The 56991-nt window shown below is 72.6% G+C and carries 52 protein-coding genes and 1 tRNA gene (2 of these 53 running past the window's edge); 31 read left to right on the forward strand and 22 right to left on the reverse strand.

Translation table 11 applies throughout. The annotated features are described in order from the left end of the window. Positions 1 to 233 carry the 3' portion of a hypothetical protein gene (locus MILUP08_RS07040; RefSeq protein WP_237747040.1) on the forward strand. The gene continues 130 nt to the left of window position 1, outside the view, so the window shows 233 of its 363 coding nt (coding positions 131-363); its start codon lies off the left edge, out of view; the stop codon is at positions 231 to 233. A gap of 126 nt (positions 234 to 359) precedes the next feature. Here the strand turns inward: MILUP08_RS07040 and MILUP08_RS07045 are convergent, their stop codons facing one another. Then, the gene (locus tag MILUP08_RS07045) at positions 360 to 1487 is read right to left on the reverse strand and encodes a glycoside hydrolase family 12 protein (RefSeq protein WP_007456093.1); all 1128 of its coding nucleotides are present in this window, start codon (positions 1485 to 1487) and stop codon (positions 360 to 362) included. 300 nt (positions 1488 to 1787) lie between these two features. Between MILUP08_RS07045 and MILUP08_RS07050 the strand changes: the two genes are divergently transcribed. Both MILUP08_RS07050 and ctaD read left to right on the forward strand, forming a co-directional pair. Then, on the forward strand, positions 1788 to 2894 hold the full coding sequence (locus tag MILUP08_RS07050; protein ID WP_007456094.1) for an FAD-dependent monooxygenase: 1107 nt from the start codon (positions 1788 to 1790) through the stop codon (positions 2892 to 2894). A 129-nt stretch (positions 2895 to 3023) separates the two neighbouring features. After that, entirely contained in the window at positions 3024 to 4781 is a 1758-nt protein-coding gene (gene ctaD, locus MILUP08_RS07055) for an aa3-type cytochrome oxidase subunit I (protein WP_007456095.1), read from the forward strand. A gap of 222 nt (positions 4782 to 5003) precedes the next feature. On the opposite strand, the gene MILUP08_RS07060 is transcribed toward ctaD, so the two are convergent. The 4 genes from MILUP08_RS07060 to MILUP08_RS07075 are packed head-to-tail and all read right to left on the reverse strand — an operon-like array spanning position 5004 to position 10894. Beyond that, the gene (locus tag MILUP08_RS07060) at positions 5004 to 6254 is read right to left on the reverse strand and encodes an MFS transporter (RefSeq protein WP_007456096.1); all 1251 of its coding nucleotides are present in this window, start codon (positions 6252 to 6254) and stop codon (positions 5004 to 5006) included. Between the two features lie 40 nt (positions 6255 to 6294). Continuing rightward, positions 6295 to 6876 (reverse strand): isochorismatase family protein, encoded by a 582-nt coding sequence (locus tag MILUP08_RS07065; protein ID WP_007456098.1) that lies wholly within the window; start codon positions 6874 to 6876, stop codon positions 6295 to 6297. Between the two features lie 36 nt (positions 6877 to 6912). Then, on the reverse strand, positions 6913 to 8199 hold the full coding sequence (locus MILUP08_RS07070; protein ID WP_007456100.1) for a nicotinate phosphoribosyltransferase: 1287 nt from the start codon (positions 8197 to 8199) through the stop codon (positions 6913 to 6915). 16 nt (positions 8200 to 8215) lie between these two features. Then, positions 8216 to 10894, reverse strand: coding sequence for a LuxR C-terminal-related transcriptional regulator (locus MILUP08_RS07075; RefSeq protein ID WP_039905547.1), 2679 nt, complete (start codon positions 10892 to 10894; stop codon positions 8216 to 8218). A 197-nt stretch (positions 10895 to 11091) separates the two neighbouring features. On the opposite strand from MILUP08_RS07075, the gene MILUP08_RS07080 reads away from it, so the two are divergent. The 12 genes from MILUP08_RS07080 to rdgB all read left to right on the forward strand — a co-directional run bounded on the left by MILUP08_RS07080 (position 11092) and on the right by rdgB (position 20340). Further along, positions 11092 to 12333: a P-loop NTPase family protein gene (locus tag MILUP08_RS07080; protein WP_007456104.1), complete on the forward strand. Its 1242-nt coding sequence runs from the start codon at positions 11092 to 11094 to the stop codon at positions 12331 to 12333. A 17-nt stretch (positions 12334 to 12350) separates the two neighbouring features. Beyond that, positions 12351 to 12641 (forward strand): hypothetical protein, encoded by a 291-nt coding sequence (locus MILUP08_RS36575; RefSeq protein ID WP_007456105.1) that lies wholly within the window; start codon positions 12351 to 12353, stop codon positions 12639 to 12641. A gap of 148 nt (positions 12642 to 12789) precedes the next feature. Then, positions 12790 to 13080 carry an ATP-dependent Clp protease adapter ClpS gene (gene clpS, locus MILUP08_RS07085; RefSeq protein WP_039905549.1) on the forward strand — a complete coding sequence of 97 codons (291 nt, stop codon included), beginning with the start codon at positions 12790 to 12792 and terminating at the stop codon, positions 13078 to 13080. Positions 13081 to 13082: 2 nt separating this feature from the next. Continuing rightward, positions 13083 to 13577, forward strand: a complete 495-nt coding sequence (locus tag MILUP08_RS07090; protein WP_007456109.1) for a DUF2017 domain-containing protein — start codon at positions 13083 to 13085, stop codon at positions 13575 to 13577. 52 nt (positions 13578 to 13629) lie between these two features. Next, on the forward strand, positions 13630 to 14118 hold the full coding sequence (locus tag MILUP08_RS07095) for a M67 family metallopeptidase (RefSeq protein WP_039907382.1): 489 nt from the start codon (positions 13630 to 13632) through the stop codon (positions 14116 to 14118). A gap of 65 nt (positions 14119 to 14183) precedes the next feature. Then, entirely contained in the window at positions 14184 to 14585 is a 402-nt protein-coding gene (locus tag MILUP08_RS07100; RefSeq protein ID WP_007456112.1) for a MoaD/ThiS family protein, read from the forward strand. 11 nt (positions 14586 to 14596) lie between these two features. Then, positions 14597 to 15562 carry a PLP-dependent cysteine synthase family protein gene (locus MILUP08_RS07105; RefSeq protein ID WP_007456114.1) on the forward strand — a complete coding sequence of 322 codons (966 nt, stop codon included), beginning with the start codon at positions 14597 to 14599 and terminating at the stop codon, positions 15560 to 15562. A gap of 226 nt (positions 15563 to 15788) precedes the next feature. Beyond that, complete coding sequence (locus MILUP08_RS07110) at positions 15789 to 16532, forward strand: MBL fold metallo-hydrolase (RefSeq protein ID WP_007456116.1); 744 nt, start codon at positions 15789 to 15791, stop codon at positions 16530 to 16532. 90 nt (positions 16533 to 16622) lie between these two features. After that, the gene (locus tag MILUP08_RS07115) at positions 16623 to 17768 is read left to right on the forward strand and encodes a glycosyltransferase family 4 protein (protein ID WP_007456118.1); all 1146 of its coding nucleotides are present in this window, start codon (positions 16623 to 16625) and stop codon (positions 17766 to 17768) included. Then, positions 17765 to 18934, forward strand: coding sequence for a glycosyltransferase (locus MILUP08_RS07120; protein WP_007456120.1), 1170 nt, complete (start codon positions 17765 to 17767; stop codon positions 18932 to 18934). The genes MILUP08_RS07115 and MILUP08_RS07120 overlap by 4 nt, the downstream gene beginning before the upstream one ends. 10 nt (positions 18935 to 18944) lie before the next feature. After that, positions 18945 to 19670: a ribonuclease PH gene (gene rph / locus MILUP08_RS07125; RefSeq protein ID WP_039907386.1), complete on the forward strand. Its 726-nt coding sequence runs from the start codon at positions 18945 to 18947 to the stop codon at positions 19668 to 19670. Positions 19671 to 19722: 52 nt separating this feature from the next. Continuing rightward, a complete protein-coding gene (gene rdgB / locus MILUP08_RS07130; RefSeq protein WP_007456124.1) occupies positions 19723 to 20340 on the forward strand; it encodes an RdgB/HAM1 family non-canonical purine NTP pyrophosphatase in 618 nt (205 codons plus the stop codon). Positions 20341 to 20370: 30 nt separating this feature from the next. Here rdgB and hutH read toward each other — a convergent pair whose 3' ends face one another. The 6 genes from hutH to MILUP08_RS07160 are packed head-to-tail and all read right to left on the reverse strand — an operon-like array spanning position 20371 to position 28182. Next, positions 20371 to 21909, reverse strand: a complete 1539-nt coding sequence (gene hutH, locus MILUP08_RS07135) for a histidine ammonia-lyase (protein ID WP_007456126.1) — start codon at positions 21907 to 21909, stop codon at positions 20371 to 20373. Beyond that, complete coding sequence (hutI, locus tag MILUP08_RS07140) at positions 21906 to 23102, reverse strand: imidazolonepropionase (RefSeq protein ID WP_007456127.1); 1197 nt, start codon at positions 23100 to 23102, stop codon at positions 21906 to 21908. Before hutI ends, hutH begins: the two co-directional genes overlap by 4 nt. Further along, positions 23099 to 24466, reverse strand: coding sequence for a formimidoylglutamate deiminase (locus tag MILUP08_RS07145; protein WP_007456129.1), 1368 nt, complete (start codon positions 24464 to 24466; stop codon positions 23099 to 23101). Before MILUP08_RS07145 ends, hutI begins: the two co-directional genes overlap by 4 nt. After that, positions 24457 to 25659 (reverse strand): allantoate amidohydrolase, encoded by a 1203-nt coding sequence (locus tag MILUP08_RS07150; RefSeq protein ID WP_007456130.1) that lies wholly within the window; start codon positions 25657 to 25659, stop codon positions 24457 to 24459. Before MILUP08_RS07150 ends, MILUP08_RS07145 begins: the two co-directional genes overlap by 10 nt. After that, a complete protein-coding gene (gene hutU, locus MILUP08_RS07155) occupies positions 25656 to 27314 on the reverse strand; it encodes a urocanate hydratase (RefSeq protein WP_007456132.1) in 1659 nt (552 codons plus the stop codon). Before hutU ends, MILUP08_RS07150 begins: the two co-directional genes overlap by 4 nt. Before the next feature lie 16 nt (positions 27315 to 27330). After that, positions 27331 to 28182, reverse strand: a complete 852-nt coding sequence (locus MILUP08_RS07160; RefSeq protein ID WP_007456134.1) for a MurR/RpiR family transcriptional regulator — start codon at positions 28180 to 28182, stop codon at positions 27331 to 27333. Between the two features lie 176 nt (positions 28183 to 28358). Here MILUP08_RS07160 and MILUP08_RS33655 point away from each other — a divergent pair, with 176 nt between their 5' ends. From MILUP08_RS33655 to MILUP08_RS07195, 7 genes are all read left to right on the forward strand, one after another. Further along, positions 28359 to 29711: a hypothetical protein gene (locus MILUP08_RS33655; RefSeq protein ID WP_007456135.1), complete on the forward strand. Its 1353-nt coding sequence runs from the start codon at positions 28359 to 28361 to the stop codon at positions 29709 to 29711. A 140-nt stretch (positions 29712 to 29851) separates the two neighbouring features. After that, positions 29852 to 30862 carry a glycosyltransferase gene (locus MILUP08_RS07170; RefSeq protein ID WP_144056874.1) on the forward strand — a complete coding sequence of 337 codons (1011 nt, stop codon included), beginning with the start codon at positions 29852 to 29854 and terminating at the stop codon, positions 30860 to 30862. Between the two features lie 26 nt (positions 30863 to 30888). Continuing rightward, positions 30889 to 32061, forward strand: a complete 1173-nt coding sequence (locus tag MILUP08_RS07175; protein WP_144056875.1) for a glycosyltransferase family protein — start codon at positions 30889 to 30891, stop codon at positions 32059 to 32061. After that, on the forward strand, positions 32058 to 33212 hold the full coding sequence (locus tag MILUP08_RS07180) for a glycosyltransferase (protein WP_007456138.1): 1155 nt from the start codon (positions 32058 to 32060) through the stop codon (positions 33210 to 33212). Before MILUP08_RS07175 ends, MILUP08_RS07180 begins: the two co-directional genes overlap by 4 nt. After that, positions 33209 to 34273, forward strand: coding sequence for a glycosyltransferase (locus MILUP08_RS07185; RefSeq protein ID WP_007456139.1), 1065 nt, complete (start codon positions 33209 to 33211; stop codon positions 34271 to 34273). The genes MILUP08_RS07180 and MILUP08_RS07185 overlap by 4 nt, the downstream gene beginning before the upstream one ends. Beyond that, a complete protein-coding gene (locus tag MILUP08_RS33660) occupies positions 34270 to 35334 on the forward strand; it encodes a glycosyltransferase family 4 protein (protein WP_007456140.1) in 1065 nt (354 codons plus the stop codon). Before MILUP08_RS07185 ends, MILUP08_RS33660 begins: the two co-directional genes overlap by 4 nt. Further along, positions 35331 to 36827, forward strand: coding sequence for an oligosaccharide flippase family protein (locus MILUP08_RS07195; protein WP_007456141.1), 1497 nt, complete (start codon positions 35331 to 35333; stop codon positions 36825 to 36827). The genes MILUP08_RS33660 and MILUP08_RS07195 overlap by 4 nt, the downstream gene beginning before the upstream one ends. An 18-nt stretch (positions 36828 to 36845) precedes the next feature. On the opposite strand, the gene MILUP08_RS07200 is transcribed toward MILUP08_RS07195, so the two are convergent. Further along, positions 36846 to 38552: a hypothetical protein gene (locus tag MILUP08_RS07200; protein WP_007456142.1), complete on the reverse strand. Its 1707-nt coding sequence runs from the start codon at positions 38550 to 38552 to the stop codon at positions 36846 to 36848. 407 nt (positions 38553 to 38959) lie between these two features. Here MILUP08_RS07200 and MILUP08_RS07205 point away from each other — a divergent pair, with 407 nt between their 5' ends. After that, entirely contained in the window at positions 38960 to 40840 is a 1881-nt protein-coding gene (locus MILUP08_RS07205) for an O-antigen ligase family protein (RefSeq protein ID WP_039905553.1), read from the forward strand. Next, entirely contained in the window at positions 40833 to 42305 is a 1473-nt protein-coding gene (locus tag MILUP08_RS07210) for a glycosyltransferase (RefSeq protein ID WP_007456147.1), read from the forward strand. The genes MILUP08_RS07205 and MILUP08_RS07210 overlap by 8 nt, the downstream gene beginning before the upstream one ends. 70 nt (positions 42306 to 42375) lie before the next feature. Here the strand turns inward: MILUP08_RS07210 and MILUP08_RS07215 are convergent, their stop codons facing one another. Together MILUP08_RS07215 and MILUP08_RS07220 are read right to left on the reverse strand one after the other, a co-directional pair. Then, a complete protein-coding gene (locus MILUP08_RS07215; protein WP_007456149.1) occupies positions 42376 to 43902 on the reverse strand; it encodes a sugar transferase in 1527 nt (508 codons plus the stop codon). 107 nt (positions 43903 to 44009) lie between these two features. Further along, entirely contained in the window at positions 44010 to 45098 is a 1089-nt protein-coding gene (locus MILUP08_RS07220) for an LCP family protein (RefSeq protein WP_007456151.1), read from the reverse strand. Positions 45099 to 45360: 262 nt separating this feature from the next. Between MILUP08_RS07220 and MILUP08_RS07225 the strand changes: the two genes are divergently transcribed. Together MILUP08_RS07225 and MILUP08_RS07230 are read left to right on the forward strand one after the other, a co-directional pair. Further along, entirely contained in the window at positions 45361 to 46179 is an 819-nt protein-coding gene (locus tag MILUP08_RS07225; protein WP_039907398.1) for an MOSC domain-containing protein, read from the forward strand. A gap of 109 nt (positions 46180 to 46288) precedes the next feature. Then, complete coding sequence (locus MILUP08_RS07230) at positions 46289 to 47335, forward strand: expansin EXLX1 family cellulose-binding protein (protein ID WP_007456155.1); 1047 nt, start codon at positions 46289 to 46291, stop codon at positions 47333 to 47335. 70 nt (positions 47336 to 47405) lie between these two features. Here the strand turns inward: MILUP08_RS07230 and MILUP08_RS07235 are convergent, their stop codons facing one another. The 4 genes from MILUP08_RS07235 to bcp all read right to left on the reverse strand — a co-directional run bounded on the left by MILUP08_RS07235 (position 47406) and on the right by bcp (position 49517). Beyond that, positions 47406 to 47933, reverse strand: coding sequence for a GNAT family N-acetyltransferase (locus tag MILUP08_RS07235; protein ID WP_193376609.1), 528 nt, complete (start codon positions 47931 to 47933; stop codon positions 47406 to 47408). A gap of 91 nt (positions 47934 to 48024) precedes the next feature. Continuing rightward, positions 48025 to 48107: transfer RNA gene (locus MILUP08_RS07240), tRNA-Leu, on the reverse strand. Continuing rightward, entirely contained in the window at positions 48093 to 48725 is a 633-nt protein-coding gene (locus MILUP08_RS36250; RefSeq protein WP_193376567.1) for an HNH endonuclease, read from the reverse strand. The genes MILUP08_RS07240 and MILUP08_RS36250 overlap by 15 nt, the downstream gene beginning before the upstream one ends. 315 nt (positions 48726 to 49040) lie before the next feature. Then, on the reverse strand, positions 49041 to 49517 hold the full coding sequence (gene bcp / locus MILUP08_RS07245; protein WP_007456160.1) for a thioredoxin-dependent thiol peroxidase: 477 nt from the start codon (positions 49515 to 49517) through the stop codon (positions 49041 to 49043). Positions 49518 to 49801: 284 nt separating this feature from the next. On the opposite strand from bcp, the gene MILUP08_RS07250 reads away from it, so the two are divergent. The 4 genes from MILUP08_RS07250 to MILUP08_RS07265 are packed head-to-tail and all read left to right on the forward strand — an operon-like array spanning position 49802 to position 52502. Continuing rightward, on the forward strand, positions 49802 to 50518 hold the full coding sequence (locus MILUP08_RS07250) for an energy-coupling factor ABC transporter permease (RefSeq protein ID WP_007456162.1): 717 nt from the start codon (positions 49802 to 49804) through the stop codon (positions 50516 to 50518). Beyond that, the gene (locus tag MILUP08_RS07255; RefSeq protein ID WP_007456163.1) at positions 50515 to 50961 is read left to right on the forward strand and encodes a PDGLE domain-containing protein; all 447 of its coding nucleotides are present in this window, start codon (positions 50515 to 50517) and stop codon (positions 50959 to 50961) included. The genes MILUP08_RS07250 and MILUP08_RS07255 overlap by 4 nt, the downstream gene beginning before the upstream one ends. Positions 50962 to 50976: 15 nt before the next feature. Further along, on the forward strand, positions 50977 to 51747 hold the full coding sequence (gene cbiQ / locus MILUP08_RS07260) for a cobalt ECF transporter T component CbiQ (protein WP_007456164.1): 771 nt from the start codon (positions 50977 to 50979) through the stop codon (positions 51745 to 51747). Continuing rightward, positions 51744 to 52502, forward strand: a complete 759-nt coding sequence (locus MILUP08_RS07265; protein ID WP_007456165.1) for an energy-coupling factor ABC transporter ATP-binding protein — start codon at positions 51744 to 51746, stop codon at positions 52500 to 52502. Before cbiQ ends, MILUP08_RS07265 begins: the two co-directional genes overlap by 4 nt. A 42-nt stretch (positions 52503 to 52544) precedes the next feature. Here the strand turns inward: MILUP08_RS07265 and MILUP08_RS07270 are convergent, their stop codons facing one another. Genes MILUP08_RS07270 through MILUP08_RS07285 form a run of 4 tightly spaced genes read right to left on the reverse strand, consistent with a single transcriptional unit; the run spans position 52545 to position 55459 of the window. Beyond that, positions 52545 to 53624: a hypothetical protein gene (locus MILUP08_RS07270; RefSeq protein ID WP_007456167.1), complete on the reverse strand. Its 1080-nt coding sequence runs from the start codon at positions 53622 to 53624 to the stop codon at positions 52545 to 52547. Further along, complete coding sequence (locus MILUP08_RS07275; protein WP_007456169.1) at positions 53621 to 54337, reverse strand: DsbA family protein; 717 nt, start codon at positions 54335 to 54337, stop codon at positions 53621 to 53623. The genes MILUP08_RS07270 and MILUP08_RS07275 overlap by 4 nt, the downstream gene beginning before the upstream one ends. Then, complete coding sequence (locus MILUP08_RS07280; protein WP_007456171.1) at positions 54330 to 54854, reverse strand: MauE/DoxX family redox-associated membrane protein; 525 nt, start codon at positions 54852 to 54854, stop codon at positions 54330 to 54332. Before MILUP08_RS07280 ends, MILUP08_RS07275 begins: the two co-directional genes overlap by 8 nt. Before the next feature lie 32 nt (positions 54855 to 54886). Beyond that, entirely contained in the window at positions 54887 to 55459 is a 573-nt protein-coding gene (locus MILUP08_RS07285) for a sigma-70 family RNA polymerase sigma factor (RefSeq protein ID WP_007456173.1), read from the reverse strand. A gap of 202 nt (positions 55460 to 55661) precedes the next feature. Here MILUP08_RS07285 and MILUP08_RS07290 point away from each other — a divergent pair, with 202 nt between their 5' ends. Further along, positions 55662 to 56991, forward strand: the 5' portion of a protein-coding gene (locus MILUP08_RS07290; protein WP_007456175.1) for a copper resistance CopC/CopD family protein. It continues 335 nt past the right edge of the window; only the first 1330 of its 1665 coding nucleotides appear in the window; its start codon is at positions 55662 to 55664; the stop codon falls past the right edge of the window.

Genomic DNA, 56991 nt, shown 5'->3' on the forward strand with positions numbered 1-56991 from the left:
ACGATCGGGAGCAGATGGGGCGGATGATCACGGAGCTGGATGGCCGGCGGTTGGAGTCCGTCGAGGTCTCCCGGCACCTCGACCTGACCCTGACCTTCGAGGGGCTGAGGCTGCTGCTGTTCGCCTGCACCGGCCCCGACGGCGACGATGAGCACTGGTCTCTGCAACTCGCGACCGGCGAGACCCTGTTCGCCGGCCCTGGCGATTCCTGGACGCTCGCACAATCCCAGTGAGGCGGGTGGGGACGAGTGAGCACGACGCTCAGACGGCTGGTCGCGGGTCGCCAACGCCCGGCGCGTCCTCGATGAACGGGTCGCGCCGGGCGTTGGACCGGCATCACCGGGTGAACCTGGTCGTGCTCAGGCGCGGGAGCAGGTCGTCCCGTTGAGCGAGAAGCTGGTGGGGGACGAGTACGACCCGCTCAGCGTTCCCTGGTAGCCGAAGCTGGCCGTGCCGCCGGGCGCGACCGACCCGTTGTGGCTGACGTTGCGGGCGGTGACCGTCGACCCGCTCTGGCTCACCGTGGCGTTCCAGGCGCTGGTGACCTGCTGCCCGCCGGGCAGGCCGTAGGTGAGCGTCCAGCCGTTGATCGCGCTGGACCCGGTGTTGGTGATCTGCACGTCCGCGGTGAAGCCGTTGTTCCAGGCGTTCGCCGTGTACTTCACCCTGCACCCGGCGCCGCCCGACGGCGGGGGCGTCGGGGTGGACGGGTTGGTGGGCGGGGTGCCGCCACCGTTGACGTTTGCCGAGAACGAGGTCACCGCGAGACCGACGCCGCCCTGCCACGGCTCGAAGCCGGCCTGGATGCTGGTCAGGTACCAGGAGTTGCTGATCGCGCCCCGGTTGCGGGTGTCGTTGATGAAGTCCAGCACGCTGAAGTTCAGGCTGGAGGTCGTCGACTGCGCGACGTAGGAGATGACGTTGTTGGAGCCGTTGCTGCCCCGCCAGACCTCCCAGGTGCGGCCGGCCAGGTTGGTCGTGCCGACGACCGAGCCGATGGGCTGGATCGGTCCCTGGCGGTTGAGCCAGATCATGATCTCCATCTGGTTGACCCCGTCCCGCTTGGGCGACGGGTCCAGCCAGATGTCGTACGACGCGTTGTAGGTGGCGCCGCTGACGTACCGGTAGGAGATGCTGCTGGTGGCGCTGCTGATCTGACTCACCTGGATCGGCAGGTTCGTGCCGGGGGAGCAGTTGGTGTAGTGACAACCGAAGAAGATCGAGGGGTACGCCGTGGGCGCGCCGTTGGTGGGGCTGCTGCCGTTCAGGGTGGTGATCTCGAAGCCGTTGCTTGTGGCGTTGATGCACTGCTGGGCGGTGGTGCCCCAACGGTTGTTCTGCACCACGTAGCGGCCCCCGACGACGGTCGAGCCGTACTGTTCGCAGATCTGGGTGTCGGCGGAGGCGTTGCCGCCGAGGGCCACGGCGACGAGCGAGCTGGCGACCAGCAGGCCGGCGGCGGCCAGGGCCCGAAGTTGACGTTTCATGACACTCCTTGACTCGGCGCGTGCCGGGCGCCGGATGTGGTGGGGTGGTGCGGGAGCGCTCCCACGCTCAACGACACATTTACATGCCTGAAACTGAGGCGCAACCGCCCGCGTCAAACTGGTGAATTGTGAGGATTGCCATCCTGCCGCCGAACGGGCGTCGAAGGGCGGCCAGGTAAGCGGCGTGGACGGCCGACGAGCGGATCCGGCGGGCCGATCAGGCCCTGGTGTGCGCCGATAGCTCCGAGTAGCGTGTTGCCTCCGACGCGTGCCGCTCCCCCTCCGGAGGCGTACCCCACCATGGCAGGCTCCCCCCTGCGCATTCTCATCGTCGGCGCGGGCATCGCCGGCCTGGCCGTGGCCCGGGCCCTGCGCCTGGCGGGCTTCCGGCCGGACGTCACCGACAAGCTGCCCCCGGGGGAGTCGACCGAGACCGGCCTGTACCTGCCCGGCAACGCCGCCCGCGCGCTGCACCGGCTGGACCTGCACGACCCGGTCCGACCTCTCGGGCAGGTGATCCACCGGCAGCGCTTCTTCGACGCCGCGGGGCAGCCCCTGTGTGAGGTGGACCTCGACGCACTCTGGGCCGGCGTCGGCGAGTGCCGGGCACTGCCCCGGGCGGACCTGCACCGGGTGCTGCTCAGCGGCGCCGGCGGCGCCGTCCGACACGGCGCCGAGGTCCGCACCCTCGATCTGCTGCCGCGCGCCGTCGGGGTCACGTTCACCGACGGCACCAGCACCGAGTACGACCTGGTCATCGGCGCCGACGGGCCGCGCTCCTCGGTCCGGGCCCTGGCCGCGCTCGGCGGGCCACCCCGCCCGGCCGGGCACGTCGTCTACCGCGCCGTCCTGCGCGACGGCCCGCCCGTCACCGACTGGACCGCGCTGCTCGGGCAGCGCTCCGGTCTGCTGCTGGTGCCGATCGGGGAGGGGCGGCTGCACTGCTACGCCGACGAGGCGGGCACCGAGCCACCCGCCGACCCGCTGGCCCGGCTGCGCGAACTCTTCGCCGACTACCGGGGCCCCGTGCCCGAGGTGCTGGAGATGCTCGACCGGGTGCACGCCGGGATCACCGACGAGGTCGAGTTGGGCCGCTGGTACCGGGGGCGGGTGCTGCTGGTCGGCGACGCCGCGCACGCCACCGCGCCGACCCTGTCCCAGGGCGCCGCGATGGCCCTGGAGGACGCCGTGGTGCTGGCCGAGTCGCTGCGCGCCGCAGGCAGTGTGGAAGCGGCACTGGTGGCGTACGAGAGTCGTCGTCGCCCGCGTACCCGCTGGGTGGCCGACCGGACCCGCGACCGCAACCGGACCAGGGACGTGCCGCCGGCGCTGCGCGACCCGCTGCTGCGCGGACGTGGCGGACGCATCTTCGGAGAGCACTACCGGTTGCTGGTCGGCCCGCTGTAGGCCCGTAGTAGATCGTGTCACGCCACCCCACGCGGCGCTGCGACCTGCCGAGGACTATCCTCCTTGCGGATGACGGCCCGCAGATAACAGCGTGTGCCGAGCGGGACAACCGAGAACCGGAGGCCACTCGTGACCACCGTCGCACCCAAGCCGGTCGTGACCCGGCCCTGGCCGGTCCGGGAGCCGGTCAAGGGGTCGGCCATCGCGCGGCTGCTGCGTACCACGGACGCGAAGCAGATCGGGATCATGTACATGGTCACCGCGTTCGCGTTCTTCATGATCGGCGGCCTGATGGCCCTGGTCATGCGGGCTGAGCTGGCCCGACCCGGGCTGCAGTTCCTGTCGCCCGAGCAGTACAACCAGCTCTTCACGATGCACGGCACGATCATGCTGCTGTTCTTCGCGACGCCTATCGTGTTCGCCTTCGCGAACTACATCGTGCCGATCCAGATCGGCGCACCCGACGTCTCCTTCCCCCGCCTGAACAGCTTCGCCTACTGGCTGTACCTGTTCGGCGGCACGATGGCGACCGCCGGCTTCATCACCCCGGGCGGCGCCGCCGACTTCGGCTGGTTCGCGTACGCGCCGCTGAGCAGCGTCGAGCACTCGCCCGGCGTCGGCGCCAACATGTGGATCATGGGTCTGGCCATCTCCGGCCTGGGCACCATCCTCGGCGCGGTGAACATGATCACCACGGTGCTCACCCTGCGTGCGCCCGGCATGACCATGTTCCGGATGCCGATCTTCACGTGGAACATCCTGGTCACCAGCCTTTTGGTGATCCTGGTCTTCCCGCTGCTGGCCGCCGCGCTGTTCGCGCTCGCCGCGGACCGCATCCTCGGCGCCCACGTGTACGACCCGGCGACCGGTGGGCCAATGCTCTGGCAGCACCTGTTCTGGTTCTTCGGGCACCCCGAGGTCTACATCGTGGCGCTGCCGTTCTTCGGCATCATCAGCGAGATCATTCCGGTCTTCTCCCGCAAGCCGATCTTCGGCTACAAGGGTCTGGTCGCCGCGACCATCGCGATCGCGGCGCTCTCGATGAGCGTCTGGGCGCACCACATGTTCGCCACCGGCCAGGTCCTGCTGCCGTTCTTCAGCTTCCTGAGCTACCTCATCGCGGTCCCGACCGGTATGAAGTTCTTCAACTGGATCGGCACCATGTGGCGGGGCCAGATCAGCTTCGAGACGCCCATGCTGTGGGCGGTCGGCTTCCTGGTCACCTTCCTCTTCGGCGGTCTCACCGGTGTGCTGCTGGCCAGCCCGCCGCTCGACTTCCACGTGTCGGACTCGTACTTCGTGGTGGCGCACTTCCACTACGTGCTCTTCGGCACCATCGTGTTCGCGGTCTTCGCCGGCATCTACTTCTGGTTCCCGAAGATGTTCGGCCGGATGCTCGACGAGCGCCTGGGCAAGGTGCACTTCTGGCTCACCATGATCGGCTTCCACACCACCTTCCTGGTGCAGCACTGGCTCGGCGCCGAGGGCATGCCCCGTCGGTACGCCGACTACCTGCCCGGCGACGGCTTCACCACGCTGAACACGATCTCCACGATCGGTGCGTTCATCACCGGTATCTCCACGCTGCCGTTCATCTACAACTGCTGGAAGTCGTACAAGACCGGCCCGGTGGTCGAGGTGAACGACCCGTGGGGTCACGGCAACTCGCTGGAGTGGGCGACCAGCAGCCCGCCGCCGCTGCGCAACTTCGACCGGATGCCCCGCATCCGCTCCGAGCGGCCGGCGTTCGACATGAAGTTCCCGGAGCTGGCCGCCGGTCAGACCCTGGCCGGTCCGCCGGAGGGTGGCTCCAAGCCGCTCACCAGCGAGTCGGACGGCGGCGCTCGCTACAGCGAGGACACCGCCAGCGACCTCGACAGGCACTGACGCTCAACCCGCTCAGCCGTACGACGGGCGCCGCCCCCGGGACCACCCGGGAGCGGCGCCCGTCGCCATGTGCGCCCCCGCGCCCACCCTCGTCCGTGGCGGCTCTGACTGATGGCGGTCGCGAGCAGGTGCGCTGCGAACGAGCAGCGCGGCCTGGCCCGGCCCGGCGTCCGCGCGGCTCGGCTTGATTCGGCGTCGGCCCGGCCGGGGTCTGGGTTGTCCTCAGTGGGTGGCGGTGGCGAGTTCGGGCTCGGCGGGCGGCACCGACGCGCGGGCGTCGGCGTGGCGACGCCGGCGCAGCTCGCCGGGGAGCACGGCCAGGGTGACCAGTGCGCCGAGCGCTCCGGTCACTACGAAGCCCCAGAGCGGCGCGCTGGCGTCGATCACCGCGCCGGCGAGCGGTGCGCCGACCGCGATGCCGACGGTGACCGCCGAGCCGTGCAGGCCCATCGCCTCGCCGCGTACCTCGGCCGGGGCCAGGCGGCTGACGGCGTCGGAGGAGGCGGCGATGGTCGGCGCGCAGAGCGCGCCGGCGGGGATCAACGCCAGGCAGAGCAGCCACCAGTGTGCGCCGCCCAACCCGACCGGGATGGTGCAGAGCGCGAGCGCGGCGGTGAGGACCAGCGGGGAGAGCGAGCGGTGCACCGCCCCGTAGGCGAAGCCGCCGGCCAGGGAGGCGATGGCCCAGCCGGCCAGCACGGCGCCGGTCCAGTTGGCCTCGCCGCTGGCCCGCAGGACGGCGACCACTGCGACGTCGGTGCCGCCGAGCACGAGGGTGGCGGCGGTGCTGAGCGCCAGTACGGCGAGCAGCCGGGGCGTCAGCCATTCCCGGCGAGGCACGTGGCGCCGCGGGCCGGAGGGCTCAGCGGCACTGCGGATCGGTGGGTTCATCAGCCACAGGGCGATCCCGGCGGCGACGATGCCGCCGCCGACGAGGTACAGGGTGGTCTGCGCCGAGATCGCGGTGACCAGGGCCACCGCCAGCGCCGGGCCGATCATGAAGGACAGCTCGACGGACATGGAGTCCAGCGCGTACGCCTGCCGTCGTTGATCTTCCGGGACCAGCGCGGCGATCGACTGGCGGACCACCGAGAAGATGGGCAGCGCAAGCGAGCCGGCCACGAAGGCGGCCGGCAGCAGCAGCGCGTACGACAACGACGGCGCGGTGGTCCAGAACACGGCCTCGGCGATGCCGGTGAGCACCAACACCGGACGCAGGCCACGCCTGTCGACCAGGCGGCCGAGCAGCGGCCCACCGATCGCCGCGCCCACCGTGACCGCGGCGCCCACCAGGCCGGCCGCCCCGTAGCCCCGGTCGAGATCGAGCACCACGTGGAAGGTGAGCGTCACGCCGGTCGCCGTGAGCGGGATGCGGGCGAGGACGGCGACCAGCAGCAGCGACCGCAGGCCGGGCAGGGCGAGGGCTGTCCGGTAAGGCTTCATGTTCACGTTGGTCCGTACCTCCGGCGACATCCTCGACGGGCGGCGGACCGTTGGCCAACCAATTACCGCCTCATGCGGCCCTGATCACAGGCTCGCCGTGCAGGATCACGCCGGCGCCGTCCATCGCCCGCAGCGCCACGTCGGTGGTCTCCGGAGCGACCGCGGCGGTCAGCTCCAGCAGGACGGTGGTGGCGAAGCCCTCGCGGGCGGCGTCGAGCGCGGTGGCGCGGACGCAGTGGTCGGTGGCGATACCGACCACGTCGACCCGGTCCACGTCGTGTCGACGCAGCCAGTCGGCCAGGCACTCGCCGTCGTCGGCGTGCCCCTCGAACCCGGAGTACGCCGCCGCGTGCTCGCCCTTGTGGAAGATCGCCTCGACCCGCCCGGTCTCCAGCTCCGGGTGGAACTCCGAGCCGCTGGTGCCGACCACGCAGTGCCGGGGCCACGACTCCACGAAGTCCGGCGGATCGCCGAAGTGCGCGCCCGGGTCGATGTGGTAATCCTTCGTGGCGACCACGTGCTGCCACCGGTCCGGCTCGGCGGCGAGCAGCCGGGAGATCCCGGCGGCCACCCCGGCGCCGCCCGGGACGGCCAGCGAGCCGCCCTCACAGAAGTCGTTCTGCACGTCCACGATGATCAGCGCGTCGGCCATCGGGATCTGCCTCTCGGGTCGGGTTGGCGGAGGGGCTCAGGCGGCGGGTACGACGGTGACCGGCACGGCCGGGTCGCCTGCGGAGAGCTTCAGCCCCTCCCAGGGGATGGAGATGAGGCACTCGCGCAGGTGCTCCCGGGACTCGTCGAGGGTGGGCAGACCCACGGGTTCGCCGTCGATCACGTACGAGCGCTGGAGCAGCCGGTCGTTGGCCTGCCGGTCGGGCACACCCTGCGGGACGATGATCTCCTCCGTGGCGGTGCCTGTCGGCTTGTGCCGGCGGACCGCGACCTTCCGCCCACCGATTGTCGCCTTGTGCTCGGACCGCTTCACCACCGGGCGGCCCTCGACCTCGACGAGCTTGTAGACCAGCCCCGCGGTGGGCGCCCCGGAGCCGGTGACCACTGCCGTCCCCGCGCCGTACATGTCGACCGGCTCGGCGGCCAGCGCGGCGATCGAGTACTCGTCCAGGTCGCCCGACACGATGATCTTCGTCTCGGTGGCGCCCAGCGAGTCCAGCAGTTCCCGGGACTGCTGCGCGATCACCGCGAGGTCACCCGAGTCGATCCGGATCGCCCGCAGCTCCGGCCCGGCCACCGCGATCGCGTTGCGGATGCCCTGGCTGATGTCGTACGTGTCGACAAGCAGGGTGGTGTCCTTGCCCAGCGTGGCCACCTGCGAGGCGAACGCGGCCCGCTCGTCGTCGTGCAGCAGGGTGAACGCGTGTGCCGCCGTGCCCGCCGTGGGGATGCCGTATCGCTCCCCGGCGGCGAGGTTGGAGGTGAACCGGAAACCGGCCAGGTACGCGGCCCGCGCCGCCGCCACCGCCGCCTCCTCGTGTGCCCGGCGCGATCCCATCTCGATCAGCGCCCGGCCCCGGGCGGCGGTGACCATCCGCGCCGCGGCAGCCGCCACCGCGCAGTCGTGGTTGAGCACGGAGAGCGCCACCGTCTCCAGCACCACGCACTCGGCGAAGCCGCCGGAGACGGTCAGGATCGGCGAACCGGGGAAGAACAGCTCACCCTCGGCGTACCCGTCGATGTCGCCAGTGAAGCGGTAGTCGGTGAGCCAGGCCGCGGCCGCCTCGTCGACCACGCCGGTGCGGCGCAGGAAGTCGACCTCCGCCGGGTCGAACCGGAAGTCGCGGATCAGCTCGATGAGCCGCGCGGTGCCGGCGACGACGCCGTAGCGCCGGCCGCTGGGCAGCCGTCGGCTGAACACCTCGAAGACACAGCGGCGGTCCGCGGTGCCGTCCTTGAGTGCCGCGCTGACCATGGTCAGCTCGTAGTGGTCGGTCAGCAGCGCGGGGCGGAGGGTGCTCACCGCCCCAGCCTAAGGTTCAGCTCGCGCCGCCGCCTTCGTGGCCCGGGATCGACCGCAACGCGGCCCACAGCTCGGACCGGCCGGTGACGCCGAGCTTGGTGTAGATCCGCTGCAGGTGGTTCTCCACGGTGCGGGCGGAGAGGTAGAGCCGTTCGGCGATGGCCTTGCTCGTCGCACCGTGCGCGGCGAGGCGGGCAACCTGCCACTCGCGTTCGGTAAGCACCGGCGCCCCGGCCCGCAGCGCCGGCGTGCGGATCAGGTCGCAACGGCCGAGCAGCCCCGCCAGACGCTCACGCGCCTCGCCGGCCGCCGCCGAGTGTTGCTGGCGCAGCAGGTGCAGGGCCTGGGCGGTGGCCTCGGCGGCGTACACGGTCAGTTCCAGCGCGGCGTAGTCGTCGGCGACCGCGAGCAGATCCGTCGGAGAGTCGGTCACCGCGGCCCGGGCGTGCCGGGCCAGCAGCGGCGGGAGCACCCCGTCCACGCGCTCGGACAGCTCGGCGAGGCGCTGCGCCACGGTGCGCCGCCCGCCGTCGGAGCAGGTCGGCCCGACCGGCGCGCCGGCCTGGTCCAGGCGGACCAGGTCGTGCAGAACGTGCACCTCGTGCCCGGCGAAACCGTCCGCGCGCAGCCGGTCGGCCAAGTCGGTGAGATGCTTCGCCGCGCCCGGCAGGTCACCCGACGCGGCGAGCACCGCGCCGCGGGCCTGCTCCAGCCACGGGTAGAGCACCGCCATGCCCGGCGCGTGGGTGCGGTCGGCCTCGGCCATCGCCTCGGTGGCCTGCGCCGCGTCGCCGCGCAGCGCCGACGCCTGGGCCCGCTCGGCCTGGGCCAGACCGGCGTAGACCCGGCTGGTCGCCAGCACCGCGCACGCGCCCAACGACGTCCGCATCGCCGAGTCGCTCTGCCCGCGCAGCCGCGCGGCGTACGCCTGGAGGATGGCCAGGTAGCCGGTGCCGAGCCGGAAGTCACCGGCGCCGGCCAGGTCGGCGAACTCGTCGGCCACGATCGCGTCGATCCCGACGAGGTCGCCGGTGAGCATGAGTCGGGTGCCGCGGGCCAGCTCCAGGGCCAGTTGCAGATAAGGCATGTCGGTACGCCAGCTCGCCGCGGCGGAGTGCACCTGTGCGATGGCCGCGCCGCTGCGGGTCAGCTGACCCTGGGCGGCCTGGACGTACGCGATGGTGCTGCGGGCCAGCTCGCGGGCGGCGATGCTGGCTGCGGGCCGGTCGAGCACGGTCTGACTGAGCCGTACGGCGGTGGTCGTGTCGAGCCGGTGCAGCCGCATGATCGCCTCGAAGGCGTGCACCCGGGCACGATCGGCCGAGTCGCCGAGCTGCTCGACCCGGCTCGCGATCTCCTCCACCGTGGACTCTCGACTGAGCCCCCAGTAGCTGACCATGCCGCGCACGGTCAGCCACCGGCAGAGCCGGCGCTCGTCCCCGGCCTCCAGGGTCACGGCGTCGAGGACGGTGATCGCCTCGTCGGGCCGGTCGGCGAACATCAGGATCGTGGCCAGCAGCTCCGCCGCGTCCGAGCCGCCGTCGGCGTGCAGCGCGGCCCGGGCCAGCCGGGTCGCCAGCGGTACGTCGTAGCGGGTGAACGCCTGCATCGCGGCGTCCACGAGCAGGGCGGCGTCCTGTGCGGTGCCCGAGTCCAGTCGCCAGACCGCCACCCGCAGCAGGTCGTCGCGGCGGCGCTTGCCGACCTGTTCCAGAAGCTCGGCGAGGTGCGCCTGGAGGCGTCGGGTGCGGCTGACCGGGCACCGGCGACGCATCACCTCGCCGTAGAGCGGGTGGGCCAGGCGTACGTTGGTCCGCCGGTCGTGCTGGACGACGGTGATCAGGCCGCGCTCCTCGGCGAACTCCACATCGGACTGCTCGGCGGCCTGGTTGAGCAGGTGCAGGCCGAGCGGCTCGCCGAAGGCGACCAGCTCGACGACCGTGCGGACGCCGTCGGTGAGCTGCCCGACGCGGGTGTCGATCAGCTCGGTGAGGCTGGGCGCCAGCTCCAGCCGCCCGGTCCACTTCCAGATCCCGTACGTGCGCTTCAGCTCCTCGCTGCCGTTGGCGGCGTGCACCAGCTCGCGCAGCAGCAGCGGGTTGCCGGCCGACAGCCGGCCGAGCCGGTCGGCGGAGCCGGCGTCGACCGGACCGCCCAGGATCGCCGCCAGCAGGCCGGCGGTCTCCGACGGTGGCATGGGGGTCAGCTCGACGTGCTCGACCAGGTCGTCGGTCCAGAGTGCGCGGATCGGCAGCGGAATCTGTTCGCCGTCGCGCAGGGTGCCCACGACTGTGGCGTTGTCGGCGCGGGCGACCAGATGAACGAGCGCCGCGGAGGGCGGGTCGAGCAGGTGCGCGTCGTCGATGGCGAGCACGATCCGGCGGCCGGCGGCCTGCTGTTGCAGAACACCCAGCGCCCAGCGGAGGATGCCGGCGGGGGAGAGGCCCTGGGGCTGCTCCGCCGGGAGGACCTGCACCAGCCCGCCGAACGGCAGCGCCGCCGTGGTGGCGCTGGCCGCGATGGACCAGATCGCGTACCGGTCGGTGGGCAGGGTGCCGACACCCTCGCGCAGCAGCCGGCTCTTGCCGATGCCCGCGCTGCCACTGAAGAAGAGCCCTCGGCCGGCCTCGCCGGTCACCGCCGCCAGCAGGCGGTTGAGCTCGTCGGTTCGGCCGACGAACTTCCATCGACTCATCCGCGCAGCATATCCCTCGGATTCCGTCCGCGCCCGCATCGTCACGCACCGAAGTTGAGTAGTCGCACAATTACCGGTGAGTATCCGAAGTGTTCCGCCTGGTCGGCCGGCCGAACGTACTCTTCCGACATCCGGGTAGTGTCACCGGAATTTCCACGCGACCGGCGCGCCGGTCGCCTGCCCCGGGAGGCCACCCGATGCAGCAGGGCCCTCTCCCCTCACTCGACTCGGCAAGCGACGTGTCCAGCTCAGCCGACCTGCCGAGCTGTGGCCCGCTGCCCGCCGAGCCCGGTGTGTCCACTCCCCGGGCGGACGAGCCGCTCGGCGTGGTCGCCGTCGGCCCCGCCGGCGCCGACCGCCGTGCGGTGCTCGCCAGCCTCGTCGGTCTCGACCCGGTGATGCTCACCGTGCCGGCGGGCAGTTGGCTGCTGGTCCGGCACGCCGAGGTGCCCACGCGGGCGGCGTTCGTCCCGGGCTACCGCCAGCCGCACTCCTACGGCGCGGACCGGGACGCCGCAGGCCCGGCGTTGGCCCGCCCGCCGCGACGGGTCGAGCTGAGCGTGCCCGAGCCGCTGCTGCGCCATTTCACCCTGATCGACACACCGGACACGGGCGCACTCGGCGTGGCCGGCGTCCGGGTGCTGCGCGAGGCCGTCGGCCGGGCCGGCGCCCTGCTCTTCGTGATCGCGGCCGACCAGGCCTTCACGGCCCAGGAGCTGAACCTGCTCGCCGAGGTGGCCGCGGCCCCGGTGGAGGTCGTCTTCGCGGTGAGCCCGGGTGCGGCCGGTTGGGGGCCGCTGGCCGACGGCGTGGTGATGACGGAGGACGCGGGGGCGTCCGTCTCGCCGGCCGACGGTCGGGCGGGGGAGGTGGACCCGGTCGCGGTGACCGTCGAGGCGCACCGGGCGGCGCTGCTGGCCGCGGTCCCCTCCCTGGCCGGCGCGCGGTGGTTCCCGGTCGACGGGGCCGACTCCGCCGGCGACCTGCGGCGGGCGCTGGTGGGCTGGTCGGCGAGCGAGGGGTTGCAGCGGGCCAGCGCCGATCCGCCGGTGCTGCCCGGGCAGCACGACCGGGTGGCGGTGTCCGCCGACCCGGGGGACTGGTCCGAGCGGCTGGACCGGCAGACCCGCTCCTGCGCGCAGCGGATCCGTCAGCACCTGGCCCTGGAGTTGGCGAACGTCCATCTGCGGGCCGTCCAGGAGATCGTCTTCGGGGTCGGCTGCGCCGGCCTGCCGGACCTGCTCGACAGGGAGATGGCGGCGCTGTCGCTGCTGGCCACCGCGCAGTGCGACCACGCGGTGCGGGGCATCGTGGCCGACGCCGCCACCCAGGTGCTCGGCGCGGCGCCGGCGGAGGGCGTCCGCCGTCGGATCGCCACCGCCGTCCAGTACGGCCTGGCCGACCACCGCGCGGGCGCGACCTGGACCGGGTCCTGCTGATCACGAGTACGGCGGGTGTGGCCGGGCTGACCGGCACGGAGGCGATCGACGCGCTCGCCGGCTATCCGACGCCGACCCGCGACGAGGTGCTTCCTCCGATCGCGGTGGCGCTCTCCGGCGGGTGCTGGCAGCAGTGGCGTACGCCAGGCAACGACGACCACAGCGCCGCGCGGGCCTGGTCCCAGCGGGCGTTGCGGGAGGTCGAGTTGGAGCTCTCCCGGGAGATCTCCCGACGGTTCGAGGTGATCCGCCTCTCGCTGGGCGTGGTGCTCTCCGATGCGGTCGACCACGGCATCCTGCTCGCCTGACGGCGTGGTCACCTCCTGGCTCGGGTCCGTCCCGCGCCTCGCGTCCGACGGGCTGCGGGGCGGCTCCGGGGTGGCCACGGCGGGTGATCCTGGTCCGCCCGGCGTTCCGGTTCCTCGGTTCCGGGAAACCGGTGGCACGATGGGGGGCATGGCGGCTCCACAGGTTGCACCGGTCGAGACGCCGGCCACTGACGACGTGCCGGCGCCCGACCGGCAATGGGTGACGATCGTGTGGGACGACCCGGTCAACCTGATGACGTACGTGACCTGGGTCTTCCAGAAGCTGTTCGGCTACAGCCGGGAGAGGGCGGAGCAGCTCATGCTGGACGTGCACCACAAGGGCCGCGCCGTGGTCTCCACGGGGGCCCGGGAGCGGATGGAGCACGACGCGTCGCAGTTGCACGCGTACGGGCTGTGGGCGACGGTGGACCGCTCGTGAGCATGTTCCGGCGGCAGGCCGGCCGCTATGTCGCCACCTTCGCGGTGGACGAGGTGCGGGTGCTGCGCAAGGTCGCCTCCGAGGTGGTCGGCCTGCTCACCGACGGTTTCGACCACACGGACCCGGTGGTGGGCCGGTTGTTTCCGGCGGTCTACCCGAAGGACGCGAGCGGCACCGCGGAGTTCCGCCGGTACACCGAGGGTGATCTGAAGACTGCCAAGATCGATCAGGCGGGGGCCATCCTGGCCGCGCTGCCCGACGAGGCCGGCGGCGAGGTGCGGTTGGACGCCGAGGCGGCCGAGGCGTGGCTGCGGGCGCTCAACGACGCGCGGCTCGCGATGGGCGTCCGCCTGGAGATCAAGGACGGCACGGACCTGGGTGAGGAGTTGGACGACGCGGTGACCGAGGATCCCGGTTCCAGTCGGGTGTTCCAGCTGTCGGTCTACGCGTATCTCGGGTATCTACAGGAGTCGCTGCTCAACGCCTTGATCGACTAGGCGTGACCGGCACCACTTCAGGGCCTGCCCGGTAGGCGTTAGGCTGGTGCACGTGCTGAGCATCGACCGGTCGATCATCGACGCGATCGTCGCCCACGCGCGCCGGGATCACCCCGACGAGGCGTGCGGCGTCGTCGCCGGCGCCGTCGGCAGCGACACCCCGACGCGGCACATCCCGATGGACAACGTCGCGCGGTCGATGACCTTCTACGAGTTCGACTCGATGGAGCATCTGCGGGTGTGGCGGGAGATGGACGACCGGGACGAGGAGCCCGTCGTCATCTACCACTCGCACACCGCCACCGAGGCCTACCCGTCCCGGACGGATGTCTCCTTCGCCGGCGAGCCGGGCGCGCACTACCTGCTCGTCTCGACCCGGGAGCCCGACTCGGAGGAGATCCGGTCGTTCCGGATCGTCGACGGCGTGGTCACCGAGGAGCCGGTCCGGATCGTGGAGGCCGGGGTCGACCCGCACGCCGTGCAGTCCTACATGTTCGGGCAGAGCCCGGCGACTGTCGACTACGAGTGTTCCGGCCGCTGACCCGTCAGCGTTCGCACCCGTTCGTTCCGTCACCGTTGGCACACCCGTTTGAGGAGCACGACATCATGGCCATCGAGATTCGCATCCCCACCATCCTGCGCAGCTACACCGGCGGCGCCAAGGTCGTCGAGGGCGCCGGCGACACGCTTGGCGACCTGCTCACCGACCTGGACTCGCGGCACGCCGGGCTGCGTGGCCGCCTGGTCACCGAGGCCGGCGCGCTGCACCGTTTCGTGAACGTCTACGTCAACGACGAGGACGTCCGCTTCCTCGGCGCGCTCGACGCGAAGCTCTCCGACGGTGACAGCGTCACCATCCTGCCGGCCGTGGCCGGCGGCGCGTTCGGCTTCGCCGCGGCAGCGGCGATCAGCTCGCACAGCGCGGCGGCAGCGGCGATCAGCTCGCACAGCGCGGCGGCAGCGGCGATCAGCTCGCACAGTGCCGCGACCGCCGTCGCCGCGCGCTGAGGGCGGCCGCCATGGCGCGGTACGACAGCCTGCTCGACGCCTGTGGGGGCACTCCGCTCGTCGGTCTGCCCCGGCTCTCTCCGACGGTGCCCGACGGCGCTCCGCCGGTGCGGCTCTGGGCCAAGCTGGAGGACCGGAACCCGACGGGCAGCATCAAGGACCGCGCGGCCATGTTCATGGTCCGCGCGGCGGAGGAGGCCGGCCGGCTTCGGGCGGGTGACACGATCCTGGAGCCGACCAGCGGCAACACCGGCATCTCGCTGGCCATGGTGGCCAAGCTGCGCGGGTACCGGCTGGTCTGCGTGATGCCCGAGAACGTCTCCACCGAGCGGGTCCAGCTGCTCCGCATGTACGGGGCGGAGATCATCTTCTCGGAGGCGGCGGGCGGCTCCAACCAGGCCGTCGCGACGGCCAAGCAGATCGCCGCCGAGCACCCGGACTGGGTGATGCTCTACCAGTACGGCAACGAGGCCAACGCGCGGGCGCACTACGAGACGACAGGCCCGGAGCTGCTGCACGACCTGCCCACCATCACGCACTTCGTGGCCGGGTTGGGCACCACCGGCACCCTGATGGGGACCGGGCGCTACCTGCGCGAGAAGGTCGAGGGCATCCAGGTCGTGGCGGCCGAGCCGCGCTACGGCGAGCTGGTCTACGGGCTGCGCAACATCGACGAGGGGTACGTGCCGGAGCTGTACGACGCCTCGGTGCTGTCCCGGCGCTTCTCGGTCGGCACCCGGGACGCGGTGCTGCGTACCCGTCAGCTCGTCGAGGTGGAGGGCATCTTCGCCGGGTTCTCCACCGGCGCGATCCTGCATGCCGCGCTCGCGGTGGCGCACGAGGCGGTCCGGGACGGCCGGCGTGCCGACGTGGCGTTCGTGGTCTGCGACGGCGGCTGGAAGTACCTGTCCACCGGCGCGTACGGCGGCACCCTCGCGGATGCCGAGGAAGCGCTGGAGGGTCAGCTCTGGGCCTGACCGCAGGGGTCCTGCTCGAACGGGTCGTCGGCGTACGCGTCGGCGGCCCGTTCGTCACCCCGGCTCGCTGTGAGCAGGTGTCACGTTCGTGACAACTTCCAACGGATGATTCTTGTCGCCGGGCACCCCAGCGTAGGCTGCGCAGCGTGGCGTACGCGTCGGTAGAGATCATGGCCGGGACGACCGCCGGCATAGATGCTACTGACAGTAGCAGTGAGACAACCCGATGCGACTGACCGTCCTGGGATGTGCCGGTAGCTTCCCCGGCCCGGAGTCGCCGTGCTCCGCCTATCTCGTCGAGGCCGACGGCTTCCGCCTCCTGGTCGACTTCGGCTCGGGGTCGCTGTCCAGCCTCCAGCGGTACGTCGGGCTGCACGCCCCCGACGCCATCCTGCTGACCCACCTGCACTGTGACCACATCCTCGACGCCGCGTCGTACGTGGTGGTCCGCCGGTACGCCCCGGACGGCCCCTACCCGCCGTTGCCGGTGTACGCGCCCTCCGGCGCCCCGGACCGGCTCAGCGCCGCCTACGGCGACGACGGCACGGTGGAGGACGTCTACCAGTTCTACGCGTTGCAGCCGGGCACCTTCCCGATCGGGCCGTTCACTGTCACCGTCGACCGGGTCAACCACCCTGTCGAGACGTACGGCGTGCGGTTGGAGCACGGCGGTCGGTCGCTGTGCTACTCGTCGGACACGGCGCCCTGCGACGCGTTGCTGCGCCTGGCCCAGAACGCCGACGTGTTCCTGTGCGAGGCCAGCTACCTCGACGGCGCGGACAATCCTCCGGACCTGCACCTGACCGGCCGGGAGGCCGGCGAGACGGCGACCAAGGCGGTGGTGGGCCGGCTGCTGCTCACGCACCTGGTCGCGGCCTGGGGCAGCGAGGCGCACACGTTGGAGTCGGCCGCCGCCGCGTACACCGGGCCGCTCGAGGTGGTCCGGGCCGGCGCCAGCTACGACATCTGACGCTCCTCGCGGCGGTGTTGTGCCGTACTGTTCGCCGGCCGGTCAGCGGCCGGTCGCCTGGCGCACCCGTGGCACCCGCACGGTGTGGGCATGCGGATCGCCATCGTGACCGAGTCGTTCCCGCCCGACGTGAACGGCGTCGCGCACTCCGTGGTGCGCACGGCGGAGCACCTGCTGGCCCGGGGCCACGAGCCGGTCGTCATCGCGCCCGCCCCGCCGGGGGCGACGCGGCGGGACATCGAGGGGCTGCCGTACCCGGTGGTGCGCATCCCGAGCGTGCCGCTGCCCCGCTACCAGGGCTTCCGGCTGGGTGTGCCGACCACGACCCGGCTGGCGGGGGCGTTGCTGTCGGCGGCGCCCGACGTGGTGCACCTGGCCAGCCCGTTCATCCTCGGCGCCCGGGCGGCCACGCTCGCCAGCCGGTACGGGTTGCCCATGGTGGCGGTCTACCAGACCGACGTCGCGGCCTACGCCCGGGCGTACCGGGTGAGTTGGGGTGAGGCGGCCGCGTGGCGGCGGCTTCGGGAGATCCACAATCTGGCGCAGCGGACCCTCGCGCCGTCGACCCGGGCGGCTGCCGACCTGATCGCCAACGGGGTGCAGCGGATCTGGTTGTGGGGCCGGGGGGTCGACGCGGTCCGGTTCGATCCGGCCAAGCGGTGCCCGGACCTGCGGCGCCGGCTGGCCCCCGGCGGGGAGCTGCTGGTCGGCTACGTCGGCCGGCTGGCCCCGGAGAAGCGGGTGGAGCTGCTGGCGGCGACGTCCCGGCTGCCGGGTGTGCGGGTCGTGGTGGCCGGTGACGGTCCGGCCCGCCGCCAGCTGGCTCGGGCGCTGCCGGGTGTGCACTTCCTGGGGGTGCAGCACGGCGAGGACCTGGCCCGGCTCTACGCCAGCCTGGACGTCTTCGTGCACACCGGGCCGCACGAGACGTTCGGTCAGACCCTCCAGGAGGCGCTGGCCTCGGGGGTGCCGGTGGTCGCGCCGGCCAGCGGCGGGCCTGTCGACCTGGTCGACTCGGGAACGACAGGTCTGCTGGTCCCGCCGGCCGACGGGGACGCCCTGGCCGCCGCGGTGGCCGCGCTGGCCGGGGACGCCGACCGGCGGCGGGCGTACGGGGTGGCCGCCCGGGCCGCCGTGCGCCGGCGCAGTTGGGCGGCCGTCGGCGACGAGCTGGTCGGGCACTACGCAGCGGTACGCGCCCAGGCCGCCACCGTCGGCCTGCCGGCCGCGTCGTGACGGGGACGGCCGGCGGGCTGCGGATCGTCCGGCTCGCGAACTTCGTGACCGCGCGCTCCGGTGGCCTGCGCACCGCGCTGCGGCACCTCGGCGAGGGCTACCGCGCGGCGGGGCACGATCCGGTGCTGGTGGTGCCCGGTCGACGCGACGCCCACGAGTGGCACCCGTGGGGTCGGGTGGTGACCCTGCCCGGCGTGGAGCTGCCCGGCACCGGCGGCTACCGGCTGCTGGCCGGCCGGCAGCGGCTGGCCCGGGTGCTCGCCGAGCTGGCCCCGGACCGGCTGGAGGTGTCCGACCGGTCGTCGCTGCGCTGGACGGGGGCCTGGGCGAAGGCGCACGGAGTGCCGTCGGTGCTGGTCTCGCACGAGTCGCTGACCGGGCTGCTCGGCCAGTGGGGTGTGCCCGACGTGCTGCGCCGGCCTGTCGCCGACCGGCTCAATCGGGCCAGCAGCCGGGCGTACGACCGGATCGTCTGCACGACCCGGTGGGCGGCCGAGGAGTTCGACCGTATCGGCGCCGACAACGTGGATCTCGTGCCGCTCGGGGTGGACCTGGACACCTTCCACCCGGACCGGGCCGACCCGGAGAGACGCGAGCGCTACGCCGACCCGACCGAACTGCTGCTCGTGCACTGCGCCCGCCTGTCGCCGGAGAAGCGGCCGGAGTTGGCCGTGCAGACCCTCGCCGAGCTGCGCCGGACGGGCGTGCCGGCGGTGCTGGTGCTGGCCGGGGACGGCCCGTTGCGCGCGTCGCTGGCCCGCCGGGCCGCCGGCCTGCCGGTCACGTTCACCGGTTTCCTGCCCGACCGCGCCACGGTGGCCGCGCTGCTCGCCAGCGCGGACGTGGTACTGGCGCCCGGACCGGTGGAGACCTTCGGCCTGGCCGGGTTGGAGGCGCTGGCCTGCGGCACTCCGGTGGTGGTGAACGCCGCGAGCGCGTTGCCCGAGGTGGTCGGCTCGGCCGGACTGGCCGCGTACGGCTCCGGGGCGTCGATGGCCACGGCCGTGACTCGCCTCGCGGCCCGGCCGGAGGCGGCGCGGCGGCGGGCCGCCCGGGCGCGGGCGGAGGAGTTCGGCTGGCCGGCGGCGGTCGCGGGATTCCTGCGGGTGCACGACGCGGACGCTGCTCGGGACACCCCGGGGGAGGCGGATCGCCGCACCGCATAGGGTGCAGGGCATGGCGCGACCTGACGGGCGAGGGCCCTCTCAACTCCGACCGGTGACCCTGACCCGAGGCTGGAGCACCCATCCGGAGGGCTCGGTGCTCGTCGAGTTCGGCGGCACCCGGGTGCTCTGCACGGCGAGCGTCACCGAGGGCGTGCCCCGCTGGCGCAAGGGCTCCGGGCTCGGCTGGGTGACCGCCGAGTACGCGATGCTGCCCCGGGCCACCAACACCCGCTCGGACCGGGAGAGCGTGAAGGGCCGCGTCGGTGGCCGTACGCACGAGATCTCCCGCCTGATCGGGCGTAGCCTGCGCGCCAGCATCGACCTCAAGGCGCTCGGCGAGAACTCGGTCGTGCTCGACTGCGACGTGCTGCAGGCCGACGGCGGTACCCGTACGGCCGCGATCACCGGCGCGTACGTGGCGCTGCACGACGCGGTGGGCTGGCTGGCCGCCCGCAAGGCGTTGGCCGGCAAGCCGGAGAAGGTCATGCACCGCTCCGTCGCCGCCGTCAGCGTCGGGATCATCGCGGGTGAGGCGCGACTGGACCTCTGCTACGAGGAGGACGTGGCCGCCGAGGTGGACATGAACGTGGTGTGCACCGGCGCGGGTGACTTCGTCGAGGTGCAGGGCACCGGCGAGGCGGGCGTCTTCGCCCGCGACCAGCTCGACAGCCTGCTCGACCTGGCCGTGGCCGGGTGCGCCGAGTTGGCCGAAGCCCAGCGAAAGGCACTCGCGTGAGCGCGAGGAGTGAGCTTGCGAGCCCCGCAGTCGCTAACGAAGGTGAATCAGCGTGAACAAGGTCCTGCTGGCGACGCGTAACCGTAAGAAGCTGGTGGAGCTTCAGCGGATCCTCGACGGCGCGCTCGGCGCGCACCGGATCGCCCTGCTCGGCCTCGACGACGTCGACGAGTATCCGGAGCTGCCGGAGACCGGCCTCACCTTCGGGGAGAACGCGCTGATCAAGGCGCGGGAGGGCTGCCGGCGTACCGGGTTGCCGACGATCGCCGACGACTCCGGGCTGGCCGTGGACGCGCTGAACGGGATGCCGGGCGTCTTCAGCGCCCGCTGGTCCGGCACGCACGGCGACGACCGGGCCAACCTCCAGTTGGTGCTGGACCAGATCGGCGACGTACCCGACGAGCACCGGGCCGCGTCCTTCGTCTGCACTGTGGCGCTGGTGCTGCCCGGTGGCAAGGAACACCTGGTCGACGGTCGGCAGTCCGGCCGGGTGCTGCGCGCGCCGCGCGGCGACGGCGGGTTCGGCTACGACCCGATCTTCCTGGGTGACGGGCAGGACCGGACCAACGCCGAGTTGACCCCGCACGAGAAGGACGCGGTCAGCCACCGGGGCAAGGCGCTGCGCGAGCTGGCCAAGCTCGTCGCGAAGGTGCTGCCGCCCGCCGCCTGACCCGCGGCGGGCGACAGCGCCCCGCGGAGGTCAGCCCAGCGGGCCGACCTCCCGTTCGATGGCGGCGCGCAGCTCCGGCCCGGCCAGCACCGCGCGGGCGGCCTCCAGCACCGGGGCGAGGAACACGTCCGGGCCGGGTTCGCCGGCCGCCGCACCGAGGGCGGCGACGGCGGCCCGGCCGGCCGGCGACGGCACCAGCGGCGCGCGCAGTTGCAGGCCGCGTACGCCGGCCAGCAACTCGACGGCGAGCAGGCTGGTCAGGTTGTCCAGCACGGTCCGTAGCTTCTTGGCGGCCGCCCAGCCCATCGAGACGTGGTCCTCCTGCATGCCGCTCGTGGGCAGCGAGTCCACCGAGGCCGGGGCGGCGAGCCGACGGTTCTCCGCGACGATCCCGGCCGCCGTGTACTGGGCGATCATCAGGCCGGAGTTGACCCCGGCGTCGGGGGAGAGGAACGCGGGCAGTTCCCGGGAACGGGTGACGTCCAGCAGCCGGTCCACCCGCCGCTCGGCGATGGCGCCCACCTCGGCGGCGGCGATGGCGAGGAAGTCGGCGGCGAAGCCCAGCGGCGCGCCGTGGAAGTTTCCGGTGGACTCGACCCGGCCGTCGGGCAGCACCACCGGGTTGTCCACTACCGACACCAGTTCCCGGGCCGCGACCGTGCGGACGAAATCCAGGGTGTCGCGGGCCGCACCGGCGACCTGCGGCGCGCAGCGCATGGAGTACGCGTCCTGCACGGCGTGCGCCAGGTCGTCGCGGTGCGAGTCCATGACCCGGGAGTCCTGCAACAGCCGGTGGATGTTCGCCGCCGACGCCGCCTGGCCGGGGTGCGGTCGGATGGCGTGCAGCTCGGGCAGGAACGGCCGCTCCGAGCCGAGCATCGCCTCGATGGCCAGCGCGGCGGTCACGTCCGCCATGGCGAACAGGTGCGCCGCGTCGTGAATGGCGAGCAGCAGCATGCCGAGCATGCCGTCGGTGCCGTTGATCAGCGCCAGCCCTTCCTTGGCGGCCAGCTCGATCGGCGTGAGCCCGGCGGCGGTCAGCACGTCGGCGGCGTCGCGCCGCTCGCCGCCAGGGCCGAGCACCCAGCCCTCGCCCAGGAGCACGAGGGCGCAGTGCGCCAGCGGCGCCAGGTCACCGGAGGCGCCCAGCGAACCGTGCTCCGGAACCCACGGGGTGATGTCGTGGTTGAGCAGGTCGACGAGCGCCTCGGCGACAAGCGGGCGGACCCCGGAGCGACCCAGGGCGAGCGAGCGGACCCGCAGCAGCATCATGGCCCGCACCACCTCGCGCGGCATCGGGGCGCCCACCCCGGCGGCGTGCGAGCGGATCAGCGCGTGTTGCAGCTCGGCCCGCCGCTCGGGCGCGACGAAGGTGTTGGCGAGCGCGCCGAACCCGGTCGACACGCCGTACACGGGCCGCCCGGCGGCCTCGATCCCGTCCACGATCGCGCGGCTGGTCGCCATCGCGTCCCGGGTGGCCGGGTCGAGGGTCACCGTGGCGGTGCCGCGCGCCACCGCGAGGACGTCGTCGGCGCTGATACCGGTGGGTTGGATGATCACGGTCGTCACTGTGGAACTCCGTTGCGTATTACCTGGTGGATCAGGGGGACACCGGGCCGGTAGGCCAGGTGCAGGTACGAGGGGGCGTCCAGGACGAGCAGGTCGGCCCGTGCGCCGGGGGTGAGCACCCCGACGTCGTCGCGGCGCAGCGCCCGCGCGCCACCGGCGGTCGCGGCCCAGACGGCCTCCGCCGGGGTCATCCGCATCTCCCGGACGGCGAGGGCGATGCAGAAGGGCATCGACGAGGTGTACGACGAGCCGGGGTTGCAGTCCGTCGCCAGGGCCACGGTGACTCCGGCGTCGAGCAGCCGGCGGGCGTCCGGGTACGGCGAGCGGGTGGAGAACTCGGCCCCGGGCAGCAGGGTGGCGACTGTGGAGGTGTGCTGGCCCTCGTGGCACATGCAGTCGATCCGGGTCGACGCCAGCGCGTCCACGTCGGCGTCGGACAGGTGGGTGCAGTGGTCGACGCTCGCCGCGCCCAGCTCCACGCCGAGCTGCACACCCGGCCCGGGGCCGAGCTGGTTGGCGTGCAGCCGCACACCGAGCCCGACGGCCTGCCCGCAGGCGAGGATGGCTCGGGCGTGGTCGACGTCGAAGGCGCCCCGCTCGCAGAACACGTCGATCCACTTGGCATGCGGCGCGGCGGCGGCAAGCATCGGCCCGCAGACCAGCCCGACGTAGTCGTCCGGACGGTCCGCGTACTCGGCGGGGACCACGTGCGCGCCGAGGAAGGTGGTGTCCTCGGTGAACTCGGCGGCGATCCGCAGCGAGCGGGCCTCGTCGGCGACGCTCAGCCCGTACCCACTCTTGATCTCGATGGTCGTGGTGCCCTGGCGCAGCGCCTCCCCGCGCAGCCGGCGCACGGTGGCCCGCAGTTCGTCGTCGGTGGCGGCCCGGGTGGCGCCGACGGTGGTCCGGATGCCCCCGCCGGTGTAGGGCTCGCCGGCCATCCGGGCGGCGAACTCGGCGGCCCGGTCCCCGGCGAAGACCAGGTGCGCGTGACTGTCCACGAACCCGGGCAGCACGGCGGCCCCACCGGCGTCGATCCGCCGATCGGCGGCCGGCGCGTACGCGGCCGGCCCGACCCAGGCCACGCGGCCCTCCTCGATCAGCACTGCGGCGCTGCGGCGGATGCCCAGTGGGCCCTCGCCGACGCCGTTGGTGACCAGCTCGCCGATGTTGTCGACAAGGAGAGCGCTCAAGAGCGGATCACCGCCTCGATCGACGCCGACAGTTCGGCGGGCACGTCCACGCTCAGGTGCCGGCCCTCGGCCACCACCACGCGGCCGTCCACCACTACCTGCTCGACGTCGGCCGCTCCGGCCGCGAAGAACGCCCCCACCGGCGGCACTCCTGCGGTGCGGGCGCTGTCGAGTCGTACCGTGACCAGGTCGGCGCGGGCGCCGACGGCGATCCGCCCGGCGTCGGCCCAGCCCAGCGCGGCGTGCCCGGCGGCGGTCGCCATGGTCAGCAGACCGGCCGGGGTGAAGTGGCCGCGGCGGCGGGTGCGCAGGCGCTCGTCCAGCTCCACCGCCCGGGCCTCCTCGAACAGGTCGATGACGGCGTGGCTGTCGCTGCCCAGGCTCAGCCGGATCCCCGCGTCGGCCATCCGCCGGGCGGGACCGATGCCGTCGGCGAGGTCGCGTTCGGTGGTGGGGCAGAGGCACACAGCGGTCCGGCTGTCGCCGAGCAGCGTCAGGTCGCCGCTTGTCGGGTGGGTGGCGTGCACGGCTGTGGTGTCCGACCCGAGCACGCCGTGCTCGGCGAGCAGCGCGGTGGGCGTACGCCCGTGCACGGCCCGGCACTCGTCGTTCTCGGCGGGCTGCTCGGAGAGGTGCACGTGCAGCGGCGCCTGCCGCTCCCGGGCCCAGTCGGCGACCGTGCCGAGCTGGTCGGCCGGGACCGCCCGCACCGAGTGCACTGCCGCGCCCACCCGGACGTGCGAGTCCGTCGGCGCGAACGCCGACACCCGCTGCGCCCAGCGGGCCGCGTCGCCGTCGCCGAAGCGCCGCTGCGGCCCGGCGAGCGGCCGGCCGTCCACCCCGGCGCTCAGGTAACAGGTGTCCAGCAGGGTGAGCCGGATCCCGGCGTGCGCGGCGGCCTCGACGAGCGCCGCACCCATCGCGTTCGGGTCGTCGTACGCGCCGCCGTCGGGCCGGTGGTGCAGGTAGTGGAACTCGCCGACGACTGTGATCCCCGCGAGGGCCATCTCGGCGTAGACCGCGCGGGCCAGCGCCAGGTAGGTGTCCGGGTCCAGCCGGTCCGCGACCGCGTACATCCGGTCCCGCCAGCTGAAGAAGTCGCCCCGGCCGCCGTGGGTACGCCCGCGCAGAGCCCGGTGGAAGGCGTGCGAGTGCACGTTCGCGAGGCCGGGCAGGGTCAGGCCGGGCAGCGGCACCGCATCGGCGTACACGTCCACGCCGGCGCTCGGCCGGCCGGGAGCGGCCAACGCGGTCACACCGGTGATCACCCCACCGTCGGTCTCGATGAGCACGTCGGGCGTGGGCTGGGCGAGATCGGGCAGCCAGGCGTACTCGGCGAGCCAGCGGGTCGGTGTCACCGGCATGTCAGCTCCTCCAGCACGCGGGCCAGCGCCCGCACCCCGGCGGCGCAGTCGTCGTCGGTCGCGGCCTCGGCGGGGGAGTGCGACACCCCGGTCGGGTTGCGCACGAAGAGCATCGCGGTGGGCAGCTGCGCGGCGAGCACCCCCGCGTCGTGCCCCGCGCCGGTGGGCAGCACCGGCGCCTCGAGCAGCACCGCAAGGCGTTTGGCCAGCCCGCCGTCGAAGGCGACGAGCGGCGTCACCGACTCCTCGGTGACTGTCACCTCCGTACCGTCGCGGCGGGCCCGCTCGGCGAGCTTGCCCCGGACCGCGTCGACGAGCCCGGTCAGGGTCTCCGGGTCGGCGGCGCGGGCGTCCAGCCAGCCGGTCACCCGCGACGGGACGGCGTTTGTGGCGTTGGGCTCGACGGACACCCGGCCCACTGTGGCGTGCGCCCCGCGCAGCCGTGCCTCCTTGTTGGCCGCCAGCACCGCGAACGCGTAGGTGAGCATCGGGTCGCGGCGGTCGGCCATCCGGGTCGTACCCGCGTGGTTGCCCTCGCCGACCACGTCGAAGCGCCAGCGGCCGTGCGGCCAGATCGCGCTCGCCACCCCGACCGCCGCGTCGGCGTCGACAAGCGCGCGGCCCTGCTCGACGTGCAGCTCCACGAAGGCGCCGAACCGGCCCAGCAGCTCCGGACGCGCGCCCGCCGGCCGGTCGCCGAGCGCCTCGGCGAAGCTCACTCCGGCCGCGTCGCGCAGGCCGGCCGCGCGGTCGGCCGCCAGCGCGCCGGTGAGCAGCCGCGAGCCCAGACAGGGTACGCCGAAACGGGCGCCCTCCTCCTCGACGAACGCGCCAAGCACCAGCGGCCGGACGGGTGTGACCCCGGCGGCCCGCAGCTCGTCCACGGCCAGGAACGCGCTGACGATGCCGAGCGGCCCGTCGTACGCCCCGCCGTGCGGCACCGAGTCGAAGTGGCTGCCGGTCAGCACCGCGTCGGCGCCCTCGGGGTCACCCCAGTGGGCGAACAGGTTGCCGTTGCCGTCCTCGGTGACCGGCAGACCCCGCCGCCGCGCCTGCGCCCGGAACCAGGCCCGCAACTCCGTCTCCGGCTCGGTCAACGCGTAGCGCAGGTAGCCGCCGCTGCCGGCGTCCCGTCCGACCGGCGCGATCTCGTCCCACAACGCCCGGAACCGACTCGACAGGTCGTCACTCACGCGGGTGCGCCCTCGGTCATGGGCACCCGGACGCCGGTGCGGTCGGCGACCTCGCGGGCGCTGTCGTAGCCGGCGTCGACGTGCCGGATGACCCCCATCGCCGGGTCGTTGGTGAGCACCCGCTCGATCTTCTGCCCGGCCAGGGCGGTGCCGTCGGCCACGCAGACCTGCCCGGCGTGGATCGACCGGCCGATGCCGACGCCACCGCCGTGGTGGATCGACACCCAGGACGCACCGCTGGCGGTGTTGACCAGGGCGTTGAGCAGCGGCCAGTCGGCGATGGCGTCGGAGCCGTCGGCCATCCCCTCGGTCTCCCGGTACGGGCTCGCGACGCTGCCGGTGTCCAGGTGGTCCCGGCCGATCACCACCGGGGCGGAGAGCTCACCGGAGGCGACCATGTCGTTGAACCGCACACCCGCCCGATCCCGCTCGCCCTGACCGAGCCAGCAGATCCGGGCCGGCAGACCCTGGAACGCGACCCGCTCGCCGGCCAGCTTGATCCACCGGGCCAGCGACTCGTTCTCCGGGAACAGGTCCAGGATGGCCCGGTCGGTGGCCGCGATGTCGGCCGGATCGCCGGAGAGCGCCGCCCACCGGAACGGGCCCCGGCCCTCGCAGAACAACGGCCGGATGTACGCGGGCACGAAGCCCGGGAAGTCGAAGGCACGCTGGTAGCCGCCGAGCTGCGCCTCGCCCCGGATCGAGTTGCCGTAGTCGAACACCTCGGCGCCGGCGTCGAGGAAGCCCACCATGGCTTCGACGTGCGTCGCCATCGACGCGCGGGCCCGGTCGGTGAACTCGGCCGGCTTGGCCGTCGCGTAGTCGCGGGCGTCGGCCAGCTCGACCCCCACCGGCAGGTACGCCAGCGGGTCGTGGGCGCTGGTCTGGTCGGTCACGATGTCGATCTCGACGCCCCGGCCGAGCAGCTCGGGGAAGACCTCGGCGGCGTTGCCGACGACGCCGACGCTCAGCGCCCGCCGGTCCCGCTTCGCGGCGAGGACCCGCTCGACGGCGTCGTCCAGGGAGTCGGCGACCTCGTCGAGGTAACGGTCGTGCACGCGACGGTCGAGCCGGGTGCGGTCCACGTCCACGATCAGGCAGACGCCGTCGTTCATGGTGACGGCGAGGGGCTGCGCGCCGCCCATTCCGCCGCAGCCGGCGGTAAGCGTCAGCGTGCCCGCGAGGGTGCCCCCGAACCTCTTCGCGGCCACCGCCGCGAACGTCTCGTAGGTGCCCTGGAGGATGCCCTGGGTGCCGATGTAGATCCACGAGCCGGCGGTCATCTGCCCGTACATGGTCAGGCCGAGCTGTTCGAGGCGGCGGAACTCCGGCCAGGTCGCCCAGTCACCGACCAGGTTCGAGTTGGCCAGCAGTACCCGGGGCGCCCACTCGTGGGTACGCATCACCCCGACCGGGCGGCCCGACTGCACGAGCATCGTCTCGTCCTCGCGCAGGTCGGTGAGCGTACGGACCAACGCGTGGTACGACGGCCAGTCCCGCGCCGCCTTGCCCGTGCCGCCGTAGACGACCAGGTCGTCGGGGCGTTCGGCCACCTCCGGGTCGAGGTTGTTCATGAGCATCCGCAGGGCGGCCTCCTGCTGCCACCCGCGGGTGGTGAGCTGGCTGCCCCGTGCGGCACGGATGGGCTGGGTCATCTGCGGTCTCCTCCGGTCAACCGAGGAACAACTGTCGGCGGGCAGCGGAGGCTTCGAACGCCTCCAGACGGCGTTGGGTGTCGGCCGGCGCGGCGTCGCAGATCGCCTGCAACAGCACCATGGCCAGGGTCATCGGGGCGGTGTGCAGGTCGAAGACGAGCTGGGCGCCGACGGCGGCCGGCAGCACCACGTCGGCGTGTTCGGCGGCCGGACTGACCGGCGAGTCGGTGATCGCCACGACGGTCAGCCCGGCGGCACGTGCGTCGCGCAGCGCGTCCAGGGTCTCCCGGGGGTAGCGGGGCAGCACGAAGGCGAGCACAGCGGACGCCCCGGCCTCGGCGGCCTGCTCCAGGCGGTCGGTGAGCAGGCTGCCGCCGTCGTCGAGCACCCGTACGTCCGGGTGCACCTTGGCGGCGAAGTAGGCGAAGTACGCGGCAAGCGGCGCGGCGGCGCGCAGGCCGAGCACCGGCAGCGGGCGGCTGGTCGCGAGCAGCCGACCCGTCTCGGCGATCCGGTCGGTGTCGGCGAGCTGACCGGCCAGCCGGTCCAGGTTGCCCATCTCGGCGCGTACTGCCTGCTGGAGCTCGTTGCCGGCGTCGGTCGGCCCGCCGGGTGTGGTGCTGGTGAGGTCGCGCAGCCGGCGGCGCAGGGCCGGATAGCCGTCATGGCCGAGCGCGACGGCGAACCGGGTGACCGACGGCTGGCTGACCCCGGCCAGCTCGGCGACCTCCGCCGCGGAGAGGTACGCCACCGCCGGGGCGTGTTGCACGAGACAGTGCGCGATCCGACGCTGGGTCGGGGTGAGCCGTACGCCGTCGAACAGGTGGAACACCTGTTCGGCCGACGCCTGGAGCGCTCCGTCATTCACTCCGCGACTCTATGCATGAAAACTTTCAGAGGCAATGGGGACGCATCACCGACGATCGGCGTTGTGACATCAACCGATTCGGTGGTCATTGCCCTGGTTGGTGGCCTCAACGGTGACACAACGCGCTGGAGCGGTGATTGTAGGATCCGCACGGCGGTTGGACAGAGGAGTTGCGCATGCAGCCGGAAGGCCCCTACCGGTTCACCCACGCGCTGGGTGGATCTCCGGTCGGCAAGGCGTGGGCTGCCATCGACGAACACGGCCGGCTCGTGACGGTCGCCGTGCTGGACGCCGCCGTCGCCGGCTCCGCCGGTTGGCGGGAAGCCTTCGCCGGCACGGCCAACTCTCTCGCCCAGGGGCCCGACGCGATGTCGTTCGCGTACGCCGACTTCTCGGCCACCGCGCCCTGGGTCGCGTATCCCGCCGAAGCGGGGCCCGGCGCCGAGAAATTGTTCCGGGCCCTCGGCGTGGAATACACCCCCGCCCCTGTCTCGCCGGTCTCCGCGCCCCCAGTCTCCGCCTCTCCGGTGTCGAGCTCGCCGGTGTCCGGTACGCCGGTGTCCGGTACGCCGGTGTCCGGCGCGCCGCCGGTGTCCGGCGCGCCTCGGCCGGCGGCCGACATGCCGCACGCCCCCTGGGCTGTGCACGCGAACCCGGTGTCCAGTCAGCCGGTGTCCGTCTCCCCGCAGCCGATCTCGGGTGCGCCCACGTCACCGTCCACTCCGGACACGACCTCGAACGTGCCCGTCGAGGTCCCGGGGCCGCCGATTGCGCAGACCCGCCCGGTGGTGCCGCCGGCCGACCCGTTCGCCGCACCCGTTCGCCGCATCAAGCCCTCCGAGCCCCGTCCACGACGTACCCGGCTGTGGGTGGGCGCCGCCGCGCTGGTCCTGGTGGTGCTCGCCGCGGCGGGCGGTCTGGTGATCTGGGGCAGGTCGGACGATCCCGGGACACCGCAGACCGCGCCGACCACGAGCATCCTGTCGCCCGCTATCCCCACGACCCCACCGCAGTCGCCCGGCATCGAACCGCCCAAGCCTGGCGCGTGGCCGACGCAGTGGCCGCGGTTCACCGAGCGGGACACCGTACGGACGCTCACCGATCTCGACGGCCTGGGCTTCCCGGTGAAGGTCCCGACGACCTGGCAGTGCACCCTCGCCGCTCGTGCCGAGGGGATTGTCAAGTACCAGTGTGGCACCACCGCGTCGGGGAACCAGGCGCTTGGCGGCGAGGTGATCGTGCGCGAGTGCCCGCAGCCGTGTACCGACCAGTGGCAGAACGCCATGCGCTCGGTCGAGGAGGCGTGGGGTGCGCAATGGATCCGCAGCGGCCTGTACGCGAGCTACGCCGAGCAGATCATCGAGGTCGACGGCGCACAGCGGCACGGCCTTGTCGTGGTCGCGTACTTCCGTAGTGGCGAGGACGGCGCCATCAACCGTCAGCTCGTGATCCGGATGACCTCGCCGGTGCCCGAGGCGTACCAGTTGCGGCGCTTCGCCAGCTACATCCGCGACGTGGTCGTCTTTTGACCGGGCCGAGCGCGGAGGCACCGACGAGCCTCCCGCCGTCCACAACGGACGTCGGCCCGCGGCCCCTCGCTGATCGCTCGGTCGCGCTGATCCATGAGTGGTTCGGTGCCACCGGCGGGTCCGAGCAGGTGTTCTTGCAGATGGCCGAGCTCGTGCCGCACGCCGACCGCTTCGTCCTCTGGAAGGACCACGACGCGACGGTGGATCGGGCGATCCGCGAATCCTGGCTAGCGAAGACCCCGTTGCGGCACAGCAAGGTCCTCGCGCTCCCGCTCATGCCGCTCACCTGGCGGACGTTGACCCGTAGGAAGTACGACGTGGTGCTCTCGTCCAGCCACGCGTTCGCGCACACAGTGAAGATCGGCGACCCGGAGCGCACCCGCCACCTGAGCTACGTCCACTCGCCCGCCCGCTACGTGTGGAGTCCCGACCTCGACCAGCGGGGAGCCAGCGCCGGACTCGCGCCGATGCGTGCCGCCCTGCAGGCCGGTGACAAGCGGCTGAGCCGGCACGTGCACGGCTACGCGGCGAATTCGCTGGAGGTGCGGGCACGCATCCGCCGCTACTGGGGACGGGACGCCACGGTGATCAACCCGCCCGTGGAGGTGGACTACTTCGCGGCGGCGCCGCCGGCCGTACGCGACCAAGCCCGCACCTACCTGCTCGGCGTCGGCCGCTGGATCCCGTACAAGAACTTCGACCTGATGATCGAGATCGCGGCGGCGGCCCGTCTGCCGCTCGTGATCGCCGGCGGAGGCCCCGAGGAGGACAATCTGCGCCGGCTCGCCTCCCGCGTCGACGTGCCCGTCGAGTTCGAGGTCAAACCGACCACGGAGCGGCTCCGCGAGCTGTACTGGGGCGCGAGCGCGCTGCTCTATCCCGCTCTGGAGGACTTCGGAATCATCCCGGTCGAGGCGCAGGCCTGTGGGACGCCCGTGGTGGGGTGGGCGCGTGGTGGGCTGCTGGAGACCGTGGTGACCGGCGAGACCGGCTTCCTCCTCGACTCGGGCGACCCAGGCGCGTACGTGGATCCGATCCGTCGGGCGGCGCAGCTGCCCGCTCAGGCGGCGACGACGAACGCCCAACGGTTCACGCCGCAGGGCTTTCGGGCGAATATGGCCCGGTGGCTGGACGAGCAGGCTTCATCGTGACCGGGTCCGCACCCGAGCGTCCCCGAGTGGACGAGGCGCCCGTGGCGAACGTGCTGATGCTGGGCACCGCCGAGTGGGACTCTCCGATCGCGACGAACCAGCACTACGTCGCGCGAGAGTTGGCACGGACCGCGAACGTCACGTTCGTCGAGTCTCTGGGTCTGCGCCGGCCCACGCTTCGCCGCGACGACGTCGTCCGGATGGCGTCCCGGGTCCGCCGCGCACTGGGCGACCGGGATGTCCCGGCGCAGCGACCCCGCCCGCCGGGAGCGCGGATCGTGTCGCCGCTCGTACTGCCGGTGCACCGCACACCCACCTACCCGGTCAACCGTGCCCTGCTCCGCCGTGCCACCGGCGGCTGGCTCCGGAGCAGCCGCCCCCGCGTGCTCTGGACGTTCACGCCGGTCACATACGGCCTGGAAGAGGACGCCGACCTCGTCATTTACCACTGCGTCGATCTGCTGGCGACGTTCCCCGGTGTGGACGCCGTCGCGGTCGCCCGCGGCGAGCGCTCGCTGTCGTCGCGCACCGCCGTCGCCGTCGCCACCAGCACGGCCGTCCAGGAGCATCTCGCCACCGTCGGCTTTCCCCGCATCGACCTCCTGCCCAACGTCGCGGACGTATCGGTGTTCACGGCGGCGAGCCAGGCGGCGGCGCAACGCCGACCCGACGTCCTCTTCTCCGGCAACCTCACAGTCCACAAGCTCGACCTGCGGCTCCTCGAATCCATCGCCGCCGCCGTACGCGGCAAGGGAGAGCTGCTACTGGCCGGGCCGCTCGCCGCGGGCGGGGGCAGCTTCGACGCGGAGCTGCGGCAGCTGGAGGCCCTCGGCGCCCGTCACCTCGGCGTCCTCACCCCCGACCAACTCGCCGAGACGGCCGGGACCTGCGCCGTGGGCGTCATCCCGTACGCGATCAACGATTACACCCGGGGCGTCAGCCCGCTCAAGTGCTTCGAGTACCTGTCCTCCGGCCTGGCAGTGCTGAGCAGTCCCCTGCCGGCGGTGACCGAACTCGCGCGGACCAATCCCCACGTGACCGTGGCCGAGGCGGACGACCTGCCCGTTCGCCTGCCCGCCCTGCTTCAACCGGTCACCGACGCCGTCGTGGAGGCCCGGATGGCGAGCGCTGCCGAACACGGCTGGGAGGGGCGTGGAGCGCTGCTGCGCGACCTGTTGCTCACCGAAGTGGCCCCGTGACCCGCGTGCTGGTCGTCACCGTCGAGCCGCCCTGGCCGGCCCAGCACGGCGGCCGGATCCGCACCGCCCGGGTCGCCGAGGCGCTCAGCCGCGACGCCGAGGTGCTCGTCACCTTTCCCGACCACGGCGACCGGCAGCCGGACGCCCCGGTCGCGACGCGTCCGCTGCCCTGGTCGCCACCGCCGGCCGTCCGCACCCGGGCGTCACACCGGCCCCACCTGGGCGGGCACTACCTGGCGCCGGTCACCGACTCGCTCGCGGCGCTGTCTGACGAGTTCCGGCCCGACGCCGTGTACTGGTCGCACTCCTACCTGGCCGCGTGGGCGCCCCCGCCGGTACGACAGGCGCCGCAGATCGTCGAGTTCGCCAACATCGAGAGCCGACGAATCGCGACGATGGTGGGGTCGGCTCACGGGTGGCAGCGTGTGGCCCGGCGGGCCGAGGCCGCCAAGGCCGCCTTCTGGGAGCCCCGGGTGGCCGCGCGTGCCGCCCTCTGCGTGGCTCTGTCATCGCCGGACCTGGACGTGCTGCGCGGGTGGGGCAGCGACGTCGTCCTCGTCCCGAACGGTGTGGACCTGCGGCCGTACGATCCCTCGCCACCCGACGGGTACGTCCTCGCGTTGGCGTCCTACGACTACGAGCCGAACGTGCGGGCGCTGCGGACGTTCCTGCGGGACACCTGGCCACTGGTCCGTGCCGCCCTTCCCGTCGCCCAGCTCGTGGTCGCGGGCCGGCGGAGCGAGGCGCTGAGGCAGGAGTTCGCCGATGTACCCGGGGTCGTGGTCCTCGGCACGCTCGACGACGTGGCCGACGCGTACGCCGGAGCCGCCTTGACCGTCGCTCCCGCCACCACCGGCGGCGGTGCGCAGCTCAAGCTGACCGAGTCGATGTCACGGGGCCGGTACGTCGTCATGAGCTCGTTCGCGGCGCAGGGCCTCCCGGCCGCCGTACGCGGCGCCGACTCCCACCAAGTGGCCGACGACCCGCACTCCTTCGCCGGCGCGGTCGTCGACGCCCTGCGTGACCCGTCCGCGCGTCACGCCCGCGAGCTGGCAGGTTGGCAGCGGTGCACGACGCTGGGGTGGCCCGAGACCGTGCGCGACCTGGCCGCCGCCATCTCCGTGCTCGCCACCCGGAAGGCCACACCGTGATCCGCCGCGTCCACCTCGTCGAGTCCGGCGGCCGGGGCGGGGTCTTCAACCACTCCGTCGAGGTCGCCGCCGGCCTGCGCGACCTCGGCATCGACGTGGTCGTGCACACCGCCGACGACTGCGACGCGGCGCCGACCTCGGTGAACCTCTGCCGATGCGTCAGCTGGCACCGCACCTCACCCAATCGTCGGGTCCGTCAGGCTCGGACGTCGACGCGCTACCTGCTACGTACGCTGCCGCACCTGCACCGGGTGATCGGCCCACAGGATGTCGTGCACATCCAGGGCCTGTTCGCGCTCACCCCCGAACTGATCTCGATCGCCCGGCTGCGTCACGCGACAGTCGTCACCAGCCCACACAACACCTTCGTCCGGTCGAACGCCCCGGGCGGCGGGCGGGCGCTGCGCACTGCGCTGCGGGACGCCGACCGGGTGCTGGTCTACTCGGATGCCGACCGGCAACGCCTCCTCGACCGGGGGGTGCCGCACGTCGACCGGGTGCCCCTGACGCAGTGGACGCCGCTCCCGCAACCGGCTCTCGTGGACCGGTGGCGTACCGAGCTGAACCCGACAGCCGGCAAGCTCGCCCTGCTGCCCGGCCAGGTCCGGGCGGACAAGAACCCCGAGCTGTTCGTCCGGGCCGTTCTGCAGTTGCCCGACTGGCGGGGCGCGGTGGTCGGGGAGGATCTCGGGCCGGGCCGGCGGGTCGACGCGCTCATCGAACAGACCGGGGCGGCGGTGACAACCGCTTACCGCTACCTGAGCGTGGACGAGTTCGTCGCGCTTGTCGCGGCGGCCGATGTCGTCGTGGCACCGTACGAGGTCGCCAGCCAGTCCGGCGTCCTCGCCGTGGCGGCCCGACTGGGTGTGCCGAGCGCGGTGGCTCCGTGCGGTGGTCTGGGCGAGCTGGCCACCGCCGTTGCCCGGGACACCGGTGTCGCGGCGATCTCGGACGCCATCGCCCTCGCCGCCGAACGCGGCGCGAAGCCGGTCGACACGACGGACGCCGCGGGCCAGGTCCTCGCCGCGTACACCGCAGCCTGGCGGAGCCGGACGCCATGATCATCACGATGGTCTCGGTCTCGGACACCGCCGGCGGAGCCGAGGCGCACACCGTCGCGCTCGGTCGAGGGCTGCGCGACCGCGGCCACGACGTCACCCTGTACGGCCGGTGCCCCGGATGGGAGGAGCGCGGCCTCGACCGCGCCGACATCCGCCTCGGGCCGAAGTGGTCCCGCCGGACGATGGCCGTCGGGCTGCTGCGGGTGCCCGTCGAACGGCACCGGACCAACGCCATCGCCGACTCCTCCGTCTACTACCTGCAGTTCAAGCGGGAGCAGATCGCGCTGACCGCGCCGCTGGCGCGCCGGGCGCCCGTCGTGTGGACGGAGCACGGCCGGTGGATGGGCGGCCCCGTCGGTCGCCTGCTCCTCGCCGGCTACGCGCGCGCCGCCGAGCACGTCTCCCGGGTGGTCTGCGTCAGCGAGGCCGTCGCCGCCGACCTTGAACCGGTGGTCGGCCGGGACAAGCTGGTGGTGGTGCCCAACGCGATCGACACTCGCCGCTACGCCGCGCCACCGCCCGCGATGCGGGCGGTCCTGCGCCAGCGGTTGCTGCCGAGCCGGTTCCACGACCGCCCGGTCGCCGTCCTCGCGGCGCGACTGCACGGCGCCAAGCGACACGACCGCGCCGTCGCGGCGGCACTGGCCAGCGAAAGCGCCCTGGTCGTCGTGGGCGACGGTCCGGACCGTGAGCGGCTGGAGCGGCTCGCCGCCGGAAACGTCTACGTGCACTTCACCGGCCACCGCGACGACGTGCCCGACCTCCTCGCGGCCAGCGACTTCTACGTCTACTGTGGCGCTGAGACCGACGGCACGCCGACCTGCGTCCTCGAGGCCGCCGCCGGAGGCCTGCCGATCGTGGCGTTCCGCGGCGATCCGGGCACGGAGCTGATTCCGTACTGCGGGGGCCTCGTTCTCGGGGAGCCGACGGAGCTGACGGCCGACGCGGTGTCGGCGATGCTGGAGCGGCGGGGGACCGGCGTCGCCTACGTCGAGCAGCGGCACGGTCGCGACAGGTGGCTCGACGCGTACGAACGGACCTTCGGGGAGTGCCTCCGATGACCTCACCGGGACAGACGACGACCGAGCCGGCCGACCGGGGCTCCGACCCGACGGCTCTTGCGACGGCCGGCCCGACGGACGCCAACCGGTCGGCGCGCGGGCTCAGCGCCGCCACCGCCGTGTCCCTCGGCCTCCGCCTGCTCGGCATGGTCGTGGGCATGGCGACCACCTCCGTGCTCGCCCGGCACCTGAACCCCAGCGGCTACGGCGTCTTCGCCCTCGCGCTCACCCTCGGCACGGCGGCGGCGCAGGTCGCCGACATGGGCACCACGATCACGGTGAGTTCCCGGATCGCGCGGGAGAAGGCGGCGGCCGGCCGCACCCTGACGACCGGCCTGCTCATCCGTACGTCGGTGGCGCTGCTCGCAACCGTTGCCCTGCTCGCCGCCGCCGCCGGAGGGCTGTTCGGGGAGTCCAGTGCCGTCGTGAGCGTCATCGCCATCGCCACGCCGTTGTCCGCGGCGTCCGTTCTCACGGCGGGGGCCACCGCCCGTTTCCGGCCCGAGGTGTCGGCGGTCCTCGCCCTCGTCCAGGGCGTCCTCTGGCTGGTGGCGGTCGTCTTCATCGCCCGGACCGGCGGTGACGTCGTCCTCCTCGCGTGGTTCTTCGTCGCCGTCGTGGCGGTGCAGACCGGCATCGGGGTCGCGATCAACCGGAGGTTGGTGCCGCTGGGCCGACCGTCCTGGGCGGAGGCGGGCCGGATCTTCGCGCTGAGCTGGCCACTCGCGATCAGCTCGCTGGCGGTCATGGCCTACTACCGACTGGGTTCGGTGATTCTCTTCCACCTGCAGGGGGCGGCGGAGGTCGGCTACTACTCGGCGGCCTACAAGTTCCTCGACGTCGCCCAGCTCGGGCCGGCCATGCTGGTGGCCCCACTCCTGCCGATCGTGGCGACGAGTCTGAGCATGGCCGCACCCCGCCGAAACCTGATCTTCAGTCTGGCGACCCGTACCGGCGCCGTCATCGGCGCGGGCACGGCGGTGCTGCTGATCGCGGTGGCCCCCGCCCTCGTCACCTACCTCTACGGCGACGACTTCGGCCCGGCGGTCACGCCCCTGCTCCTGCTGGCGGTCGCCTTCGTCGGCGTCACCCTCGGCTACGTCGGCACGACCATCTGCTCCGCGCTGGGCCTAGTACGGCCGATCGCGGTGCTGACCGTCTCGGTTGCGGTGGTCAACCTCGCGGCGCAGTTCTGGGCCTGTGCCCGATGGGGTGCCACCGGCGCGGCGGCCGTGGCCGCGGCGACCGAGTTCGTCATCGGCGCCACCACGTGCCTGCTGGCCGCGCGCGCGATGACGTCCCGGCTTCCCGTACGGGAAATGGCGAGCGTGCTCGCCGTGGCTGCCGCCACGGTTCTCGTGCTGTGGCTGGTCCGGCTGCCGTGGCAGGTCGAGGGCCCGCTGGCCGCCGGCATGTTCGGTGTGTCGGTGCTCGCCACACGAGCGATCACCATGGCCGATCTCAAACGGGTCCTGTCCCGCAAGGCCCTCTGAGGGTCCTGCCGGCAACCGTCACCAGGTCGCCCCGGTCCGGAGGTGCTGCCAGGTCAGCCCGGTGCACTCGACCGGCCCGGTGCCGCAGGACAATGCGGCGTTCGTGTTGGTCGCCCGGCTGCCGTCGGCCCGCACGAGTTCGCTGACGTCGACCGCCAGATCCAGCGCGTACGAGACCAGCGATCCTCCGGCGGCGACAGCCGCCCCCCGTGCGCCCCGCGCGAATCGCAGCCCGTCGCCGCGGACTACGGCCGCACCCGAGTTGCGCACCCGCGCCACCCCGCCCGTTGTGTTGTCGATTGCCACGTTCGACACCGTCAGCTCGGTGGTGGTGTTGAGGTCGACAAGCCAGGGCGTCCCCACCGTCCGTGACTGATTGACGGCCAGCCGGGGCAGGACGTGGGTGGCCGCCGGGGCGGTGACCAGGGCGCCTCCCCGACCGGCGATCTGCACGTCAGACACGCTCGCCCGCCGTACCGTGGCGTGCGTCGCCCATCCGGGCAGCTCCACCAGGTAACTGTCGCCGCTCGCGGTCAGGCTGACCGCCCGCACGGTCAGGTCGTCCACCACCCCCGCGACCTGGGCGACGGCGGTGCCGGCGGACGTGCCAGCGACTGTCACACCGCTGACCAGCAGTTGGCCGATCGTCGCCGTCCGGGCCACCAACAGCAGAGGCGCGGCGTCGAGTTGTTCGACGACCACGTCCTCGACGGTGAGACCGGCGAGGGTGGCCGGCCGGAAGGGCACGACCCGCACCAGCGGCTCGCGTCCGCGGGGCCCCTGAACCCGCAACCCGCGCAGCTGTACGCGGCCCACCGCGGAGCCGTTGATGTGCACCATGCCGCCCCGACCGGGCAGCGTGCCGGCCGCGATGTGCTCGACGATCAGATCGTCCACGCGGCCGCCGGTGGTGCGCCAGTCGGCGGTGTCGTCACCGATCCAGATGACGTTGTTGCCGGCGAGACCCGTGACACCCCGGATGGTCGTGCGCGACGCGGTGGTGTCCGGCGACCCTCCGAGTACCTTGACCAGTGCCGCGAGCGAGGCCACGTCGACGTCCTCGATGACCGTGTCGGTCACCGACCCCGACACGTCGTCGTACGCCTGCCAGTCGCGGGGAGTGATGGCGATGGTGTCGTCACCCGTCGAGCCGCGGATTCCCGAGATCCGGGTCCGCACGGCGGGCCCCTGGATGTGGACGCCGTCGGAGTGCACCGCGAATTTGATCTCCGTGACGGTGGTGTCGATGACGTCGCCCAGGGAGATGGCGTACTTGTCGCTGGCGGTCTGCACCGTCAGCCCCTTGAGCGTCAGGCCGTCCACCCGGCGCCACCGCAGGGTGTGCAGGTCGGGGCCCGTGCCCCCGACCCCGCTCGCGCGGACCCAGGTGCCGCCGATGACGGTGATGTCCCGGTCCCGACCGCCCTCGGCCACCGCCGTGTTGGTGAGCAGGTTGCAGGCGCTGCCGGCCGCCAGTGTGACGGTGCAGCCGGACATGATCAGCGTCGTGCCGGTAGGCACCACGAGGGGCGCGCTGACCCGATAGTTGGCGCCGGGGGCACCGCGAACCAGGCCGCCCGTCCCCCTGTGGAGGGCGGCGTTGAGCACGCCGGTGTCGTCGCCGCCGGAAGGGGGCGGCAGCAGCACGGTGCCTTGCGGGGGCGGGGCGTCACCGGCGAGGACCAGGCCGCTGGCGGCGGCGAGGAAGGTGCGTCGGGTGATCATCTGCGGCTCCGGGGGTGGTCCCGGGTGACCATACCGGGTGGCGACTGTCGACTATGCGTACGTCGTGTCAACTGTCCGACCGAAAACGATAAGCATCGTACTGATGGCCCGGCAATCGTCCGACAGGCGATCCCTGTTCACCCCGCCGGCCGGGGTCCTCCAGGGCGAGCTTCCGGCGACGCTCGTGAGCGCCTCTGCTGATACTGTGTGCCGCGGCGGCCGACGCATTGCGGCTGCTCGACCCACCACAGTGCACGGCCGCGCTGGTCACCGGGCTTCCCCTGGCTGTGGTCGTCCGCGTGCATCGCGGCAGCCGGTTCGGCGTTGTTGTCAGCAGGGTTCGGTGTCAGCGGAGGCCGGCCGGACCCGATCTCGGGGCAAAGGCAGCGATGGGTTCCAGAGGAACTGTGACTGATTCCGGCACGGACGACGCGGAGATCCGTCCTCCCGAACAGTCCCCGGAGCGGGGCGCCACCGACGACGTGGATCGTGGGTCACACCTCACGCATGTCCTCGGCTGGGTGCTCGATCCTCGCCCGCCCGTCACCCCCGGCCCCTGCCTGATCTGGTGGGCGTCCTGGGCGCTCGCCGCGATGTCGGCCCTCTACATCGCCTGGACGGTGCCGTCGCTCCTCGGCGTCGTCTTCGCCGTCGCGTTGCCGCTGCTCGTGCACCGGCTCCCCGTCAGCGGGATCGTGCTCGTCGCGGTTCTCGCCCAGGAGATCAAGCCGAACGGACGCTTCGGCGAGTTGACCACACTCGGTTACCCGGCGTTCATCAGCCCCGGCAAGGCCCCGATCATTCTGCCGCTCGCGGTGACGGCGGTTCTCGCAGCCGCCGCGCGTTGGTGGCCGCCGGTACGCCCGCAGCTCCGCTCGGTCGGCGTCGCGCTGCTCGGGCCGGCCGTCGGCCTCGTCGTGCTGGCCGTCGGCAGCGGCCTGTTCCACGGGCAGTCGGTCTTCTCCGCCGTCAATCAGAACGCCCGACCCTTCGTCCTGTTGGTGCTGGGCCTCCTCATCGGCATGAGCCTGCGGTGGCTGCGGGCCGACCAGCGAACCAGCAGGGTGACGGTCTGGACCCCGCTGATCGGCCTGCTGGTCGCGGCTGCCGTCGCCATTCCGCTCGGTGAGACCGCCGACGATCGGCTCAGCGCCTACTTCATCTACTACGATTCCGCGCTGCCGGCGATCGCGGCGGCGGTGTTCATCGGCGTTCTCGGGGACAACGGGTGGCGCTGGGACTGGCGGTACATGGTCCTGGCTGCCGCCACGCCACTGCTGATCCTGATCAGCTTCCGTCGGAGCGTCTGGGTCGCGGCGCTTGTCGCACTTGTCGTTGTCCTTGTCCTCACCTGGGAGCGGTGGCAGCGGGTGATCCGTCAGTTCGGGTTCGCCGCCCTGGTCGTGGCGGTGGTCGTGCTGGCCGCACCGGGTTTCGCCGCGGATCTCGGCCTGCGCAGCGCGGGCAGCTTCGACCTCGCCAGCGGCGGGCCGAGCGCCAGTGCCAAGCCGAGCCCGAGTGGTCAGCCGAACGCCAGTGCCAAGTCGAGCGCGAGTGGACAGCCGAGCCCGACTGCCAGGCCGACCGTGACCGGGACCTCGGGCGCGAGCGGCGTGCAGGGCGGCATGCCGACTGGAACTGGCAAGCCGACTCCGACTGGCAAGCCGACTGCCAGTGGCAAGCCCACCGCCTCGCCGATCGTGACCGGCGCTCCGCGCCCGGCCGCCGGTCCGGGCGACATACCGCGCCCGACCGGTGCTGCGCGCACGAGTGGCAGTCCGAGCCGATCCGCCAACACCTCCGTGGCGCCGAGCCGGCCGGCGCAGACTCTGCCGACCCAGGAGAGCGCGAAGAACCAGGCGGAGTCCACGAGTGGGCACCTCAGCGACCTCCGCCTCGGATGGGACTACGTGCGGGCGAACGTCTGGACCGGGGTCGGCCCTCTCGCCCCCCAGCTTCCGGGTCTGGCCGCCACCAACTCCGAGCGGGTGTACGTCCACAACGAGTTGCTGCAGGACTGGCTGCGGTATGGCCCGCTGGCACCGGTGCTCGTCATCCTCTTCCTCGTGGCGGCCGCGCTGGCGGCGATGAAGGCCGTCCGCGATCCGGGAAGCGACGTGGTCGTCCGGTCCGCGGCGGCGTTCTGCCTGATCGCCCCGTTGTGCCTGATGACCGCGCCGTTCCTGTCGGAGACGAGTCGATGGCCGCTGGTGCTGGGCATCGCGGCGGGAATCGTCGTCCCGATGTTCCTCGGTCGGAGCCGCCGCGAAGGACAGCCGAGTGAGTGAGACGCCGCCCCTCGCACTGCGGTTCGCCCTGTGGGCCCAGCGCCAGGCCTACGTCGTACCGGCGCCGCTGCGCCGCTTGGGTGGACGCACGCTGCGCCGGTTCGCCCACCCGGGGGAGCAGACGTCGCGCCCCGGCGAGGACTGGTCGGTGCCGCTGGTGTCGGGCAGGGGAGCGGGCGATCTGGAGGCACTCCGGCCGATGGCCGCCGAGCCGCGTCCGTCGGTCCCGCCGCGCCCCGTCGAGGTCACCGCTTTCCGGCGGGTCCGTTGCGCCATCGCCACCGGCGTGCTCGACGTCGGCGGCGCGGAGGAGGTGGCCGCGTTCCTGGCCCGGCGGCTCCCGGCCCACACCGTCGACACCGCGGTCATCTACAGCGGCACGCGGTTGCCGGGGCAGGACGGTGTGGGCGGCCGGCTGGCCCGCGCCCTCGCCGACGAGGGAGTCGCGACCCACCTGGTGACCCCGGACGACGCCGCCGATTGGATGCGCTCGTGGCGCCCCGACGTGATCAGCGGGCACAACGCGGACGACTGGCTGCTCGACGTGGCCACCGAGGTCGGCGTCCCGTGGGTGGAGACGCTGCACGACATGCACCGCTTCTACCACCCCGATTCCTGGGTGCCGGAAGGCCGGCGGGCGCAGAGGATCGCAGCACAGGTCGCGGTAAGCGACCTCGTCCGCCAGCAGTACCTCGTCCGGAACCCGGGTTACCCCGAAGACCGTCTCATCACCGTGCCGAACGGCGTCGACGCCGCCCGCGTCCGACGCGTGGACCGGGCGCGGGCTCGCGCCGCTCTGGGGCTGACCGACGAGTTCCTCTTCGTCTCGCTGGCGCGATACTGCCTGCAGAAGAACACGTTCGGCCTGGTGACGGCATTCGCCGACGTGGCCGCCGAGCACCCGGATGCCCACCTGCTGGTGGCGGGCCGCGCCAACGACGACCTGCTGTACTACGAGCAGACCCGGCAGGCCGCCTCGTCGGTACCCAGCGCAGATCGCATTCACCTGCGTGGACACTGCGCGAACCCGTTGGCGCTGCTGGCGGCGGCGGACGCCTTCGTCCTCGACTCTTTCTTCGAGGGCTGGTCGCTGGCGTCGATGGAGGCGCTGGCGGCCGGGGTGCCCGTCGTGCTGACCGACGTCGGTGGCGCCCGTGAGCAGCTGGCGAACGGCCGGCGCGGGCACCTTGTCGCCAACCCGGCCGGCAACGCCGAACTCGTCGACTGGCAGGTGATCAACGATCTGCGGTATCGACCGCAGGGCAATCGTGCTGACCTGGTCGCCGCCATGGTGTCGATGATCCGCGAACGCGCCACGTGGGCCACGGACCGCGAGCGACTGCGCGAGGAGGCGATCGGCCTGTTCTCCCCGGACGAGTCCCTGGCCGGGCACGCGCGGGTGCTGCGCGCCGTGGCGCTCGGCGAACGGCTGCCCACCCAGGGCTGGCGCGCGGACGACGCCTGACACCCACCCGGCGGCCGGAACGCGACGTCACGGACGGCCGAACCAGGTGGCTACCCTCGCCGGTCCTTTGTCATCGGCCACCACCGCGAAGAACCTCGGCGACAGTACGTAGCACGACCTTGATGTCGAGCCACAGCGACCAATTTTCGATGTAGTAGTTGTCGAACCTCGCCCGGTCCGAGATCGGGGTGTCGCCGCGCAGGCCACTGACCTGAGCGAGGCCGGTGAGCCCGACTGGCACTCGGTGGCGCATCGCGTAGGTGGGGTACTCGATCGAGAACTTCTCCACGAAGTGCGGCCGTTCCGGCCGGGGGCCGACCACGCTCATCTCACCACGCAGGATGTTCCAGAGCTGGGGCAGTTCGTCGAGCGACGTCCGGCGCATGAACCGGCCGACCAACCCCACCCGCTGGTCGTGCGCGATGGACCAGTGCGTCTGCGACTCGCTCTCGTCGGCGGGCCGCATGGAACGGAACTTGATGACCTTGAATGGCCTGCCGTATCGACCGATCCGTTCCTGGTAGAAGAAAATGCCGCGCCCCCCGTCGAGGAACGTCGCAATCGCACACAGCAGCAGCACCGGGCTGAGGACGAGCAACGCCACCGCGGCGAAGACCACATCGGACGCCCGCTTGACGGCCCATCGAGGGCCGGAGAGTTTGGTATCACCGATCTTGACGATCGGTATCGCGCCGATGTGGTCGGGATATCCGCCCAGGGACCGGGATCCCCAGAGACGCGGCACCGCCCAGAGGTCAGAGCGCGAATTGACCGCCCGCAGCAGGATGTCCATCAGCGCCGACTCGGAACAATCCGGGTCGGCGATGACCAGGACGTCGCATTCCAGCATCTCGGTGAGCTTCTCAAGGTCGTCCAGCGTGCCGATCAACGGAACCGACCCAATGCCCTCATCCGGTGCGACATCGACGCATCCGACGAACCGCAGGCCGTACTGCGGGTAGCGCCGCAGGAGCCGGGCGAGCTCCAGACCCACTGGCCCGCTACCGATGATGATGGTGTTGTGCTCCACCCACCGGCGCTTGCGGGCGACGATGGTGAACGCCCTGCTGAAGGCCCGGCCGACGATCACCAGGCCGGCGGAGAGCGCGACACCGCGCATGAACCCGCCCACGTAATGCACCGAGTCGTGACGCTCGGCGGCGATGATGGCGACCGCCGCGGCGGAGGCCAGCAGCCGTCCGCAGATGCTGGGCAACTCGTCCAGGATTCCGACGTGCCGCCGGGCCCGGTAGAGCCCGCCGGACGCGAAGATGGCCACCGCGAGCGCGGCGTTGGCCAGAGTCCCCCGCCAGTAGTTCTGGCTCAGCAGCAAGGGGACCAGTAGCGCGACGACATCGATAGGGGCGGTCAACATCCAGGCCCGCAACCAGCGCGTCCGCTTCGAAGTCCGAGATCCCGCGTACGGCAGAACCGCAGTGGTGTCCAAACCGGAGCGGGCGGACGCTGTCGCCGACACCCTCGTCGGGTCGCCGACAGGGTCGCTGTCCGCGTCGTGCTGCGCCTCCTCCTGTGGCGGCGCGTCGCCGAACTCGGTCCGTCTCCCACCCGGGTAACTCATGACCGGTTGGCTCGACATGGTGATCCTCCCCCGTGGACCCTCCGGCGCAATTCATAGCCAGGGGGCGATCGAAGGTTACGACCGCGTCAGTTGCACCACCAGAGCCGGCACGGCATTCCTGTCTCCTACTTTGCGGCGGACGCGATGTCGGCCACCGAATCGCGGCGAACCGCGTCGAAGACACGTTGCGCCTTGCCCTTGTCCGCGATCACGACGCTTTCACTGCCGATTTGGCCCGTCCCCTTGGTGGGGCAGGTGAAGAACGCGAGGTTGCCGCCCCGGAGATGACGAAGTTCCATCGACAGGTCGACCAGGGACAGGGAACGGTCGACAGCCACCGAGTTGGCTGTGGCCTTTACGAACGAGTTCAGCTTGGCGGGGTTGGCGAGCACGCCGCCTGAGGCCGCCTTGTCCAGAATGGCCTTGATGACCTGCTGCTGATGCTTGATGCGGGTGAAGTCGCCGTTGGCGAACGCGTAACGCTCGCGGGCGTAGTCCAGGGCTGCGGCCCCGTCCATCGTCTGCCGGCCCTTGGTGAACTCGCGCCGGCCGTCGGGGTTGAGCGAGTGGGTCGAGGTGAAGCTCTGCTCCACGTCGATCTCCACGCCACCCAGCGCGTCCACGATCTCCTTGAAGCCGGAAAAGTCGACCATCGCCACGTGGTCGATGCGGACGTTCGTGAACTCCTCGACGGTCTGGACCATCAGCGGGACGCCGCCCCACGCGTACGCCGCATTGATCTTGGCGTCGGTGCCTCCGCGACCCTCCTTCGACTTGGGCACGTGCACCCACGTGTCACGGGGGATGGAGATCAGCTGAGCGCTGGACCGGTCCTTGGGAAGGTGGGCCACGATGATCGTGTCCGATCGGGAGCCCGAGCTGTTCTCCGTGTCGCGGGAGTCGCTGCCGAGGATCATGATGTTCATGGCGCCGGTGGCCACAGGCTGGGGACGCGACTCCTCGGGAACCCCGCCGAACGCGTCAACCCGTTCGATGTCGGAGTTGATTGAGCGGAAGTAGAGACCGCTCGCCACCACGCCACCGCCAGCGAGCAACGCCACGACCACGAGGGTGATCAGGACGATCCGCTTCCACCGCCGCCGGGGCCGCGGCGCCGGGGAGGCGGTCTGCTCGCCACCATCTGGCTGCCCAGGGTCGACCGGCCCCGCGTTCGTCGGGAGGTTCAATTCTGCGGTCTGGTCTGCACGCGCCATAGCGGCGATGCTACTGATTCACGTTCCGGCCCGCGTACCCTCGTCCGGCCAGGAACGCCCGCCGATGGTGGGAGGATCGTCGGCCGGCGACCGGTTCGACGCCGTGCAGCCGAGGCTCGCGCCTGACGCGATCCTGCTCACGAACAACGTCACCACCACCAACGTGCTCGCCGAGCGTACGGTCGGCGGTTCCACTCCCCACGGGACGGTCACGCCCACCACCGGTACCCCGGCGACGGCATCGGCGTGGCATGGTGACCGGGTGCGGCTGACCTCGATCCACACGTACCCCGTCAAGGGTTGCCACCGGCTCGACCACGACGGCGCGTTCGTGCAGCCGTGGGGCCTGGCCGGCGACCGACGCTGGATGGTGGTGGATGTCGACGGCGTCGGCGTCACCCAGCGGCAGACCACCCGGCTGGTCCGCCTGCGCGCCACCGTGCGCCCCGGCGGCCTGGTGCTGCGCGCCGACGGGCAGCCCGACCTCGACGTGCCGGAGCCGGCCGGCGGTGACCCGGTGCCGGTGCGGACCTTCCGCAGCCGGACGATCCGGGTCGCGGCGCTGCCCGCCGGCCCGGCGGCCGACGCCTGGCTCGGCGCGCTGCTCGACCGGCCCGTCCGGCTGGTCTGGCTGGCCCACCCGGCCCGGCACGTGGCCGCCGGTGCGCGTGAGCACGACACCGGCGACCAGGTCAGCTTCGCCGACGCCTACCCGCTGCTGCTGACGAACGCCGCATCCCTCGACGCCCTCAACGGCTGGCTCGCCGAGGCGGGGGAGGAGCCGGTGCCGATGACCCGGTTCCGACCCAACCTGGTCGTCGACGACGCGCCGGCCTGGGCCGAGGACGGCTGGGCCGGCCGGTCACTGCGCATCGGCGACCTGCGGCTGCGCGCCGCCGGGCCGTGTGACCGCTGCGTGGTCACCACGACCGACCAGGAGACCGGGGTACGCGCCAAGGAACCGCTGCGCACACTCGGCCGCCACCGCAACATCGGCCAGCAGCTCCTCTTCGGACTGAACGTGGTGCCCGTCGACAGTGGCCGGTTGCATGTCGGCGAGCGGGTCGTCGTCGAACCCTGACCAGCCGGCTCAGCGGTCAGGTGAGCAGCCGTCACCGTCCGTCGATGCTGTCTTAGCTTTGGCTTAGCCGGCTTGTCCGGTCGCACGCCGGTCCGGCAGCATCGCCGACGTGACCGACGGAAGCGCTCCCGGCGGCGTCGACAGCAGGGGCATCGACGTCAGAGGTGTGGACGTCCGCGACGTCGACATCGAACTCGACCTGGACCGTGCTCCGGACCACCGGCCCGCGTCCCCGTCCGGCCCGGTGCCCTGGCTCGTCGCCACCGGCGTCACAGTGCTCGCCGCGGCGCTCGGGCTCACCCTGGCCCTGCGGTCCGGCTCCGCCCCGGCCTGCGCCGCCGGCCGGACGCTGGCCGCGCCACCCACCGGCACCGCCACCCACAGCGGCAAGGCGACCTTCTACGACTCGAAAGGCGCCGGCGGCAACTGTTCGAACCCGGCGGCGCCGGCGAACCGGCTCTACGTCGCGCTCGGCCCCACGGAGTACGCCGCCGGCGCCGCCTGCGGCGGCTTCCTCGACGTCACCGGCCCGAAGGGCACCGTGCGGGTCCTGATAATGGATCAGTGCCCGGAGTGCGAGCCGGGGCACCTCGACCTGTCCCGGGAGGCGTTCGCCCGGATCGCCGACCCGGTTCAGGGCCTCGTCCAGGTCACCTACCGCGCGGTGGTCAACCCGCCACTGCCCGGCCCGCTGACCTTCCGGATCAAGGAGGGCGCGTCACAGTTCTGGTTCGCCGTCCGCGTCGGCAACCATGGCAACCCGCTGCGCGCCGTCGAGGTGCGGCAGGGCGACGACGGCCCGTGGCGCGCCACCGCCCGGCAGGACTACAACTACTGGCTGCTGGCCTCCGGCGCGGGTCCCGGCCCGTACAGCGTGCGGGTCACCGACGTGTACGGACACCGCGTCACCGTCTCCGGCATCCGGATGGCACCCGGCCAGGTCCAGACCAGCGTCGTGCGGATGTACGAGCGCGGCGTCGTGGCCAGGACCTCGCGCCCGTCCGCGACGGCCCGCCCACCTGCGGCCCGGCCCAGCGGTACGCCGACAGTCGCACGTCGGCCGGCCGAGGTGGCGAAGGCGAACGCCCCGGCCACCCCGGTCGCCGACGGGCCCTCCACCCGACCGGCCGGGGCAACCGCCCGCTGGTGCGGCTGACCCAGCTGGTCGGCGCCGGCCGGTGTGCTGGCCGACCTGGTGTGGTCGCCGGCCTGGTGGCGCTGGCCGGTCAGTCGGTTGGTGTCAGGTCGAGCCACATGAGGATCTCGTCGCGGTCGTCGCCCGGCGCCACCCGTAGCGCGCCCGGCAGCCGGCCGATCTCCCGGTACCCGAGACGGCGGTAGAACCCGTCCAGCCCCAACCCGTCGCGCACCGTCACGTGCAGCGCCTCGTGACCCAACTCCCGACCCAGCCGAGCTGCCTCGCGCATCAGCGCCGACCCGTGGCCCGCGCCCTGGGTGTCCGGGTGGACCATCACCCGCTTCAGCACACACCAGTGCGCCTTGAGGCCGAACCGGTTGTCGCAGAAGACCAGCATCGCCACGGGCCGGTCGCCGTCGTACCCGACCAGCAGCCGGTCCGGCCCGTCGGCGATGCCCGCGAACGTCGGGTCGGCGATCGTACGGACGTCGGCCGAGGTGACCGGGGGTACGAAGCCGACCGCGCCACCGGCGTTGCTGGCGTCCACCCAGAGGGCGACGATCTCGGCGCGCAGCAGTGGGGTCAGCTCGGGATCGAGGACGAAGCGCAGAGTCACGGCGCCCATCCTGGCTGCTCGACCAGCCTCGTGGCCCGCGACCGTGACGCGTTCGACAGCGGGCCCCGCGCACGAGATCTGCGTTGGCTTGTGCGGGAGAGGGGATTCGAACCCCTACGCCCTTTCGGACAATAGGACCTAAACCTATCGCGGCTGCCGTTACGCCACTCCCGCCAACTCGCTGAGTCTAGAGCGTCGAGCTTCGACGGTGTTGAGCCCCGCCTCCCTGAGGATGGTGGAGATCGTGCCCTGGCCTACCGTGCACTGCCCGTCGGGCAGGTGGCGCAGGATCTCCGACAGCCGCTTCGGCCCGACATCCGGATTGGCCAGCGCCTGTTCGATCACCGCATCACGATGAGCCCTCGAACGCCAGCGGCGGTCCGGCCGCGGCGTCAGCACGCCTTCCTGCTCGAGCAGTCGCCGGACCTTGTGCAGGTATGACGGGTGACAGCCCAGGTGCTGTGCCGCCTCCAGGGCCGTCAACTGCTGCGCGTCGACCCGGGCGAACAGGTCGACGATCTCCTCCCGCGTTGCCGGCCGGCGCTCGGCAGCCGCTGTCTCGTGCACGCGTTCCTCGTCAGCGCCCGCCGTGGGTACGGAAGTGGCGAGATCGCGAACCCGGTTCCGTCGGACGGCGAAGGTCTCGGTCTGACTGTGGCAGTTCGGGCAGAGAAACCGCAGATTCGGTGGCCGGTTGTCGAGGAAGTCCCCGTTGATGTGGTCGACGTGCAGGACCAGTGGTGCGCCTCGCCAGACCGGCCCTGTCCCGCACGCTTCGCACTCCTCCGGCACGCCGAGTGTCGCGAGGGCCGCTTCAATCGCACACCTGGCGTCCGTCGGGACCCCTCGGACATCTGGACCAGGAGCTGTGCCGATGTCGTCCGCCGTACGCCTCGGTCGTGTGCCTGCCCCGTGAAGTGCGACGTGTCGATGCCGAACCTCTTGAGCTGCCGGCTGATGTGGGCGTGGGAGCCGCCACTGACCCGGACGCCGAGCAGCCGCATCACCTCGGTGATGTTGCGCGCCGAGGCGGCCGCCTGCGCCAGCGCCTCGGGCGTGTACCTGTACCGAACCATTGACGGACGGTAACGGGACCGTGCGACACGGTCAGTCCAGGCCGAGGTCGCGGCGGAGTTTGGCGACGTGCCCGGTGGCCTTGACGTTGTAGAGCGCGCGTTCGATCTTGCCGTCGGCGTCGATGACGAAGGTCGAGCGGATCACGCCGGTGACGGTCTTGCCGTACAGCTGCTTCTCCCCGTACGCGCCGTACGCGGTGAGCACCGCCCTGTCCACGTCCGAGACCAGCGGGAAGGTGATGGCGTCGCGGTCGCGGAACTTGGCAAGCTTCTCCGGCTTGTCCGGGGAGATGCCGATCACCTCGTAGCCGGCGGCCTGGAGCGAGGCGAGCGAGTCGCGGAAGTCGCACGCCTGCTTGGTGCAGCCGGGGGTCATGGCGGCCGGGTAGGCGTACAGAACGACCTTGCGGCCGCGCAGGTCGGCCAGGGAGAGCTGGTCGCCGGTGTCGGTGGGGAGGGTGAACTCGGGCGCGGGGTCACCGGGGGAGAGGCGGTCGGGCGCGGTCATGGCCCGACCCTACCGCCGGGCGCGTCGGTGTCGGCGTCGGCGGCGCGCGCCAGCCCGTTGATCGACTCGCCTTCGGCGAAACCGGGGTGTCCCCGAGCGGCGGACACCCCGGTTTCCAGGAAACCGAGTCGATCAAGCGACCGCTCGGCGCCGAGCGGCGCCGAGCGGCGCGGCAAAGGTGATCAAGGCCATGCGTTGTTGCCAGAGTCTGGCAACAACAACTCCTAGGAAATAGGCTGACCCGGCCGGTCCCGGACAGGGCCCGCTGACGCGTGGGAGGTCGCGTGGAGACACTGGCGATGCACATCTCGAACGGGATCATCGACGGTCCCGTCGCGGCGGTCTTCGCGGCCCTGGCGCTCGCCGCGCTCACCGCTTGCGTGCTGCGCGGCCGGCGGGACCTGGACGACCGGCTCGCCCCGATGGCCGGCCTGGTCGCGGCGTTCATCTTCGCCGTCCAGATGCTCAACTTTCCGATCTTCACGGCCGGTGTGAGTGGTCACCTGCTCGGTGGCGCGCTCGCCGCGATGCTTGTCGGGCCGTGGGTCGGCGCGCTCTGCGTGGCGGTGGTGCTCGTCGTGCAGGCGCTGATCTTCGGTGACGGTGGTGTGGCGATGCTCGGCCTGAACATCACCAACATGGCGCTGCTCGGCACCGCCGCGGCGTACCTGCTGATCGCCGTGCTGTTGCGGGTGCTGCCCCGCACGCGCGCCGGCCTGGCCGTCACCGCGTTCGTCGCGGCGCTTCTCAGCGTGGTGGTCGCGTCCCAGGGCTTCGTCGTCGAGTACTGGCTGGGCGGCACCACAGACCTGGGCGGCAACCTCGCCGGCCTGGCCGGCACGATGGCCGGGGTGCACCTGCTGATCGGCATCGGCGAGGGCCTGATCACCGCGACGACCGTCCTCACCGTCGCGAAGGTGCGCCCCGACCTGGTGTACGCGCTGCGCGCGCTGCCCACTCCCGCCGTTCCCGCCGTCGGAGTCTCCGGAGGTGTCCGATGAAGAACCGATCCTGGGCGTTCCTGGCCGGCGGTCTGCTGGTCGCCCTGCTGCTCGCCGGCGTCGTGAGCAACTACGCCTCGTCGCACCCGGACGGGCTGGACTCCTCCCTGCTCAAGGGCTGCACCGTCGACGCCGACGACAACATCGTCGGTGGCAGTTGCCCGGCGCAGCAGGCCCGCGAGCACGAGTTGGGGGACAGCCCGCTCGCCGACTACGGCGTGCGGGGCATCCGGAACAGCTTCGTCTCGACAGGCCTGTCCGGGGTGCTCGGGGTGCTGGTGACCTTCGCGATCGGCGCCGGCGGTTTCTGGCTGCTGCGCCGCCGGGGCGACGCGTCGACAAGGGGTGACGACACGGCCGACGGCACGTCGAGCACCGGCGACGCGACGGCCGCCGAGGGCGCGACGGGTGACGCGGTCACCGCCGCGCGCCACACCAGCTGAGCAGGGGGTACGTCGATGGGTGCCGGTCACGGGCACGTGCTGTACCGCGAGTCGACCTCGCCGGTGCACCGGCTCCCGCCCGAGGTCAAGATCGTGGCGATGGTGGTCTTCACGATCGCCGTGGTGGCCACCCCGCGTGCGGCGTTCTGGGCCTTCGGCGCGTACGCCCTGTTGGTGGCGGCGGTGGCGGCGCTGGCCCGGGTGGGGCCGCGTTGGCTGCTCAGCCGCGCGTTGATCGAGTTGCCGTTCGTGCTGTTCGCGGTGGCGCTGCCGTTCCTGGGCACCGGCGAGCGGGTCGAGGTGCTGGGGCTGCGGCTGTCCGAGGACGGCCTGCACGGCGCGTGGAACATCCTGGCCAAGGGCACCCTGGGTGTCCTCGCCTCGCTGCTGCTCGCCGCGACCACCACCACCCGGGACCTGATCGTGGGGTTGGACCGGCTGCACTGCCCGCAGGTGCTCACCCAGATCGCCACGTTCATGCTGCGCTACCTCGACGTGCTGGTGGGCGAGGCGCGACGGATGCGGGTGGCGCGGATCTCCCGGGGTGACGACCCACGCTTCCTGTGGCAGCTGCGCGGCTTCGCCGCCGGCATCGGGGCGCTGTTCCTGCGCGCGTTCGAGCGCGGCGAGCGGGTCTACCTGGCGATGCTGTCGCGGGGTTACACGGGACGGATGCCCGCGGTGTGGCAGGGCGACGGTGCGGCGACCGCCGGTCAGTGGCTGGTCGCGGCGACCGTTCCGGTGGTGGCGGCCGCCATCGCCGCGACCGCCGTCGTGCTGACATGATCGGTGTCGTGCAGACCGCCCTCTCGCTGGACGTTCGTGGTGTCCGGTACGCGTACCCGGACGGGCACGTGGCCCTGCACGGGGTGGACCTGACGGTGCCGCGCGGTGACCGGGTGGCGCTGCTCGGGCCCAACGGCGCCGGTAAGACGACGCTTGTGCTGCACCTCAACGGCATCCTCACCCCTACCGAGGGCAGCGTGCGCGTCGGCGGGCTGGCGGTCACGCCGGATCGGGCCACCCTGGCGGAGGTGCGTCGCCGGGTGGGCATCGTCTTCCAGGACCCGGACGACCAGCTCTTCCTGCCCACGGTGGCGGAGGACGTCGCGTTCGGGCCGGCGAACCTGGGCCTGCGCGGGGCGGAGCTGGCCGTCCGGGTGGACGAGGCGCTGGCCGCCGTCGGGATGAGCGAGCATCGGGCCCGGGCGCCGCAGCATCTCTCGTTCGGGCAGCGCCGGCGGGTGGCGGTGGCGACGGTGCTGGCCATGCATCCGGAGATCCTGGTGCTTGACGAGCCCTCGTCGAACCTGGACCCGGCGGCTCGACGCGAGCTGGCCGAGATCCTGCGCGGCCTGCCGGTGACCCTGCTGATGGTCACCCACGACCTGCCGTACGCGGCGGAGCTGTGCGACCGTTCGGTGATCCTGGACGGCGGCCGGATCGTCGCCGACGCCCCCACCCTCGACCTGCTGGGCAATGAGACCCTGCTGGCCCGTCACCGCCTCGAACTCCCCTACGGCTTCACTCCCCAGCCGTAACGCCCCGATCTCGCACGTGCTGTCCCGGTCTTCGACGGGCGGTCAGGGGGTCGGGACCCGGGTGGCGGCGCGGGAGGCGGCGTGCAGGCGGAGGACCCCGGCTGCTGTCGCGCCGACGCCGGTGATGAGGACTGCGGCCACCATGACGCGGGCGACCCCGGGTGACCACGGCACCGGGACGACCGACCGGCTGAACACGGCGGCGTTCGACACGCCCGCGAAGAGGGCCAGGCAGGCGCCGGCCAGCGCCACCGCGAAGTCGGCGGCCGGGCGGCGGGCCAGCGCGTAGGCGCCGGCGGCGAGCGCGCCGAGGCCGGTGAGCAGTGCCCAGACCTGGCCGCCCAGCAGCCCGGCGAGCACCCCGCCGACGCCCTGGGCGCCGGCGTCCAGCTCCCGTCCCACCGGGTAGAGCACGGCGACCGCGCCGCCGAGGAGCAGCAGCACGCCCACCGCGGACAGCGCCCGGGCGCCGGCCGTGGAGGCGGCGGCGAGCAGGCCGAGCGCGCCCACCGCGAGCAGGCCGACGATCGTCACCGTCCACCAGGTGTACGCGTCCGGCGGCGGCACCCAGTCCAGCGTGCCGGCTATCTGCGCGGGGTCGGCGCCGTCGCGCAGCGGGATCGTCCAGTCCCGGACCCGGTGCTCCCGCTCGGGGGCGAGGCGTGCCGCGTCGGGTGGCGCCGACTCCTGCCACCGGGTCCGCTGGTCGTGCCAGCGCACGGTGGCCCCGTCGTCGACGCGCCGCCAGGACGGCGGGGCGGCCGGGTCCGCGTCGGCCGGCAGCGCGGTGTCCCCGGCGAGGGTGCGGTTGAGGTACGTGGCGGGGGACCGGCTGTTCTCGTACACGCCGTCCGGACCGACGCGCAGGTACGGCTCGCCGGAGTAGCCGATCACCTCGATCGTCCGGCTGGTGCGGTTGGTCAGTTCCAGTCGGGCGCCCGCCTCGATCACCCGTACCGTCAGGCCGGGTCGGGCCGGCGTGACGCCTGTGACGCGGGTGCGGTAGTCGGTGCCGTCCGGCGCGTCAGCGCCGTGCGCGGCGGCGGGCGCCGCGGTGAACAGCGTCGCCGCGCAGGCGGTGGCGGCGATCAGGGCGGCGCGCGCCAGCAGCGTACGGATCACCTGCCGGCCGCCGCCACGGCCGCGGTGAGGCCCTGCGGGCTGCGGTCGGCGAGTGGCTGGCCGTTGATCAGGACGGTGGGGGTGCCGGTGACGTCGCTGCGGCTGGCCTCCTCGGTGACGTGCTCGGTCCACGTCTTGTACGTGCCCTTGGAGACGCAGCTTCCGAAGGAGTCCCGGTCCAGTCCCACGCCGACGCCGATGTCGATCAGCTCGTCGTCGCCGAGCCCGGCGCTGCCCTCGGGCGGCTGCTTGGCGAAGAGCGCCTTGGCGTACTCGCGGAACTTGCCGCCGGCCGCCGCGCAGCCGGAGGCGGCCGAGGAGCGGGTGGAGTACTCGGTGGTGGAGAAGCGGTTGAGGAACGCGACGGGGTGGTAGACGACCTTCGCCTTGTTCTCGGACACCAGCTGCTCCAGCGTCGCGCCGCTGCTCTGCTCGAACTGGTTGCAGACCGGGCAGAGGAAGTCCTCGTAGACGTCGACGGTGACCGGCCCGCCGCCGGTGACGATGCCGGTGCCGGGCCCGTTGGCGCCGGGCGGCGTGGTGAAGCTGTCCGAGCGCTGGCTGGACCAGACGCTCCAGCCGATCAGGCCGGCGATGACCAGCACGGCGACGGCGGCGGCGGAGACCCAGACCGTGCGGCGGCGGCGCCGTTCGCGGGCCAGTTGCTCGCGGACCACCCGGGCCGCGTCCCGCTGCCCCTTGCGACTACTCATCCTCGTCCTCCACGGCGGGTTCGGCGGACAGCCACCCGTCCACCGAGACGGGCGTACGCGGCCAGATCACCAGAAATCCGGCCAGCACCAAGAATCCCAGGTCCCGCAGGATCTCCGGGAGGTAACTCGGGGCCTGTCCCTCGGCGAGCTGCCCGCCGCTGCCGAAGCAGCCGCAGTCGATGGCCAGGCCACGCGCCCAGGCCGAGGAGATCCCCGCGACGAAGACCAGCAGCAGCGCGGCGGAGATGGCCGCGCTGAGCCGGGTGGCCAGCCCGAGCAGCAGCAGCACGCCCAGGGCCAGCTCGACGAAGGGCAGCGCGGCGCCGACCACTGTCGCCACGTCGTACGGCAGCACCTGGTAGGCGTTCACGGCCCGGCCGGAGGCGGCCAGGTCGCCGACCTTCGACGCGCCGGCCACCAACCAGACGGCGGCGAGGCCGAGGCGGGCCGCCGTGCTGAGCCAGGGCCGGACGGCCGCCCAACGGCCGGCCCGGTCGGGGGGTGGGGTCACGTTCATTTGTCGTCCCGTCCGCGCCGGAAGTTCCGGGCTCAACCGGTGAGGGCGTCGCCGACGGCCTCGACCAGCTCGTCGCGGGCCCGGGCGACCCGGGAGCGGATGGTGCCCACCGGCACCCCCTCGACGTCGGCGGCCTCGGCGTACGACAGGCCGAGCAGTTGGGTCAGCACGAACGCCGCACGTCGCTCGGGGCTCAACCGACGCACGAGGTCGGTGGCGCCGAGCTGCCCGGCCGGGTCGGGATGCGGATGGTCGGTGTACGCGTTCGCGGCCAGCCGCTCGTCGAGACGACGCCGCCGGATCACCGTCCGCAGGTGGTCGGCGCAGGCCCGCCGGGCGATGCCGAGCAGCCAGGTGCGGGCGCTGGAGCGGCCCTCGAACGCCGGCAGGGCCCGAAACGCCCGCAGGTACGTCTCCTGGGTGAGGTCGTCGGCGCTGTCCGGGCCCACCAGGGCGGCGACGAAGCGCCACACCTCGGCCTGGGTCAGCCGGACGAACACGGCCGGGGCCGCGGGGTCACCGTCGCGCGCGGTCAGGGCCGACTCGGTCGCCGGGTCGCGGGCGACGTCACCTGTCGCACCGGAGTCACGCGGGACGGGGATCACGACAAACCAGGTTACGCGCCGCCGGGTGTGCCGTCAGGGTCCTTCGGCACTTGGATGGTCTGCGACACGTCGGGAACTTTTCGCCGCCGCCGGTCGACTACCTGCTCATGACACGCGACCTCTCCCGCGCGGCGCTGGCGGCTGGGCGCAGGTGAGCCGTTCCCCCGCCTCGGGTCGCCGACATCCAGGTCCGTCGGCGACCATGGCCGGCATGACTGTCGCACCCCGCCGCTGGATCGCCCGGCTGGCTGCCGCCGCCGGCCTCCTGGTCACCGTCGTCGCCCTGTTGATCGCGCCCGCCACACCGGCCAGCGCCCACGCGGTGCTGTCGAGCAGCAGCCCGGCCGCCTCGTCGGTGGTGCCGAGCGGGCCGGCCGAGGTGGTGCTCACGTTCAGCGAGTCGGTCCGCAAGGTCCCCGACAAGATCCGGGTCATCGCGCCGGACGGCGCGCGGGCCGACCGGGGTGAGCCGTCCTTCGAGGGCGCCGTGGTCACCATTCCGGTGGACCCGGCCGGTCAGCGCGGCACGTACCTGGTGACCTTCCGGGTGATCTCCGCCGACAGCCACCCGGTCTCCGGCGCGTTCACCTACTCGGTGGGGGCGCCGTCGACGCCGCCTGTCGACTCCGGCAACGACAGCCGCGCCGACCCGGTGGTGGAGACCGCCGTCAAGGTGGCCCGTTTCCTCGGGTACGCCGGTCTGGTGCTGTTGGTCGGGCCGGCGCTGGTGCTCGCCGCGCTGTGGCCGCGCCGGCTCTCCCGGCGGGGTCCCACCCGGCTGGCCTGGGTCGGTCTCGGCCTGGTGGCCGTCGCGACCCTCGCCGACCTGTGGTTGCAGGTGCCCTACACCGCTGGTGGTGGCCTCTTCGAGGTGACCGGCGAGGGGTTCGGCAGCGTGTTCGGCAGTGCCTTCGGCGCCGCCCACCTGGTCCGGCTCGGCCTGTTGGCGGCCTCGGCGTTCCTGCTGCGCCCGCTGCTGGCCCGCCCGGCCGGTCGGACTGACGCGATCATCCTGGCCGTGCTCGGCGTGGCGGCCCTGCTGACCTGGCCGCTGGCCGGGCACCCGGCGGCCTCCCCGGCGCCGGCGGTCTCGGTGGTGGTCGACGCGGTGCACCTGGGCAGCATGGCGGTCTGGCTTGGCGGCCTGCTGATGCTCGCCGTCTTCCTGCTGCGCCAGGCCGACGAGCGGGAGTTGGGCGCGATCCTGCCGATCTGGTCGCGCTGGGCGGCGCTCGCCGTCTCGGCCCTGCTGCTGGCCGGCACCGTCCAGGCGCTGATCGAGGTGGCCACCCCGGACGCCCTGTTCAGCACCACGTACGGGCGGCTGCTGCTGGCCAAGATCGCGCTGTTCGCGATCGTGATCGCCGTGGCCGCGTACTCCCGGCAGTTGGTCCGTCGACGCACGGCGGCCCAGCGACCGGCGCCGGTACGCCGGGCGGTCCTGGTCGAGTTGGCCGTCACCGTGGTGGTGCTGGGGTTGTCGGCGACGCTTGTGCAGACCACGCCGGCCCGCACCGCCGTGGCCGGGCCGT

The sequence above is a fragment of the Micromonospora lupini str. Lupac 08 genome (assembly GCF_000297395.2).
Classification (GTDB): Bacteria; Actinomycetota; Actinomycetes; order Mycobacteriales; family Micromonosporaceae; genus Micromonospora; species Micromonospora lupini.

Bases quoted from the DNA above. Each gene is read 5' to 3' on its own strand.
- MILUP08_RS07045 (WP_007456093.1), bottom strand. From the start codon at position 1,487: ATGAAACGTCAACTTCGGGCCCTGGCCGCCGCCGGCCTGCTGGTCGCC.
- MILUP08_RS07050 (WP_007456094.1), top strand. From the start codon at position 1,788: ATGGCAGGCTCCCCCCTGCGCATTCTCATCGTCGGCGCGGGCATCGCC.
- MILUP08_RS07060 (WP_007456096.1), bottom strand. From the start codon at position 6,254: ATGTCGCCGGAGGTACGGACCAACGTGAACATGAAGCCTTACCGGACA.
- MILUP08_RS07065 (WP_007456098.1), bottom strand. From the start codon at position 6,876: ATGGCCGACGCGCTGATCATCGTGGACGTGCAGAACGACTTCTGTGAG.
- MILUP08_RS07075 (WP_039905547.1), bottom strand. From the start codon at position 10,894: ATGAGTCGATGGAAGTTCGTCGGCCGAACCGACGAGCTCAACCGCCTG.
- MILUP08_RS07080 (WP_007456104.1), top strand. From the start codon at position 11,092: ATGCAGCAGGGCCCTCTCCCCTCACTCGACTCGGCAAGCGACGTGTCC.
- clpS (WP_039905549.1), top strand. From the start codon at position 12,790: ATGGCGGCTCCACAGGTTGCACCGGTCGAGACGCCGGCCACTGACGAC.
- MILUP08_RS07090 (WP_007456109.1), top strand. From the start codon at position 13,083: ATGTTCCGGCGGCAGGCCGGCCGCTATGTCGCCACCTTCGCGGTGGAC.
- MILUP08_RS07100 (WP_007456112.1), top strand. From the start codon at position 14,184: ATGGCCATCGAGATTCGCATCCCCACCATCCTGCGCAGCTACACCGGC.
- MILUP08_RS07105 (WP_007456114.1), top strand. From the start codon at position 14,597: ATGGCGCGGTACGACAGCCTGCTCGACGCCTGTGGGGGCACTCCGCTC.
- MILUP08_RS07110 (WP_007456116.1), top strand. From the start codon at position 15,789: ATGCGACTGACCGTCCTGGGATGTGCCGGTAGCTTCCCCGGCCCGGAG.
- MILUP08_RS07115 (WP_007456118.1), top strand. From the start codon at position 16,623: ATGCGGATCGCCATCGTGACCGAGTCGTTCCCGCCCGACGTGAACGGC.
- rph (WP_039907386.1), top strand. From the start codon at position 18,945: ATGGCGCGACCTGACGGGCGAGGGCCCTCTCAACTCCGACCGGTGACC.
- MILUP08_RS07145 (WP_007456129.1), bottom strand. From the start codon at position 24,466: ATGCCGGTGACACCGACCCGCTGGCTCGCCGAGTACGCCTGGCTGCCC.
- hutU (WP_007456132.1), bottom strand. From the start codon at position 27,314: ATGACCCAGCCCATCCGTGCCGCACGGGGCAGCCAGCTCACCACCCGC.
- MILUP08_RS33655 (WP_007456135.1), top strand. From the start codon at position 28,359: ATGCAGCCGGAAGGCCCCTACCGGTTCACCCACGCGCTGGGTGGATCT.
- MILUP08_RS07170 (WP_144056874.1), top strand. From the start codon at position 29,852: ATGGCCGAGCTCGTGCCGCACGCCGACCGCTTCGTCCTCTGGAAGGAC.
- MILUP08_RS33660 (WP_007456140.1), top strand. From the start codon at position 34,270: ATGATCATCACGATGGTCTCGGTCTCGGACACCGCCGGCGGAGCCGAG.
- MILUP08_RS07195 (WP_007456141.1), top strand. From the start codon at position 35,331: ATGACCTCACCGGGACAGACGACGACCGAGCCGGCCGACCGGGGCTCC.
- MILUP08_RS07200 (WP_007456142.1), bottom strand. From the start codon at position 38,552: ATGATCACCCGACGCACCTTCCTCGCCGCCGCCAGCGGCCTGGTCCTC.
- MILUP08_RS07215 (WP_007456149.1), bottom strand. From the start codon at position 43,902: ATGTCGAGCCAACCGGTCATGAGTTACCCGGGTGGGAGACGGACCGAG.
- MILUP08_RS07220 (WP_007456151.1), bottom strand. From the start codon at position 45,098: ATGGCGCGTGCAGACCAGACCGCAGAATTGAACCTCCCGACGAACGCG.
- bcp (WP_007456160.1), bottom strand. From the start codon at position 49,517: ATGACCGCGCCCGACCGCCTCTCCCCCGGTGACCCCGCGCCCGAGTTC.
- MILUP08_RS07255 (WP_007456163.1), top strand. From the start codon at position 50,515: ATGAAGAACCGATCCTGGGCGTTCCTGGCCGGCGGTCTGCTGGTCGCC.
- cbiQ (WP_007456164.1), top strand. From the start codon at position 50,977: ATGGGTGCCGGTCACGGGCACGTGCTGTACCGCGAGTCGACCTCGCCG.
- MILUP08_RS07265 (WP_007456165.1), top strand. From the start codon at position 51,744: ATGATCGGTGTCGTGCAGACCGCCCTCTCGCTGGACGTTCGTGGTGTC.
- MILUP08_RS07275 (WP_007456169.1), bottom strand. From the start codon at position 54,337: ATGAGTAGTCGCAAGGGGCAGCGGGACGCGGCCCGGGTGGTCCGCGAG.
- MILUP08_RS07280 (WP_007456171.1), bottom strand. From the start codon at position 54,854: ATGAACGTGACCCCACCCCCCGACCGGGCCGGCCGTTGGGCGGCCGTC.